Consider the following 57,671-nt stretch of genomic DNA (forward strand, 5'->3'; position numbering starts at 1 on the left):
CCGAACCGGTCAGGTTCTCGATCCCGCTGAAGGTATCGGTGCCGCCGTCGCCGTCGTTGCTGGCCGAACCAATGTTCAGCTGCGCGGTCACCCCGGACGCCGCCGACGAATAGTCCGCCGTGTCGATCCCGGCTCCGCCGTTCAGCGTGTCATTGCCCGCCCCGCCGACCAGACGGTCGTTGCCGATACCGCCCTGGATCTGGTTGTTCGAGGCATTGCCTATGCCGGTGAAGTTGCCGGTACCGGCATAGATCAGGTTCTCGACATTGGCCCGGAGCGTGAAGCTGTCGATCCGCGCCTCGACCGTGTCGATGCCCTCGTTCGCATTCTCGACGATGGTGTCGCCGACCTCGAGCACATAGTAGTCGTCGCCTGTGCCGCCGTAGAGCTCATTGGCCACCCCGGCCCCGCCGTACAGGATGTCGTCACCGCCGAAGCCCAGCAGTACGTCACGCTGGGTCCCGCCGCGCAGCACGTTGCCGCCCGCGTTGCCCTGACCCTCGAAGCCGCCGGTGCCGACATAGGTCATGTTCTCGACATTGGCCGACAGGCGATAGCGGTCGAGGTTGGTCTGGACCAGTTCGGTGCCTTCGCCCGCCTGTTCCACAATGGTGTCGCCGACGGCCTCGACGACATAGGTGTCGTCACCCAGACCGCCGTACATCTCGTTGGCCGCACCCGTACCGCCGTGGATCACATCGTTCCCGGCCAGGCCGATCAGCACGTCGTAACCGGCCCCGCCGCGCAGGACATTGGACCCGCCATCGCCCAGCAGCACGTCGTTGAACGCCGAGCCGGTCAGGTTCTCGATCCCGCTGAAAGTGTCGGAGCCGCCGTCACCATCGTTGCTGGCCGAACCAATGTTCAGCTGCGCCGTCACGCCAGCCGCCGCCGACGAATAGTCCGCCGTGTCGATCCCCGCTCCGCCGTTCAGCGTATCGTTGCCCGCCCCGCCGACCAGACGGTCGTTGCCGTCGTTGCCGTTGAGCGTGTCTGTGCCAGCACCGCCGAAAATGAGGTCATCACCGCCATTGCCATTCAGGGTGTCGTTACCGCCCTGGCCAAAGAGCTCATCCGCAAAGGCCGTGCCGTTGGTAGTGTCGTTGCCCGGGGTACCGCCAAAAAACTGGCCACCGCCAGCACCAACGATCAAGGTACCATCGGCGAACTGCAGACGCTCGATGCTGGTCAAAGTGTCTGTGCCGTCCGGACCGACAACCGTGATGACACCGTTGGAAGTGGTCACAGTCGATCCTGCGATCGTTCCCGAGAACACCGCTGCATCGATGCCTGTGCCACCGTCGATAATGTCGTTACCGCTGCCGCCCGTGATAATGTCATCGCCTGCGCCGCCGTTGATGACATCTGGTTCGGACGTCCCCTGAAGCGTATCGTTCCCGGATGTGCCGTTGATCGGGCCGCCGGTGACGGGCGCGCCGTTGATGTCGAACAGGCCATTGGCGAACTGAAAGCGCTCGACATTGGTCAGGCGATCGGACCCGTCGGCACCGGTGATTGTCGTCACACCATTGGTCGTGCCGATCGTGTAGTCAGCCCTGTTGCCAGTGAACACCGCCGTGTCGGTTCCGGCCCCGCCATCGATTATGTCGTCGCCGCCTGCACCGATCAGTATGTCGTTGTCGTCACCGCCATTCAGCGTATCGGCACCCGTTCCACCCTCGAGCCGATCTGCGCCGGCATCTCCATTCAGTGTCGAGCCGACCGAAACAATCGGCGAAACCGGGGCATTTGGAACCGAAATATGCAGCGTATAGGTCCCGCCGGCCGCCGGCGGCTGGGAGGTAAAGGTGCCGCCCGAACTGGCCGCAAATTCGGCCACCTGAATGTAGAAGGTGCCCGAGGTGGAAAAGACATGCGTGATCGAGGAGTCCGTAGCAAACCCCCCATCGGTCGCGGAGTCGTCATTCAGAGCCAGCTCGAAGCCAAACTGATCGAACAGCCGCAGGGTGCTGTCGAACGAAGCATTGTCGATGTCGAAAACGACGCGGTCGCCCGCAGCGACCGTCACCGCGTAATACTCCACGCCGCCATGCGTTGTTGCGACCACTGTGGCGTGCGGAACCGTGGTGGAATCTGCAATGTTCGTATCGGGCAGCAAATCAAATCTGCCGGTCAGAGACACGGCCGTTTCGATCGTTGCATTGGCCGTGGTGGACGATTTGATGAGGTCGGATGCGGCGCTGGTCTGACCTGGTGCACCGGCAAACAGATGATCGTCGCCTCCACCACCGCTTATGGTATCGGAACCCCCACCGCCCCGGATGACGTTCGCGTTGGAGTCACCGGTCAGATTGTCCACAAACGTGGTGCCAGTCAGGTTTTCGACACCTGACAGAGTATCGTTGCCGCCTCCGCCCGATGCCGTTCCATCGGCCAGGTTCACGACAATCCCGGCACCCGCAGCCGAATAATCAGCCGTGTCGATACCGGTCCCTCCGTTCAGGGCGTCGTTACCAATGCCACCGATGAGAAGGTCATTGCCCAAGCCGCCATTCAGAATGTCGTTTCCGGAGCCGCCTTCAAGCGTGTCGTCTCCATCCAGGCCATTGAGGGTATCGTCCCCACCCAGGCCGGCAATCGTATCGGCCAAAGCGGTGCCGTTGACCGTCTCGTCGGTGATGTCGCCCGCTACGATCAGCCCGCCGGTAGGGGCCGCGGCGATCGTCTGATCGGAGAATACCAGAAACTCGACGTTCCTGATCGTGACGGTACCGCCCGGCCCTGTGACCGTCCCCACCTGGCCGTTCCATGTGATGGTGTACGACGACCTGGCACCCGAGAACACAACCGTGTCCGATCCCAGACCGCCGTCGATGGTGTCGTTGCCGCCACCTCCCGTGATCCGGTTGTCCGCAGAGTTGCCGCGGATGGTATCGTTGCCAGCGCCGCCGATCGCATTTTCGATCACCGCGCCCAGAGCGATAGACACGTTGCCGACCATGCCCCCGACGCTCGAGAACGAGGCCTGACGAAGATCAATGGTGCTGTTGGAGGTGTAACCGGAGAAGTCGAAGGTATCGACACCACCGGCATCCCAGACGGCGAAGATGAGGGTCGATGCAGAACTGGTTGCGCTGAACCAGACCTGACCTGCATTCGAATTGAAGCCGTAGGTCGTGTCGCCCGTACGGGTCGTCATGTTTGCGCCGTACAGACGCTGAACCGCAGAGATGTCATCGAGTTGCGGGATCGAGGCATAGCGGGTGGTTCCAACCCCATCGACACGATAATTCGCCCCGGTCTCGCGCTCGGAGAAATAACTCATCACGCTGTACTGGAGGGAGTCCTCGAAATAGGTCGCGTTCGCACCATAGGTGATCTGGGTGCCGGCCGAGGCGTTATAGGCTGCGGGATGGCTGAGACCTATGGCATGGCCGATCTCGTGCAACATCGTCAGCTGGCCGTAGCCCTGCTGGACCGGCGTGGCGTTGTAGGACAGGGAATTGTTAATCCAGACATCGCCCTGAACGGCACTGGAGGCCGTTGCGCCGGGCCGCCCGCCGGGAAGATAGGCAAAGGCTGCGGCACCGCTCTGTCCGGAACTGTAGTTGCCCAGCACAATGGTGGCATTGTTGGAATATTCGCTGCCTGCATCCGTCACCCGGTTGAAGGTGATGTTGGCCACATCGGCCCATGCCGCGAACGCCAGCTCCGCAGCCGCGATCTGGCCCGCGCTGAACTGGCTGAAGCCCTGGGTGTCTGTTGGCATGGTCGCGGCGCTGGCACGGTAGGAGTAGGTCACCACCGCCGCAGTACCCAGAGCGGTAGCCCAGCTCTGGCCGGTCCGCGTGATCTGAGCGCCGGCATCGTCCGTGAACAGGGACGGCTTGCCGTTGCTACCGAAACCGCCCCGGTCGTCGCCGTTCAGTATGACGCCCTGGCCACCATCGGTCCCATCTGTGGGCCCTCGATATACGCCGCAGCAGCCGCACACCTGGTAGCTGGCAATCGCCCCGAAGTAGGGATTTGTGGCCGGGCCGTCCCCTTCGACGAAGCGCGGCCGCCCTCCATCAGAACTCATTTCAGAGCTACCGTGATCCAGCGCGTCGAAGCGATTAGCGGCAAAGGTGTCGAACATGGGAAGTCCCCGATTGAAAACTCGTCACAGGTACACTAGCGCGGCCCTGAAAGACGACAAGCGTAACCGTGCTATGTTTGATGTCGCATATAGCCACCCTTGTGAAAGGGGCTTGGCCTGCGATAGGACCTCCCGCCGATGCTTCAGATGGGCATTGGCGACGCCGATCTGACCTTTTTTCCTTTATGACGGCCCTGTTTCGGCGCTGGAGACCCTTATGACCAAGACCGCCCTGATTACTGGCGTCACAGGCCAGGACGGCTCCTATCTGGCCGAATTTTTGCTGGAAAAAGGCTATCACGTTCACGGCATCAAGCGCCGTTCGTCGCTGTTCAATACCGATAGGGTCGATCACATCTATCAGGACCTCCACGAAGGCGACGTGCGGTTCCAGATGCATTTCGGCGATCTGACGGACACCTCCAACCTGGTGCGTATCATTCAGGAGGTTCAGCCGGACGAAATTTACAATCTCGGAGCCCAGAGCCACGTCGCTGTCAGTTTCGAGACACCGGAATACACGGCCGACGTCGATGCCCTGGGCACCCTGCGTCTTCTTGAGGCGATCCGCCTGCTGGGGCTGGAGAAAAAGACGAAGTTCTATCAGGCCTCGACGTCCGAACTGTACGGACTGGTGCAGGAGCCGATCCAGTCCGAAACCACACCCTTCTATCCACGCAGCCCATATGCTGTCTCCAAGATGTTCGCCTACTGGATGTGCGTGAACTACCGCGAGGCCTACGGAATTTTCGCCTGCAACGGCATTCTTTTCAACCACGAGAGCGAGCGGCGCGGCGAGACCTTCGTGACCCGCAAGATCACTCGCGGCCTGGGTGAAATCGCCCAGGGGCTGAGCGATTGCCTGTACCTGGGCAATATGGATGCCCTGCGCGACTGGGGTCACGCCAAAGACTATGTCCGGATGCAGTGGCTGATGCTGCAGCAGGACGAGCCGGAGGACTACGTCATCGCCACCGGCAAGCAATACAGCGTGCGTCAGTTCGTCGAGGTTTCGGCCGCACGTATCGGTGTGACCCTGCGCTGGGAAGGCACGGGCGTGGATGAGGTCGGAGTTGTCGAAGCCATCGATCCTGCCCATGCAAAGACCCGCTGTCCCGCGATCAAGGTGGGCGCGACCATCGTGCGCGTCGATCCTCGCTACTTCCGTCCAACCGAAGTCGAGACTTTGCTGGGCAACCCCGCCAAGGCCAAGGCCAAGCTCGGATGGGAGCCCGAGATCACCTTCGAGGCCATGGTCGACGAGATGATGGAGGCAGACCTCCTCGCGGCCCGCAAGGCCGTATTGGTCAAGAACGCGGACTGGAGCTGACGGCCTTGGACCCCTTCGTTCGCCTGGATCACACGGCCCACCGGCGCGAGGACGATCGCGGCTGGCTGGAGGTGCTGTACGAAAGCGACAGCATGGTTCTGAAACGGTCATTCTCCAGAAAAGGCGTCTTTCGAGGGCTGCATGTGCAGATGGCTCCCTCAGCACAAACCAAGGTGATCCGCGTGGTGTCGGGAGTTATCGTGGATGTGGTGGTGGACGTGAGCGATCCAGCGCTGGAATTGAAGACGACCACACTGACGCCTGCAGATGGCTGGGTGCGGATCGGGGCTCAGTATGCTCACGGCTTCTATGCGCTGGAGGACTCGCTGTTCGAATACGCCTGCGACGGTGGGTATGACGAGGCGTCGGAACAGGCCTGGTCTATCGCCGATCGACTGCCCGAGATGCTTGGAGTCGAGACGGTGATCCTGTCCGACAAGGACCGTGCGGCCCCGCCGCTGGCTCAGGCGAAAATCTAACAATGGCCCGATTGTCCCTGATCACTGCCTGCTGGAACAGCGCCCGGACCATCGGCGATACGGTGCGTTCGGTGAATGAACAGACGTTGCCGGATTTCGAATATCTGATCATCGACGGCGCATCGAACGATGACACCATGGCCATTGTAGCGCGCGAAGGAAAACGCGTGACCGCTGCGGTGTCGGAGCCCGACAAGGGCATCTTTGACGCTTATAATAAGGGCATCGCCCGTTCGACCGGCGACGTCATCGGCTTCCTGAACTCTGACGACTTCTACGCTTCGCCAACCGTGCTGGCTGATGTCATGGCGGCCTTCGAGGACGAGACGGTTGACGTGGTCTTTGGCGACCTGACCTATGTCGATCCCGTGGACACCGGCAAAATCGAGCGCGTATGGCGCTCTCGCCCGCCGACAAAGGCCAATATCGCACGCGGTCACCACCCGGCCCATCCGACGCTGTTCCTGCGCCGTCGCGTCTATGACCTAGCGGGCGTATTCGACCTGGGTTACCGCCAGGCGGGCGACGTCGAGTTCATGATGCGCGTGTTCCACACTCTGGACCTGAAGTGGGTCTATCTGCCCGAAATCATGGTGCGGATGCGATCCGGCGGCGCAACTGGCGGCAACTTCGCCAGCCTGATGCGCCAGAATCGGGCGGTTCGTAAGGCCCAGGCCGACCTGGGCATCCGCTACCCCGTCATAGGCTTTGCCATACATAAGATCGTGGACCGGCTGCAGCAGCGACTGCGCGGCCGGATGGCGACACCATGATCAATGGCAAACGGGTTCTGGCCATAGTTCCGGCACGCAAGGGCTCCAAGGGGCTGCCACTGAAGAACATTCGTCCGTTCGCCGGCAAGCCACTACTGGCCTGGCCGATCGCAGCGGCAAGGTCGTCTTCGTACGTGGATCGGGTCATTATCTCGACGGACGATCAGTCTTTTGCGGACATTGCGGTTGCGCACGGTGCCGAAGCCCCGTTCCTGCGCCCTGCCGAACTGGCCAGCGACACGGCCCCCAGCCTGGGCTTCATACTGCATGCGCTCGACACCCTGGCGGCGAACGGCGAGACCTATGATTACGTTGTCCTGCTGGAGCCAACATCCCCTCTGACGGAAGGTTCGGACGTTGACTCGGCGTTGAACCAGATGATCGAGGTCGGGGCCGACGCCATCGTTGGCGTCTCGAAACTGGAGGCGACCCATCCGGCCTTTGCCGTGCGACGAGGCGTCGACGGGTCCATCACCCCCTATGCCAGCGCCTCGTTCGCCGACATGCCGCGTCGGCAGGACATCGAGCCGCTGTTCGTGCTGGATGGCACCCTCTACATTTCCTCGGTCGAGGGCCTTCGCCGCGAGCAGACCTTTTGCCACGGGCGCACGCTGGGCTATGAAAGCGCACGTCACAAGGCGCAGGAGATCGACGATCTGGTCGATTTCATCTGCGTCGAAGCCGTCGCCACCCACCGCGACATGCTAGAACAACAGGACCGGACCTCCCCGTCCGATGTGGAATGACCATGCGTAAGTGCACCCGCTGCCTCACCCCCGAGACCGTCGACACCATTACCTATGACGAACAGGGCGTCTGCTCCGTCTGTCGCCAGGTCGAGTTCAAGCAGGACAAAATCGACTGGGCCGACCGTCAGCGTCAGCTGGACGAGATCGTGGAAACCCACAAGGGCAAGGGCCTGTACGACTGCATCGTGCCCTACTCAGGCGGCAAGGACTCGGTCTTCCAACTCTATTACATCATCAAGGTGCTGAAGCTTAAGCCTCTGGTGGTGCGCTACAACCACTGGGGCTACCGGCCCAAGATCGACGAGTTGAATACCTCGGTCTTCAAGCAGCTGGGCTGTGACGTGGCCGAGTTCACGCCGAACTTCCACGTCGTGCGCGAACTGATGCTGGAGAGCTTCAAGCGGCGCGGCGACTTCTGCTGGCATTGCCACACCGGCATCTATTCCGGCGTCATGCACATGGCCGTCCGCTTCGAGGTGCCGCTGCTATTCTGGGGCGAAAGCACCGCCGAATACCACAGCTGGTACACCTTCGAGGAGATGGAGGAGGTCGACGAGAAGCGGTTCAACCGCCTGATGAACCAGGGCATCACCGCCGACGACATGTACGAGTTCCTGCAGGGCCGGGTCGAGCGCCGCGACCTGTGGATGTTCGACTATCCCAAGCGCAAGGACCTGATCAAACTGAAGGTCCAGTCGATCTGCCTGGGCAACTATATCGAGTGGGACACCAAGGCGAACGTCGCCCTGATCGAGAAGGAACTGGGCTGGAAAGGCCAGGAGGTCGAGGGCGTGCCGCCCGAGTACGACTACGAAAAGGTCGAATGCACCTTCCAGGGGATGCGCGACTATTCCAAGTTCGTGAAACGCGGCTATGGGCGGGCCAATCACCTGCTGTCGATCGATATCCGCAACGGCCGCAAGACCCGCGAGGAAGCCTTGGAAATCGAGGCCCAGTATGACGGCAAGCGCCCGGCCTCGATGGACTGGTTCCTGGAGCAGATCCAGATGACCGAGGACGAGTTCTACGCCTATCTGGAACCCCACCAGGTCCATCCGTGGAAGTTCGACCGCAAGAACATGGAGACCGGGCCGATCATGCCCGACTTCGACAAGTGGGACCGTACCGACCTGAGCCACATCCCGGTCGGGCCGCCGAAGGCCAAGGTCGAGTAGGGACGAAAGCGATGACCATCGCCATCATCGACTACGGCATGGGCAACGTCCGCTCGCTGATGAACGCCTTCGAGTATATCGGCGAGGATGCAGTGGTCACGGCCGACTTCGACGAACTGGAGGCGGCGGACCGACTGGTCCTGCCCGGCGTAGGCGCATTCGGCGATGCGATGAAAGCCATTGCCGCGAAGGAGGGTCTGCGGCCCGTGCTGGACCGACTGGCGCTGGAGGTTAAGAAGCCCGTGCTGGGCGTCTGCCTGGGCATGCAGTTGTTCGCCCGCGTCAGCCATGAGCATGGCACACACCAGGGCCTCGGCTGGCTGGATGCCGAAATCCTGCCACTCGACGTGGCTCCGCCGGCCAAGGTGCCGCACGTCGGCTGGAACGCCGTGTCGTTCGCGCCAGACGAATGGCTGTTCAAGGGCCTGCCGTCGGGCGAGAGCGACTATTATTTCGTGCATTCATTCCACATGGTCTGCCACGATCCGCAAGACCTCATCGCCACAACCGATCACGGTGGAACGGTGACGGCGGCGGTACGACGCGGCAATCTGGTAGCGACCCAGTTCCACCCGGAGAAGAGCCAGGACAACGGCCTGCAGCTTCTGCAGAACTGGCTGGCGCACGAATTCTGATGCTCAAGAAGCGGATCATCCCGAAATTCCTTATCCGGAACGGCCGTCTGGTGAAGATGCGCCGCTTCCACGACGATCAGCGCGAAGCCGGCAACCCTGTCTCGACCGCCAAGGTCTATGACAGCTATGGCGTGGACGAACTGATCTTCGTCGACATCGACGCCTCGGCCGAAAATCGCACCGTGGCCGGCTCCATCATCGAGCGGGTGGCCGAGGAGGTCTTCGTGCCCCTGACGGCCGGCGGTGGGGTGCGCACCCTGGCCCAGATCGAGGCCCTGCTGAAAAGCGGTGCAGACAAGGTCAGCATCAACTCTGCCGCCATCGATGACCCGGGCTTCATCACCCAGGCCGCCAGCCGTTTCGGGGACCAGTGCATCGTCGTCTCGATCGATTACAAGGCCGACGAATTCGGTCGCAAACGCGTCTTCGGGCACGGCGGCAACGTCCAGACCGCTCACGATCCGGTCGAATTCGCTCTGCGTATGCAGGACCTGCATGCGGGCGAAATCCTGATGTCGTCCATCGACCGAGACGGCATGATGAACGGCTACGATCTGGAAATGATCGACGCACTTGCCGGCAGGCTGGACATCCCGCTGATCGCCTCTTCGGGCGCTGGCAGCCTTGACGACTGCAAGGCTGCACTGGAGGCCGGAGCATCGGCCATCACCATCTCGTCGATGTTCATCTTCACCGACCACAGCCCGATCAAGGTCCGCACCTATCTGGCGACCAACGGCGTCAACGTTCGCAACCAGAAGGGCAGCCGCTCATGACGCGACCGGTGCGGTCCAGTCTGGATGCGGCGGGGCTGGCTACCTATGCGGCTGCACAGCTCAATGCCATGTTCCCGGACCCGGATTGCGTAGCCGCAGACGAGTTGCGATCTGCGGTCGATATAGCCCTGGCCCGTCTGGACCACTGCTTCAGTCACATCGACAACCGCTACTTCTTCGACGGCCAGAACACGGTCTTCAGTCATCTCCACGGCGACCAATATGCGATGTGGCTGTATCTGCTGGCCAACGAGCTCCATCGACAGGGCGCACCAGCTTCGTTGTGTTCAAAGCTGTTCCTGTTGAACAAGGCCCTTCACGGCCTGGACGCCTACTACGAGGTCGAACTGCCCAGCGTCTTCCTGCTGGTGCATCCGCTGGGGACCGTGTTGGGGCGTGGCCACTACAGCGATTTCTTCGTGGCGTACCAGCGATGCGGTATCGGTTCGAACAATGACGTCTTCCCGACCCTGGGTCGCCATCTGACGTTGCGACCCGGAGCGGCCGTGCTCGGAGCCTGTACCATCGGCGACCATTGCCAGATCGCAGCCGAATCCCTGGTTCTGGACCGTGACCTGCCCGCCAACACCCTCTACATCGGCAACCCCAAGACTGCCGTAACGAAACACCAGGACAAGCCCTATCCGCTCTGGCGGGTCTGAGAACCTCCGATGACGACCGACCCTGATCCCGTTTCCAACACTCAGGCCGATTTTGCGGCCCTGCGTGCCCGGCTGCACAGGGCCATTCCGGGTGGGGCCCACACCTATTCGCGCGGTGACGACCAGTTTCCGTCCAGCGCGCCGCCTGTGCTGACCCGCGGCAAGGGGGCCTATGTCTGGGATACCCACGGGACGAAGTATCTGGACTACGGCATGGCCTTGCGGGCCGTCACCATCGGCTATGCCGACGACCGGGTGAATGCCGCCGCGATCCGCCAGATTGAAAACGGCGTGAATCTGACGCGCGCCACCGAGATCGAGCTCGAGGCGGCCGAGCTGATCTGCGACCTGATCCCCTGTGCGGAGATGGTCAAGTTCGGCAAGAACGGCTCCAACGTAACGACAGCCGCCGTGAAGATTGCACGGGCCTATACCGGCCGCCGCTACGTCTGCGTACCGCGCCAGCATCCCTTCTTCTCGTTTGACGACTGGTTCATCGGGGTCACGGCGATCAAGCGCGGCACCTTGGCGGATCAGGCTGCGACGACCCTGGTATTCGACTACAACGACCTTGGCTCGCTGAAGGCCCTGTTCGACCAGTACCCCGGCCAGATCGCGGCGGTCATGCTGGAGCCCGCGACGCACATCACCCCCTGCCCCGGCTGCCCGACGCAGGCGCAGTGGCCGAAAACGCCGTGTTCGGCCTGCCCTCAGAACCAGGGCAACTTCCTGCATCAGGTCAAGGCGCTGGCCCATGCGGAGGGCGCGCTGTTCATCCTGGACGAGATGATCACCGGCTTTCGCTGGCACCTGAAGGGCGCGCAGCACTTCTTCGGGATCGAGGCGGACCTGGCTACCTATGGCAAGGCGATGGCCAATGGCTTTTCGCTGGCCGCCGTGGTCGGCAAGCGAGAATACATGCAGGTCGGCTCCATCGTCGAGCCAGGGATGGAGCGGACCTTCCTGCTGTCCTCCACCCACGGCGCAGAAATGCCGGCGCTGGGAGCCTTCGTCGAGGCGACGCGCATCAATGCCGCCGAAGATGTGCCGGGTCATCTGTGGGACCATGGCGCGCGGCTGAAGTCTGGACTGGCCGAGGTTGCGGCCAGGCATTGCGTGCAGGATCACATCTTCATGGAGGGCCCGGCCGTCGCCCTGAACTATGTCACCCGCGATGCCTCGGGCCAGCCCTCCCTGCCCATGCGGACCCTGTTCGCCCAGGAGATGCTGAAGCGAGGCGTCATGATGCCCTGGCTGGCCATCTCGCAGTCACACGGCGAAGCCGAACTGGCTCAGACGATGGAGGCTTTCGAAGGAGCGCTGGCCGTCTATGCCCGAGCGCTTGAGGACGGGGTCGAGAGCCATCTGAACGGGGCGGCGATCAAGCCCGTCTTCCGGACACACAATTGATGGCCGACGCACCGACATTCGCCCCTGTTCGCCTCGACGGACAGGTCGCCCTGGTGACAGGCGGCGCCGGGATACTGGGCCAACTGTTTTGCCGCGCCTTGGTTGAAGCCGGCGCCAACGTCGCCGTCGTCGATCTGATTGAAGACGCCGCCGTGGCGGTCGCTTCGGAGATCGGAGACCGGGCCGCGGGTTTCCGCTGCGACGTCTCCGATCCCGCCTCGGTCGCCGCAGCCGTAGAGGCTGTGATGGCCCGGTTCGGGCGGATCGACGTTCTGGTCAACAATGCGGCGACCAAGACCGCCGACGTTCGCGCCTTCTTCGAGCCGTTCGAAACCTACAGCCTGGACACCTGGCGCGAGGTCATGGGGGTCAACATCGACGGCATGTTCCTGATGGCCCAGGCCGTGGGCAAGGAAATGCTGAAGGCCGGACGCGGCGGGCGCATTGTCCAGACCGCCTCCATCTACGGGCTGGTCGGCCCTGACAGCCGCATCTACGAAGGCTCGGACTATCTGGGCGGTCCAATCAACACACCCGCTGTCTATGCGGCGTCCAAGGCTGCTGTCGTCGGGCTGACGAAATGGCTGGCAACCCATTGGGCGGACAAGGGCATTCGCGTGAACTGTCTCGTTCCGGGCGGGGTTTCCAGCGGGCAGAACTCCGTGTTCGGAGACAAATACTCCGCACGCGTGCCGATGGGCCGGATGGCGCGGGGCGAGGAGATGTGCCCGCCGCTGTTGTTCCTGGCCAGCGAGGCCTCTTCCTATGTGACCGGTCAGGTTCTGGCCGTCGACGGCGGCTGGACCGCCTGGTGACCGCCGCCGTCCCGGAGGCGAACCGCGACTTCTATCTGGTCTTCGTCAAACTGATCGATGTGGCCGCGCGGGCCGGCATCGTCCTGACCGCCGCCTATGGATTGCGCGTCGATCAGGCCGGTCAGTTCGGCCTGATCGCGACGCTGGTGGGTCTGTTCGCCTTTGCCTTCAATTTCGAACGTCAGATCGACATCCAGCGACGTGCGGCTGGCGAAACCGACGGAGTGATGGATCGCCACGTTACACAGGCACTGAAATTCTTCGCCTTCAACTGGGTCGTCATGATCCCGCTGTTCGTGTTGGCCGTCCTGTTCTGGACGCATGCGCCATGGACCATTCTTCTGATGGCGGTCGTGGTGGTGGTCGGCGAACACCTGTCCAATCAGGTTTACCAGTATGCCCTGATCAACCCTCGCTATGCGCCGATGCTGGTGGTGGTGGCTGTCAAGAATGCGCTTCTGGCTGCGATGATCCTGGGTGCAGCGGTCTTCATGCAGCCGATGTTCAACCTCGGCTATGTCATGATGGTCTGGACGATCGGAGCCGTGCTGTGCACGGCGGTTCTGGCCATCATGTTCGTGCGTTTCAGAAAGCCAGCGCCCAAGACGACTGGGTTCGATTTGGGCAAGGACATATTTGGCCAGCACAGGGCCTCGATGACGCATTTTCTGATCGGGCTGATCGCCATTCTGGTGCTCCAGTTCGACCGCCTCGCAGTCGGGGGGCTTCTCACCCTCGATCAGACCGGGCTTTATTTTCGCCATGCCCTGCTGGTCTCACTGGCCTACCAGATGTTCAACATCGCCTCATTCAACCGGATCACCCCAAAGGTTTTCGCCGCGGCAAAGACCGAGCCCACGCAGTCGCTGGCCAGGCGGGTGCTCAAGGAATATCGCCTCACCTTGATAGCGACGCCGCTGCTGCTTGCGGCATTGTGGCTGGCCGATCGACTGACGCAAGGCGAATGGTCGGCGCGTTTTCAGGTCGATCTGGCGCTCGTATCAGTCATGCTTTTGGGCTTTGTGCTGCGCGGGGCGGCTGATTTTGCGGCCCTGATCATGAATGCCAAACATCTGGAACGCTGGGTGCTTCACCGACAGGCGGTTGCATTTGCGACGGGCGGTGCTCTGCTGATCGGGCTGACCCATCTCTACGGTTTGTGGGGCGCGGCCTGGGCAATGGTCGTCACCAGCGGACTATACGCGCTCTTGAACTGGAGCGTCCTCCCAACGCTGAACGGTCACGTGGGCAAGGGCGAACACACATGAAGATACTGGTCACCGGTTCCAGCGGCTTTGTGGGCCACGCCTTGATGCAACATCTGTTTCAGCAAGGGCACGAGGTGCGTGGCCTGTCTCGACAAGCACGTCCTGACACGCTGCTTGGAGACCTGCTGGACCCCGAATCCCTCCTTTATGCTCTCGACCAGTTCCAGCCTGAAGTCGTCTTCAACATGGCGGCAGAGACCGACCTCAAGGGTCAAGCCGTCAACGGATATCGCGCCAATACCGAAGGTGTGACCAACCTGATGAATGCCGTGGCCACGTCACCTCAAGTGCGGCGGATAATCTGGGCATCGTCCCAACTGGTGCATCAACCAGGAAGCCAGCCGGAGTCTGATACGGACTACGACCCTGTCGGGGGTTACGGGCATTCCAAGGCCGAGGGAGAACGTCGCGTGCGGAGCGCCGACGGCGCTGGACGCGAATGGGTGATCGTGCGCTCCACCACCATCTGGGGACCGGGAATGAGTCCTTACTATACCGGCATGTTCGGACTGATCCGCAGGGGCCTGTATTTCCACATCGGCCGTCGGCCACTTCGCAAATCCTACTCCTACATCGAGAACCTGACGGCTCAGCTCAGCAGTCTTGCGACAGCCCCGACCGAGGCTGTCCATGGCCGCACCTTCTATCTGGCCGACAGCGACCCGATCGAACTTCGAGCCTGGGCCGACGGCTTCGCAGACGCCTTCGGTCGTCGCATCGCGACGCTTCCTCTGCCTCTTGCCAGAGCCCTGGCATTCGCCGGAGACATGGCCAGCCGTCTCGGGCTGCCTGCGCCCCTCACAACGCCGCGACTGAAGAACATGCTGACCGAGTATCTTTACGACACCTCTCCCATCGAGGCCGTTCATGGCCCGACGACCATCCCCAATGCCGAAGGCGTGCGCCGGACGGCGGCCTGGTTCCTGGCCAAGGAGTAATCGTGAAGCACGTCCTGATCTATGCGATCTTTCGCACCGAGCCCTGGTGGACCCATGTCGGGCGCAACATGGGCATGGATCGGATCACGGTCCTGACCGACACCCGTGGGCGCGGTGACCGTTGGGTCACGGACGATTTTTATGATGCCTATCGGCGGTTCAAGGCCTCTGGTGCCAAGGCGTCCGGGCTAATGACAGAGGCAGAGATCGCCGATGCGATCGCGCGCTGCCGTGTATTGCGCTGGCTACCCACGGATCAGGCTAGAGCCATGGTCCTGGCGATGGCCGAGGCCATGGACAAGGCTCTGGAAGACATACAGCCCGACGCGATCGTCAGTCTGCCGATCGACAGCTACGTCACTGACATGCTGGAGCGAATGGCCAAGGCGCGAGGCATTCCGTACTTCGAACTGACCGCCAGCGCCCTGCCAGGCATGAGCATGTTGCTGTACCGGGGCCAGTTGGTGACGACGAAACATACACCCGAGGCGTCCGCAGTGGCAGCGCGCGTGGCAGAGATCGCAGACCCAGAATTCGCGCCTCAGTATGTGCAGAACGCCAAGATCTTCACCAAGGCCAAGTTCTTCCGCACGCAGGCGTACTTCCGGCTGAGAGGCGCCTTCTTCAGTCTCTATGCCAAAGCCATTCGTGACCCATTCAACCTGCGTTGCCTGGATGCGCAGATGTGGCTGGGTCACAAGGCGAGACCGTCGGACGCGCGGGTCGTGGACATGGTCGAACACGATTGGCAGACGAAGCTGGACACCTTCCCCAAGAACCGCCGCGTCCTTTTCGGACTGCAAGTCTTTCCCGAGGCGGCTATCGACTATTGGCTCGACGACCTGAACCTCGTCGATCAGGAACATGTGCTGACCGATCTGGCGCAACGCCTGTCCGAGGCGGGCTTCCAGATTGTCGTCAAGGATCATCCTCTGCAGTTCGGTTTCCGGCTGGCGGCGTTCCTGGAGCGGCTTCAGACCATCCCCAATGTCGTCCTGGTTCCGTATGAGGTCACTGGTAACGCCATGCTGGCCCAATGCGGCGTAAGCGTCACCGCAACGGGCACATTGGGGCTTCAGGCGTCTTTGCTGGGCAACGCCTCGGTCACCGGCTTGGCCTATTATGTGGTGGACGAAGACTTCCTGGTCCTGCGAACGATCGAGGATCTTGCTGAGATGCCGGACCGCCTCCTGAGGGCGTCCGCCCCCCGTTCACTTGATGACCGACAAAGCCGGATCATCACCCACGTTCTGAAGGGGAGTTTCGACGGCCCGTTCATGTCTCTGTTCGGTTTCAAGTCAGACAAGCCGTCTGACGCGGCCAGCCAGATGGGTCGTGAGTTGGGTCGACAGATGCGGCTGTTGGGCCCTGAAGGCGAGGATTGGCACAGGTCAGGTTTGCATGCGTCAGGCACGGGTGCTCCGGGCTCTCCGCTGGGCCGAAAATGGCCAGTTTAGGTCTCGCTGCGAGGTTCAAGCCACGCTTGACCGGCGGCGCGGCCATTGGCTAGAGCCTGCGCCACTTGTCATGGAGCCCCATCGTCACCGGTTGGGTTTCAGTCTAGAGTTTTTACGTCGGGTCTCGGCCCTCGAGAGGATCGGATTGCATGGACGGCGAGGGCTACAGATTGGTGGAGCCTGACGCAGCCATCGTGGCTCTTCCGGAGCAGGCCTGGCGTCCTGACCTGGTCGATTATGCGGCACATGATGCCTATCGTGATCTGGCCGTCAGACCGAGCCTGGCGAACAGGATCGGTGGTCTGTCCATCTTCCTGTCCAGCATGGCCGTGTTGCTGATCAAGCGACTGGTCCGCTACGAGATGATACCCAACGACGTTCGATCCGACGCTACGTTTGGCGGTCGCGCAAGCATGGTCGGACACGCCTTGAAGAACATGGTCGCGCGCCCCCCTGCGCGGTCCGCTCGCATAATGCGGGCTGATCCCGGTACGGGCCATCTGGGCCGCGACGGGATTCATGTTGTGACCATGCGTCCCAAGGACTTTGCCACGCTGGACGAAGTTGCTAGCCCGCAGTTCGAGGTCCTGCGCAAACGCCGGGAACAGCGGGCCGGAAAGAAGCGGGCGTTCGAGGAATCGCGTGGCCGAACGACACGGCGCGAGCAGATGGCCCTTTTCGATGTCATCGAGCGCGTACTGACAGACGCCGGTATCATGGATGTCGCCTCGGCCTACATGCAGCGTCCAGGCAAGGTCATCGACGTCAATCCCCAGATCAACGACGCCAGCGACACCTTCTGGAAGGATATCTTTCCTGACACACCACCGTCGGAACTTCCGGGGTCGGCCTATTGCCATCGCGACGCCTCCGGCGGCGACCTCAAGGCCATCATCTACATGACTGATGTGGGGCCAACGAACGGCCCGTTCAGCTATGTCGTCGGGTCACATCGGATGCAGATCAGCACTGTTGACGATCTGATCTGCGAGGCAAACGATTCCAACGGCCTGGCCGGAACAGACGCGGTGTCGCGCGCGCGGTTCGCCGCCCTGCCTGCCAAGTTCAGGCAAAAGGGTAGCTTCGGCAACGATCTGCTGCCCACTGCGCCCCTGGCCCAAGACATCGCCTGCGGCCTGTGGGCCATTACCGCTCCAGAGGGGTCAATTGTGCTGTTCGACACCAAGGGCATCCACCGGGGCGGTATGGTGGAAAGCGGTGAGCGCCGCGTCATTACCTGCGTCATAGGATGACGAACCCAGCCGCTCCAACGGGACGTCGGAATACTCCATGAAATTTCACCCCGCCGTCCTGATGCTGATCGTCTGGTCGGTCTGCGTGGTCATGTTCTACGTGCTGCCGTTCCAGCTCGAGAACAGGGTCATGTCACTCTACGGCCTGCTGATCCTGTTGCTGTTCATCGCGGCCTACTGCTTGGGGGCGACCGCAGCATCCCGCCGCATGGTCCAGCGTCCGATGCCCATCGATGTCGCCATCGACTTCCGCATGACGGACCGCATTCTGGTCACCGCCTCGGCCATCGCCCTGGTTGCCTGCATCATGGATGTGCAGGGGCGCGACCTGTTCAACCTCATCGATTCCTATCAGGTCCGGTCAGACCGGGCGGGCGGTTTGCTGAGTGCGGCGGAGTCGGCAAGTACCGTGTGGTTCCAGATCGCCTTCATCACATCTCCGGCGGCCTACATCTATCTCGTCCGTGAGATTACGTTTCGGCCGAGACCTATACTCTGGCGCACCGCCGTGTTTGGTTTCGGGCCGATCCTGATGGTGTCGCTCTCCGCCGGGGGACGTAATCCACTTTTCTACGCCATGCTGGTGACTGGCTTTTCATACCTGCTGCGCAAGCACGTTTTCGCCAACGGCGTGCCCGGAGCCAAGGTCTCGGCACCAAGACGGAAGCGTAGGCCGATCTTCAAGCTTAACACCGCGTCACGCGTTCTGATCGGCGTTCTGGTCGCCTGTATGACCGTCTATTTCGCGCGGGTTTTCATCGTCCGGGCCGATGTCGTCGGGGGCGTTGACGCCATGTTCGGGATCGCCGGTTCGTCGTGGGGAGTAAACTTCAACGGCCCGCTCGCCGACGTCTTCTTCACCGTCTTGGGTCCGGATCTGACCTATCTGGTCTTCGTCTTCGTCTGGTATGTGGTCCAGGGCTTCGTGATGTCGAACACCATCTTCACCAGCTACGAAGGCCCGATGATGTGGACCGCCTATGGCATCGACATCTCATCGGCCATTGTGCGTCGGACAAACAGCGACTTCCTGGCTACAGGATTTGGCCATCTGCTGAGTCTGAATACCTACGGCTTCCTGCCCTCTGCCTTCGGGTCGCTGTTCGTCGATTTCAAGTTCCTGGGACTTCTGCCCTGTTTCCTCTGGGGCTGGCTATCCGGCGTGGTCTACAAGAAGGTCAAGCAGGCTACCGATCCTCGGTGGTTGCTGGCGGCACCGATCGTTGTAATCGGCATCCTCCTGAGTGTCATTAATACGCCCATCGGTTTCTCGAACGGGCTGGTGACGCACCTTTGGCTGATCGTGGCCTTCATGTCGGCCCGCGTTATGCGCTGGCGTCCTGCTGTCACGCCGACGGGGCCTGTTCGTGGCTGACCGATCCGATCGACACCTGCTGATCACCGGGGGCAACGGGTTCCTCGGGCGCGCTCTGGCTGCCGATCTAAACAATAGGGGGTGGCTGGTACGGGTCACCATGCGCCAGGTGGTGCCGACGCAGAACGGCATCGAAAGCGTCGTCGTGGGCGACATGGCCCAGGCGATCGACTGGTCTGAATCCTTGAGGAATGTGGATTGTGTGATCCATACGGCAGGCCGCGCCCACCAGACGTCCGCTGCCGATACTCAGGATCATGCGGTTTTCCGCCGGACCAACGTGGATGCCACCCTGGCTCTGGCTGAGCAGGCTGCCGCTGCCGGCGTGCGACGCTTCATCTTCATATCTTCGGCCCACGTGAATGGCGGGGCCACTCATGGTCGTGGGTTTCGGTACGACGACGCACCGCAGCCAACCGGCCCCTATGCCCAATCCAAGCTGGACGCCGAGCGCGGCCTGGCTGAAATCGCGAAGCGAACGTCTCTGGAGATCGTTGTTCTGAGACCGCCATTGATCACAGGGCTGGGCGTCAAGGGCAACCTCGCGACCCTGTATCGTGCCGTGCGTAGGGGGTGGCCACTGCCATTCGGCAGCATCAATCGCAACCGGCGCGACCTGGTATCTTGCGGCACTCTGGCAGACCTCGTCCACGTCTGCATTGATCACGACCAAGCTTCTGGCCAGACGTTCATGGTCAGCGACGGGCGTCCCCTGTCCACACGTGCTCTGGTTCAGTCCATGGCCGACGAGATCGGGGTACACCCCAATCTGTGGCCCATGCCGGAAGCCTTGCTGCGACTGGCGCTGAAGACCGCCGGGCGTGGGCGCATGGCCAGCCAGTTGACCGAGGACCTGGAGATCGACATCTCGCACACATGCCAGCGTCTGAACTGGACCCCACCGACAACTGCAGCGGACATCGAACGATGACGGTCTTCATCATCGCCGAAGCGGGCGTAAATCATAATGGCGACGCCGACCGAGCGCTGGCCATGGTCGACGCGGCCAAAAGCGCCGGGGCGGATGCGGTCAAGTTCCAGACCTTCTCTGCCGACAAGCTCGCTGCGCCGGGAGCCGAAAAGGCCGACTACCAGAAGCGCGAGACCGGTGAGGGTGGCCAGCACGCCATGCTCAAGGCGCTGGAGATGTCCGAAGACCTGCACCAGCGCCTGATCGCCCGTTGCGCCGAGGTTGGCGTTGAGTTCATGTCCACGCCTTTCGACGAGGAGGCTGCGGACTTTCTCGTGTCTCACGGCATGCGCCGGATCAAGGTGCCGTCGGGCGAGATCGTCAACCACCCCTTCCTGAAGCACCTGGCACGGCTGGATCGCCCCTTGATCGTGTCGACCGGCATGGCGACCCTTGATGAAATCGTCGATGCAGTCGCGGTGATTTCGCAGGGGCGGGCAGAAGCGGGACTGACAACGCCACTCGCGCAAATGCTGACCATTCTGCACTGCACGTCCAATTATCCGGCGGCACCGTCCGACGTGAACCTCAGAGCCATGCGCACGATCGCCGAGGCGACGGGCCTGCCAGTTGGCTATTCAGATCACACGCTCGGGCTGGCGGTGTCCACGGCGGCGGTTGCCCTTGGGGCCACGGTCATCGAGAAACATTTCACCCTGGACGTCACCCTCCCCGGACCCGATCACCGGGCGTCGCTGACCGTCGAGCAACTGGCCGATCTGGTTCGGCAGATCCGCGACGTCGAGGTGGCGCTTGGCTCATCGGTCAAGGCACCGACTGAGGCCGAACTGCCTGTCCGCGCCGTCGCCAGGCGTTCCGTAACGGCCCGCAGCACGCTGCCTGCCGGTCATGTGGTGACGCTGGATGACCTCATCCTGCTGCGTCCTGCCTCGGGCATAGCGCCCCGCTATCGGGACGACGTCATCGGGCGGACGTTGCGGCACAGTGTGGATGCGGGTCAGCCCCTGATCTGGGACGACCTGTCCGGCGAGGCCCCGGACTGAGCATGCGCAAGGTCTGCTATATCTCCGGCACCCGAGCCGATTTTGGTCTTATGCAGTCGACCCTGGCCGTGATCCGCGGCCACGCGGACCTGTCGCTATCCATGATCGTGACGGGCATGCATCTGTCGCCCGGTCATGGCCACACGGTCGAGGAAATCGAGGCGGCTGGTCTGGACATCCAGGCTCGTGTGCCGGTGCCCCTGATCCCGGCGACGGGCGCGACGATGGCCCGCAATATCGGGACGATGGTGACGGCCTTCACCGATGCGCTGGAGGCCATCCGTCCTGACATCGTTCTACTCCTCGGCGACCGGGGTGAGATGCTGGCCGGGGCCATCGCAGGGCTGCATCTGAATATTCCAGTAGCTCACATCCACGGCGGCGAACTGTCCGGCACGGTCGACGAGCCGGTGCGACATGCCATATCCAGGCTCAGCCATCTGCATTTTACGGCAACCGAAGGCTCGCGCGATCGGCTGATGCGTATGGGCGAAGCCCCAAGCAATGTTCATGTGACAGGTGCACCCGGTCTGGATGGTCTGACGGATTTGACCCTTCCGAACCGCACCGCCATCGCACAGAGCCATGGCCTCGACCCGTCGCGACCATTTGCCCTGATGGTCTATCACCCCGTCTTGCAAGAGGCCGACGCGGCGGCAGATCACACTCGTCACATCCTCGAAGCTCTGGCTCGGGCCGCTGTGCAGGTTCTGGCGCTGATGCCCAATGCTGACGCCGGTGCCGAGGGTGTTCGGCAGGTGTTGAAGATGCAGGAACGACCGGGCGTCGTCGTGAAGACCCATCTGGCCAGGCCGGATTTCATCGCTGCCATGGCTGCCGCCGACCTGATGATTGGAAACTCCAGCGCCGGCATCATCGAAGCCGCCAGCTTCGGCACACCGGTGGTCAATGTCGGCCCGCGTCAGAACATGCGTGAGCGCAATGCCAATGTGGCCGACGTCGACAGTTCGCCAGTCCGTTTGGCCGAGGCCATCGCTGCGGCACTCGATCAGGGTCGCTTTCCCGCGCAAAACATCTATGGCGACGGGCAGGCGGCGAAACGCATCGCCGACCTGCTGGCATCCGCGCCTCTGGGGCCGACGCTGATGATGAAGGTCAACGGATACTGAAGATGATCCATCTGATCGGGACAGGTGGCCACGGCAAGGTGGTTCTGGACGCGCTGCTGGCGTCGGGCGCAGACCTGTCCGACATCGTGGCGCGAGATGGCGCGACCGAGCGCGAAGGCCTGTCATGGCTGGGCCTGAGGATCGCCGTCCCGGAAGTCGTTGCCGCCATGTCCGGCCAGGCCTTTCACGTGGCCGTCGGCTCGGGGACAGCGCGTGAACGCCTGACCAGAGTTGCGACCCAGAGTGGGGCGCGAGCGGCCACCGTCGTCCATCCCGCAGTCACCATTTCACGGTTTGCAGAGGTCGGTGCCGGCGCGTTTCTGGCGGCCACCTGTGTCGTCGGGCCTGACGTGCGTCTCGGTCTTGGCGTGATCGTCAATCACGGCGCGATCGTCGATCATGATTGCGAAGTCGCGGATTTCGCTCATCTTGCACCCAACTGCGCGCTGGGCGGCGGCGTTCGCATCGGAGCCCGCGCCCTGATCGGTGCAGGTGCCGTCGTACTGCCCGGTCTGACCGTCGAAGCCGATGCCATCATCGGTGCCGGTGCCGTGGTCACGCGCGACGTCCTGGCCGGACAGACCTGGACGGGCGTTCCGGCCTCTCTGAAAGACCCTGCATGACCGAACTTAGTGACTTCAGCGCCGCGCGGTCCGCGACCATCCGCGACGCTATGGCGACGATTAACGCCTCGGGCATGCAGATGCTGCTGCTGGTCGATGACGAGGGTAGGTTCCTTCGCACCGTCACGGACGGCGATCTGCGACGCCTGCTGCTGAATGGCGCTGAGATGGGCGATACGCTGGAGATGTTGCCGCCGCTGTCCTCCGTCACCGCACCGGACGACACCAGCCGCAAGGCGGCGCTGGCCCTGATGGATCGGCACGAGATCAATCATCTGCCGCTTATCGATGGCGAGGGCCGGATTGTCCGTGTCCTGAACCGGCGCGATATCGGCACGCCTATCCTCCTTTCCACGCCGCACATGGGCGAGGCGGAACTGCATTTCGTGGAAGAGGCCTTTCGCACCAACTGGATTGCGCCCCTGGGCCCCAATGTCGATGCCTTCGAGCGCGAGGTCGCTGATCTGGTCGGCGTCGGCCACGCCGCCGCCCTTTCATCAGGCACTGCCGCCATACACCTGGCGGTGCGCATGCTGGGCGTGAAGCCGGGAGACAAGGTCTTCTGCTCGACCCTGACCTTTTCGGCCTCGGCCAATCCGATCGTATATGAAGGTGGCGAACCGGTCTTTATCGACAGCGAGCCGGGTAGCTGGAACATGTCGCCGGTCGCCCTGGAGCGCGCCTTCGACGCGGCAAAGGCCGAAGGCTGGGCACCTCGCGCGGTGATCGTGGTAAACCTTTACGGCCAGAGCGCCGACATGGATGCTCTGGTCGAAATCTGCGACCGGCATGGTGTGCCGATCATCGAGGATGCCGCCGAAAGCCTGGGCGCACGGTACAAGGGCAATCCCTCGGGCATTTTTGGCAGGATGGGCATCTACTCCTTCAACGGCAACAAGATCATCACCACCTCGGGCGGCGGAATGCTGGTGTCCGACGACGAGGAACTGATCACCCAGGCACGCTTCCTGGCCACTCAGGCCCGCGACCCGGCCCCGCACTATCAACACAGCCAGATCGGCTTCAACTACCGTATGTCGAACATCCTGGCGGGTGTCGGTCGCGGACAGCTTCAGGTTCTGGGTGAACGTGTCGAAGCACGTCGCGGCGTCTTCGAGGCCTACCGCGACGGCCTGGGCGACATTGCCGGCCTGGAGTGGATGCCCGAGCCCGACTGGAGCTATTCGACCCGATGGCTGTCGACCCTGACCATCGACCCGGCCATCTCAGGCGTTTCCGTCAGCCAGATCATTGCTCGCCTGGCCGAGGAGATGATCGAAGCCCGGCCAGTGTGGAAGCCCATGCACCAGCAGCCGGTCTTTGCCGGATGCCGTCACTTCGCACACGGCAACGATGCCGTATCCGACCGAATATTCGAGACCGGCCTGTGCATGCCCTCGGGTTCAAACATGACACCTGCCGAGATTGAGCGGATCATCGGCGTCATGCGCGATGTGCTGAAAGTCCGCTGACGCCATGAAGCGCCTGTTCGACGTCCTCATGGCTGGCTCAGCGCTGATCGCTCTTGCGCCGGTCATGGCTGGTGTGGCCGTGGCGGTCCGCCTGACATCGCAGGGCCCCGCGATCTACTGGTCCGACCGGGTCGGGCGCGACAATCGCCTGTTTCGCATGCCCAAGTTTCGCTCGATGCGGATCGATACGCCGCCTGTGGCGACCCATCTGCTGGCCGACACACGGTCCTGGCTGACGCCCATCGGCGGATTTCTGCGCAAGAGTAGCCTGGATGAGTTGCCCCAGTTGTGGAGCATACTGGTCGGGGACATGTCGATCGTCGGGCCAAGGCCTGCCTTGTTCAATCAGGACGATTTGATCGCACTACGGACCGAGCACGGGGTGCACCGTCTGCGTCCCGGCTTGACAGGCTGGGCCCAGGTCAACGGCAGGGATGAAATTCCGATTCCGGACAAGGTTGTCCTCGATCTCGCTTACCTGCATCAGCAGACGCTATTGCTGGACCTGCGCATTCTATGGATGACGATCGACAAGGTCATCCACGCCAAGGATATCTCGCACTGACGCGATCGGGATCTGCCAGAGCGTCAGACCTGACCAATGACCTCCGGCTGCGTCGTCGTCACAGCATCCGGCTCAACGGCCCGCACCTGCGCAAGCACATCGAAAACCATCGCCCGTGAGGCCGCACTATCGCCGGTCTTGGCTACTGTTTCGAGCGCACTGACGGTAGCTTGCGTCATTCTGGCACCGGCGATGCGGTCTGTGACCCGCATCAGACTGGGCCCGGCTGGCTCCGAGACCTCGCTTGAATCGACCAGTTCCTCGAACAGTTTTTCGCCCGGCCTCAGGCCTGTGATCTGGATCGCGATATCCTTGTCCGGAACCTTGCCGTACAGCCCAATCAACTGTCGGGCCAGGTCGATGATCTTCACAGGCTCGCCCATGTCCAGGACGAAGACGCCCAAGGGCCCGTCCGGCTGCCCTGCCGAATGCGCCGTGGCATGCAGTACCAATTGCACCGCCTCGGGAATGGTCATGAAATAGCGTTCGATCTCGGGATCGGTCAGCGTGACTGGTCCACCACGCTCGATCTGTGCCCGGAAAGTCGGCACCACCGAACCGGCCGAGCCCAGCACATTACCGAACCGCACGACGCTGAACCGCGTGCTGCCCACCGCCGTCTGCTGCGCCCGGATCACGCCTTCTGCCAGACGTTTGGTGGCTCCCATGACGTTGGGCGGATCGACCGCCTTGTCTGTCGAGATGAAGACCATGTGCTTTACGTCGGCGGCATTGGCTGCCTCGGCGACATTCCAGGTGCCGACGACATTGGTCAGCACGCTTTCGCACGGATGCCGCTCCATCAAGGGCACATGCTTCAGGGCGGCGGCGTGGAAGACGATGTCGGGACGCTCCGCCTCGAAGCAACTGGCCAGCAGCGACCGATTGCGGACGTCGTGCAGATATTCGGCCCGCGACAGCTCCGGCCAGCGATGGCCGATCTCCTGATCGATACTGAACAGACTGAACTCGGCATTGTCCAGCAAGGCCAGATGCGCACAGCCCAGGCTGGCGACCTGACGACAGACCTCTGATCCGATCGATCCGCCTGCGCCCGTAACAAGAACTCGCTTGCCTTCAACCAGCGTACGCAGGGGGCCGTCATCCAGTTGAACCGGAGGCCTGGCCAACAATTCCTCGAGCGCAAATTCGCGCAGGGCCGTTTCGTCGCCCTGGCTGCCTTCCTCGACCAGACTACTGATCCGCAGCAACTTGACACCGCGTAGACGCAGCTGTCCCAGACGCTCGGCACCGAAGTCCGATGGTTGCAGCTGGTCATCGACAAACACCATCGCCGGCGTCAGGCCGTGACCCAGCATGTCATCCAGCATTATGGCGGCGACGTCGACCGACTCCAGCACCTTGACCCCACGCAGTTCGCGGGCCGCCGCACCCGGGGTGTGCGTGACGATTCCAATGGGCTGGTACGTCTGTTCGCCGCGCGAAAGCTCGCGCAGGAAGGTGTCGGCCCGGCCCATATCTCCCAGTATAATCAGAGGCGTTCGACGCGACGCCCCCCCCAGGAAGGGGGCGATGGCAACCAGGGCTTCCTTGTCATGGATCATGCGCCTGAGCAGCACGAGAGCCAGCGTCATTCCGATATCGAGAACAGGTACGAACAGCAGCGTAGACCGCGGCAATGCCTCGCCACGGTCAAGCAGAAACGTGAGGGCCAGGAACACCAGCGTAGACAGTACCGAAGTGCGTATAATCGGTCCCACATCGACAATGGACACGTAGCGCCATAGCGCCTTGTCAGTGCGAAACAGGATATCCAGGGCAAAACCCAGAACCGCAAAACCCGCTGCGTAGAAAGCGGCATCCTGAAAGGCGGCCGCGATCGACGGAATGCCAAGAGCATGCCCAGAGGCGATCATATAGCCTCCGACCACGGCGGCGAAGCGGATGCCAGCGCGCGCACCGATCTTGAGGCCCCGAAGAAGCAGATTTGGCAGCTTACTCAAAATCGATCATCCCGGCCGCCGGCTCGACCCCGGCAACACCCTTGTTATGCCTTCAGGCGCCAACGGCGTGATGACGGCAACCAATTCCCATTCGTCGCAACGACCCGATCTGGTCTGCGTTCCGCGCCTTCTAATCGCTTCCCGAAAGACTGTCACTTGCCTGCCTCGGTTCGACGCATCGCGCGGAGTGCGCTTTTTTTACTGAACAAATCCGACCTGAAACAAAATTAGTCTAGACACGGGCAACGCGAACCGGCGTGGGGAAATGATGACCTTCTATCCAGTAATCATGTGTGGCGGTGCCGGATCACGTCTTTGGCCCGCCTCACGGCCCAGGCGGCCGAAGCAGTTTCTGGCGCTGGCTGGCAATCGATCACTGTTTCAAGAAACGGTCCTGCGTGTGGCTCCCATGATCGCCGGCCACCAGGACGAACGCCGATTGATCGTTGTGGCCGGGACCGGATATGCCGATGCGATCGCGGCCCAGTTGGCGGAGCTGGAGGTTTCGGCGACCCTGCTTCTCGAACCCGAGCCCCGCGATTCAGGGCCCGCGATGGCAGCGGCGGCGGCTCTGGTGGCACGGCGTGATCCTGAAGGCGTCATGGCGATCATTGCCTCAGACCATCACATTCCCGATGCTCAGGCCTTTCGCGACGCTTTGACGATCGCAGCCGTCGAAGCCAGGCAAGGGCGGATCGTTACGTTGGGAATCGCGCCCACCGAGGCTTCATCGGCCTATGGATACATTTGTCCGGCGGGATCAGGTCTGGTGGCTGTCCAACGGTTTGTCGAAAAACCGGATGCCGAGACAGCCGCCCGCTATGTGGCCGAGGGGTATTTGTGGAACAGCGGCAATTTCATCGTCAGTGCACAAACGCTACTGGCAGAAATCGACATCTACGCTCCCGAAATGGCCGCCGCCGCGCGGGCCTCGCTGCCGCCCGAACCAGATGACGACACTGTCAGACTGACCGAGGCCTTTCGCGCCGCGCCGCGCCTGTCGATCGACTATGCCGTCATGGAAAAAAGCAACCTCACCAGCGTGCTGCCCGTCGCTTTCGACTGGTCCGACCTGGGGGCGTGGGACTCGGTTCTGGCGACGGGCACCGGTGCCTCGGGCCTGCACATAGGCATCGACAGCGAGACATGTCTCGTCCGCGCGCCCGAGGGCATGGTCGTCGCAACCATAGGACTGAAAAATCTTGCTGTGATCGTGGAGCCGGACGCTGTTCTGGTCGCCGATCTGGGCCGGTCGCAGGAGATCAAGTCTCTGGTAGAGCGGATCAAGGCCGAAGCCCCGCATCATGCCGATGCACCAGACCTGCGTGAAGGACAGCCTTATGTCCGTTTCGCGGACTGGATGCGCACGGCCGCCCTGCCGCTGTGGTCGACCTTGGGCGTGGACGACCAGGGCGGCTTCGTCGAGGCGCTGGATCTGGACGGTCGGGCCGCGCAGATGAAGCGACGCGCCAGGGTCCAGACTCGCCAGATTTTCGTCTTCTGCCGCGCAGGACAGCTGGGATGGACCGGCCCCTGGCGAGCGCGGGTGGAGGCGGGGCTCGATCGTCTGTTCGACGCCTACGTCCGACCAGATGGCGCGATCCGCAACATGCTGGAACTGGACGGTTCCGTGCTGGACGACAGTGCCCCGCTGTATGAACAGGCGTTCGGACTGCTGGCCCTCGCTGCGGCACACGAGGCCGGGGTCATGGTCGAGCGATGCGAGACCCATGCCGGTATCATGCTGGAGACCTTGCTGGCGACCCAACCCTCACCGGGATCCGGCTGGCCCGAAGTCGGCAGCCATCCGTATCAGTCCAACGCCAACATGCACCTCTTCGAGGCCGCTCAGGCCTGGGAAGCCCGCGGCATCGATCCCCGCTGGTCGCAAATCACGGACCATATCGCCAACCTGGCCCTGACCACGCTCATCGACCCTCGAACGGGTGCTTTGCATGAGTTCTTCGACACCGACTGGAAGCCCGCCGCCGGCGAAGACGGCCGATTGATCGAGCCCGGCCATCAGTTCGAATGGTCCTGGCTGCTGTCCCAGTACGGGCGCACGCGCGACGACGCGCGCGCTGTGGCTGCTGCGCGCATTCTGTATGATCATGGAATGCGTGGGGTCGACCCGCGTCGGCTGGTCGCGGTGGACGCGCTGAATAAGGACCTGACCATGGCCACGGGGCGTGCCCGGCTCTGGCCTCAGTCGGAGTGGTTGCGGGCGGCCCTGAACATGGCGGCGCACAGCCAAGGCGAAGAACGGGAACTGCGCCTTGACGATGCGGCCAAGGCCATGCGGGCACTGCGGCGCTATCTGTCGCCAAACGGCACCTGGCGAGACAAGCTGGACGAGCACGGGACATTCCTGCCTGAAGCGGCCCCGGCAAGTTCTCTCTATCACATCATGGGAGCACTGGATCAGGTCTGCGTGGCGGGGCGTTCGGGCTTGCTGGAGGACGCACGCGCGGACCTGACCTGAACCGTAATGCCTTGAGTACGTTTGTGCACGGCCATGCCGATGCCACGCTTGCAAGATTAGAACGCGCTCCGGGCATCATGCTAATCCGGCGGCGACCTTAGGAATTCGATCGTGATCGATCTGCACTGTCATATCCTGCCTGGCATCGACGATGGAGCACCCGATCTGGAGACGTCGCTGGCGATGGCCCGCATCGCCGTCGCGGACGGGATCACCGTCACGGCCTGCACCCCGCACATGATGCCCGGCTACTACGACAACACCTCGGCAGGCATACGGGCCGCGGTCGACAGTCTGCGGATCGAGCTGGAGAAGGCGACCATCCCCCTGCGGCTGGTAACCGGGGCCGATGTCCATCTGATCACGGGTCTGGCCGGAGCCCTGCGTCGCGACGAGCGGCTGACGCTGGCCGATACACGCTATTTCCTGTTCGAACCGCCCCACAATACAGCTCCCCCACGCATGGCCGAGACCGTCTTCGACTGCATGGCCGCCGGCTTCCATCCCATCATCACCCATCCCGAACGGCTGCGCTGGATCGAGGAACACTATGACCTGATGGGTCAGATGGTGGATGCCGGGGCATGGATGCAGCTGACAGCAGGCTCAGTCACCGGCCGTTTTGGCAAACGCACCCAGTACTGGGCAGAGCGCATGCTGGACGAGGGACTGGTTCATATTCTTGCTACCGACGCGCACAATCTGCGTAGCCGGGCACCGGTGCTTTCGGAAGCCGCCGAGGCTGTAGCCGGGCGACTGGGCCAGGAGGCGGCGAATGACATGGTGTTGACCCGCCCCCTCGCCGTGCTGGAAAACGCCTCTCCCGCTTCTGTCCCGCCTGCTGTAGGACACCGTCGTCCGACTGCACGGTCGGGATTTTTCAAACGGCTGTTCAAAGCCGCCTGAGGTTCAAGGTCATGTCGCCCATGATGCGTGTGTTCCCGCTGGTTCTGTCACTGACAGCCGTGATCCTGTCCGCTTGCGCCGGCGGCCCGAAGATGGACGCCAGCCAGATGACCGCGGCACAGCCTGTCGATTCCCAGATCTTCTCACCTCTGGGGCAGGCGCAGGAGTATCGCATTGGGGCCGGCGACAAGCTGAACGTCCGGGTGTTCCAGGTTGAGGACCTGTCGTTCGAAGAGCTGGTGGTCGACACTTCAGGCGAAATTCAGATGCCCCTGATCGGCGTGGTGCGCGCCTCGGGTCGCACGCCCAACGAACTCTCGACCGATATTTCCGGACGTCTGGCCGCCCAATATCTGCGCAATCCGCAGGTCACCGTCACGGTGACCGAAGCCGCCAGCCAGAAGATCACAATCGACGGGGCCGTTACCAAGCCGGGCGTCTATGAGATGCGGGGCACGACATCACTGCTCCAGGCCGTGGCAATGGCCGAAGGGCCCACTCGCGTCGCCGATCTGAGCAAAGTCGCGGTGTTCCGTACAGTGAATGGCCAACGTTCGGTGGCCTTGTTCGATCTGGGCGCGATCCGTCAAGGACGCGCCGATGACCCTGCGGTGCGTGGCGACGACATCGTGGTGGTGGATACATCGCGCATGAGCGCCTTCATGCGTGACGTGATCGCGGCGCTGCCGGGTCTGTCCGTCTTCCGCCCTTACTAGGATATGATGCGGCCCCTCCGCCGCATCGAAGCCTTGCTGGCGCTCTGTCTGACCACAAGCGCAGCGGTGGGGTGTGGGCATACTGCGATCAGCCCCACCGTCGAACAGGCGCAGAAGCTCCCGGCCGACGCCGCCGCGTCGCGGCTCACGGCGCTCATAGCCAAGGACCAGCGGGTCGCGGAAATCGCGTGGCGTCTGGCCTTGAGCAACGCCGACCTATGCCCAGTCACTAGATTGCGCGCCGGATGGGTTCTCCAATCGGCCGGCCAGTACAGCACCGAATTGCGCCCTGTCGCCGAGAGGCAGTACGGCCTGCAAGGCGACCTGCCCGGCATCCTGTCGGCACCATTGAACAGTCCGGCCCGTGCCGCAGGTCTTCGACCCGGGGACCTCATCCTGGCCATAGAGGGTGAGCCGCTGAACTCCGGCGCGGGCGGTGGACGCGAGTCCTACGACGGTTTGCAGGCAAATATCGATCGTTTGAACTCTGCGGCCGTTATGGGACCGATGTCACTGACGGTCAGACGCAACGGCACGGAGCGCGCGGTTGCGGTAATGCCCGTGCAGGCTTGTGCCTACGTGACCCAGGTGGAGGTGCGCGACGATCTGAGAGCCTTGTCGGACGGCCGAACCATCTTTCTGTCAGCGCGTATCGTGGATGTTGCACAGGACGATCATCAGCTGGCCTTCCTTCTGGCCCACGAACTGGCGCATGCCGTGCTGGAACACGCCACAGTGCCGGACGTCCAGGGTGAGCGTGGCGCATTGAACACCAGCCTCAGCCTGCGCCGCGGCCTGTCCTCGCGCGCCGAAAGCGACGCAGACACCCTAGGCCTATACCTGCTGACGCGCGCTGGCTTCGACCCGCGTCTAGCGATGCAGTTCCTGAACGCCTACGCGGCGACGGCTCCCGGTGCCCGATATCCGCAGATCAATCTTCGCGGCGTCTACCCATCAATACCGGACCGTCATCGCGCGCTGGAGCCTGTGGTCTCCGAAATCATCGACAAACAGGCATCGGGCATGCCGCTGATACCCTGACGGGTCAGTGTTCAGGGGGATACCTCGACGCAAGTGCGATAAACAGCAGCCCGAGCAATGTTCCCGCAACGTCCGCGACGACATCAAGAACGTCGACATCGCGCCCTATCACGGGAAGCCCCTGTACCAGTTCGATGGCAACCCCCGCGACCACCATGATCAGCAACAGCGAGGTTGAAGACAGCCGCGGCCAACCCAGCCCGGTCAGAACCGTCAACACCATGAAGGCAAGTGCGTGATTGCCCTTGTCCCACGGCAAGCCGCCCGCGACCTCGGTAGCAGGTCGGAAAGCAAGCCAGGCCACGATCAGGGCAAGCCCCGCAGCACACACACGCAACGCCATTCGAAAGTCAGGCGAGCGGACGAGGTGGGTGTTGTTCACTGGCAACCAACATGAATCTGAAGCCTGCAGATTCGGCCTCGGAAGCGACACGTCTTGTCATCAAACTGGCCATCACGCACAAGGCCAACGCACGGTGCGAACGCCTGATTGGCGAATTTCGTGTGCGTGGCGAGTGCGCTTGGGCTATCAGCCCGAGAGTTTCAATGCGTGGTCAATGGCCACGCCAGTGCAAGCGGATACCATATGTCGGCCGACAAACCGTTCGTAGACGAGCGCATTACCCCGAGCCAGCGCGCACCTGCAGGCTTCGCTCCCGTCGGCATCCTGCAGGCGGACCAAGGCGGCTGGGCTGCCGACGAAGATGGGCCTCCCGTATTCGATCTGGCCGCATACTGGCGTCTCGCTCTGAAACACCGCGTTCTGGTGATCGCCTGTTTTCTTTCGGCCCTGGCCATTGGCGCCGCCCTCACCCTGTTGATGACGCCCATCTATACCGCTCAGGCTACGCTCCAGATCGACCGGGAATCTGCTCGGGTCTTTAATTCCGAAGACGTGACCCCGCGTGAGAACCTGAGCCAAGGGGAAGACTTCTATCAGACCCAATACGGCCTGCTTCGCAGTCGCTCGCTCACCGAGCGCGTCGTTGACAGCTTGGGTCTGGCCAGTTCCGATCAGGCGCTGGCCAGCCTGGAAGTCACCTTGCCCGATGGCGAGGGAAGCGCTGCAGACCGGGCCCGTGCCCGTCGTGAACTGGCCATCAAGACGATACAGGACAATTTGAGCGTAGCCCCCATTCGCGGCTCTCGCCTGGTGGCCGTAGGCTACGACAGTCCCAACCCTGAAGTCGCCGCCCGTGTGGCAAATGCATTTGCGGAGAACTTCATCCAGGCCAATCTGGACAGGAAGTACGAAAGTTCCTCCTACGCGCGCGAGTTTCTGGAAGAACGCATCGCGCAGACCAAGGAGCGTCTGGAGGATGCCGAACGGCAGTTGGTCGATTACGCCACTGCCCAGCAGATCATCAACGTAGGCGACAATGAAGACGGATCCGGGGTTGGAACGACTCAATCCCTGACCTCTAACGATCTGGTGGCGATCAACTCGTCCCTGGCAGAAGCCAAGGCGACCCGGACAGCGGCCGAACAGCGCTGGCGTGCCGCCCAGGCCAGTTCTGTGTTGAACCTGCCCGAAGTTCTGGCCAATGGCTCGGCTCAACGGCTGATCGAACAGCGCGCGACCCTGACCGCCGAGTACCAGCAGAAGCTGAGCCAGTATCAGCCGGACTACCCGGAAATGGTCAGTCTGAGAGCTCAGATTACTGAAGCGGACGGCCAGCTACAGGCCCTGGCCAACAACATCCGCTCTTCGATCAGAAACCAGTACACTGTTGCGCTGAACAATGAGCGAGCCCTTCAAGCCCAGGTCAACGGACTCAAGAACGATGTCCTGGACCTGCGCGACCGGTCCATTCAGTACAATATCCTGCAGCGCGAACTCGATACCACCCGCACCCTCTATGAGGGTCTCTTGCAGCGCTACAAGGAAGTCGGGATCACCGGCGACATCACGGCGAACAACATATCCATCATCGACCGCGCCGTACCGCCCACCAAACCGTCCAAGCCCGACATGCTGATCAATCTGGCATTGGCCGCCCTGTTCGGGCTTGGTCTCGGTGCCGTGCTGGTCATCGCTCTCGAAGCGCTTGATGAAACGGTTGCCACACCTGACGATGTCGAGCGCAAGCTGGGCGTGCCTGTCCTGGGAGTCGTGCCTCTGCTTGCCAAGGGCGAAACCACGGCGGCGGCGCTGGCTGATATTCGATCAGGCTTCTCCGAAGCCTATTACTCGCTCAGGACTGCGCTGCAGTTCTCGACGCCCGATGGTGCGCCCGCCAGTATCCTGGTCTCCAGCGCCCGTCCTGCGGAAGGCAAATCGACCACGGCCTATGCCACAGCGCTTAACCTCGCTCGCGTCGGCAAACGGGTCCTTCTGGTAGACGGCGATTTGCGTAATCCCTCGATGCACCGGGTCGTCGGGGTCGACAACGAAAAGGGCATGAGCAACCTGCTGTCCGGTTCGGCCGATCTGGCCTCGGTGGTTCAGCGGACCCGCCAGGATACCCTGTTCTTTATCCCTTGTGGCCCACTGCCGCCCAACCCTGCCGAACTGTGGGGCGGCGACCGTGTGCGTCAGTTCCTGGCTGAATGCGGCAACAGTTTCGACCACGTCGTGATCGATGGTCCGCCGGTTCTGGGTTTCGCAGATGCGCCTCTGCTGGCAGCAAACGTGGGCGGGACACTCTTCGTGCTGGAATCCCGAGGCACGCGTCGCGGCCAGGCGCGCGGAGCTCTCAAGCGGCTTCGGGTTGGCCGCGCCCGCTTGCTCGGGGCGGTTCTCACAAAGTTCAACACCAAGGCCACAGTCTATGGCGGCTATGACTACGCCTATGACTACAACTACGGTGGGGACTCGCCCGAGGCGGAGGGGAACAAGTCCAAAGGCAAACGTCCTTGAGGGATCGGGTCGCCTCGCCGCCGGCATCTCCTCGCGCCAAGTCGCGTGGTGGCCCGGCTGGATGGGCCCCCTACCTGCTAACAGCAGGTGCAGTGTGGCTGGCATGGCAGGTTGTCTTGCAGCCTGTCATTCAGCGCGCGCCTGCCGAGTTGGCGATCCAGGTCGCGCCGGGATCTCCTACTGTCCTTCGTCGAGCAGCCGAGACGAGACAGATCAGGGCAGCCGTCGAGGGCCAGTCCGCCGAGTCTGTGATCCGCGCGAATGAGGACGCCGGCGTTTTGGGACGTGAAGCCCTGGCGCGCGCGCCGTTCGATGCCCGCGCTCTTCGCGTCGTGGGCCTCAGCGAAGCCAGAGCCGGTCGCGAAGCGCAGGCCGACGAACTTCTGACCTTGGCCGGAAACTGGTCGTTGCGGGACGATCCGGCCCACGCTTGGCTGGTCGATTATCGGCTTCGGCGCGGCGACTATGTGTCGTCTTTTGCCCATGCCGACACCCTCGCCCGTCGACGTGAGGCCATGCGCCCGAATATCTTCCGCCTGTTCACAACGGCGGCTACGGTCGATACCGAGCGCGCATTGCCCGTCATTGCCAAGCTGGTATCGGAACAGCCGTCGTGGCGGCAGGACTATCTGGACAGCCTGTATTCGACCACGGACGGTTTGCGCGTCGCCATCAACCTGGCCGTGGTTCTAGAAGCCGGACAGGCTCCTTTGAACAATGCGGAACTACGGCAGCTATACCTGTATCTGATTGATCGCGGTCTACTCGATGGCGCGCGCACCGTTCGAGAAAGCCTGAATCGCCCGGCGATGCAGATTACTGTCGCCAATGGCAGTTTCGATGACCCGTCATCTCCAGAACCATTCCAGTGGCGCATAGCTCAGGGGGCCGGCATCGTCGCTGAAATTCTGGAAGATGATATTCGCTCAGCAGATCCAGCGTTGCGCGTTTCGTTCGACGGCTACACGGAAGAAACCATCGCCGAGCAACTGATGTTCCTGTCCGCTGGGCAATACCGGATGACATTTGAAGCAAGGACAGAAAATGGCGATCCCAACAGGCACCTGAACTGGACCGTCATATGCGCGCCAGGTGACAGGCGGATCATGAGGGCCCCCAGTGCTCCAGCAGGCGCACAAGTGTGGACGGCCGGGGCGGCAGAGTTTGTGGTACCTGACAACTGCCCCGGTCAGTGGCTACAACTTCGCTCGGTGCCTGATCAGAAGCGGGCAAACACGGTCGCATGGTACGACCGGCTCGTGGTCACAAGGATTGGTCCGTAAGCAGATTTGTTCGCGCTCAGCGAGCAACGGTTTCGCCTGAGAGCCGAAAATCGTATTGATTTGGCAACCTCCCACGGCTATACGAGTTCAGCATGCAACGCGGTCTTAGCCGCATAACGACTGTAAAAAGGGGATTCACCATGCGTAAGACTATCGCCGCCGTCACCGCCGGCCTGCTGCTCGTGGCGGGTCAAGCCGCTGCCGCCAACAACACCGCCGCTGCCCGCGTTGGTGACCGCGTGGGCGCCCGCGCCGATGCCGGTTCGGAATTCGCTGGCATTCCTCTGCCGGTCGTTCTGATTGGTGCCGCCGTGATCGTCGCGACCATCGTGGTCGCCACCGACGACGATTCGGAAAGCGATTAATCCATTCTTGCACGCGGGCGACTGCTGAATAGCTGACGTACGCGTGGCAAGCAGGGTTTCGAAAAGTCAGTGGGATGCTGTTGCGATCGCAACAGTGGTCCTGCTGGCTTTTTCTTTTGTTTTCGGCGGTGCAAGTCGCGAGCACGCACTTCGGCTGGCGCTGGTGGAACTGGCGGCGCTGCCTCTTTTGGTTCTGGCCGCTTCTCGATTGATCCGGAGTGGTCAATGGCAGACTCATCGCTTCGTTCTGGGTCTGCTCGGGGCTATTGCCCTGATCCCTCTGGTCCAGTTGGTCCCGTTGCCTGCGGCCATATGGACAGGATTGGCTGGACGGTCCGAAATGGTGCTAGCCTTGGAACTGGCTGGCCTTGAGCCGGGTTGGCTACCGCTGTCACTTAGTCCCGACCTAACATGGCAGGCCTTTCTGGCACTGCTGCCACCGATGGCGGCGTTTCTGGGGATTTTGTCCCTCCCGCAGACAACAATCTCACGATTTATCGGCTTCTACCTTATAGCCACAGTCCTCAGTGTCCTGCTGGGGGCAGCCCAGCTGGCCAGCGGCGGCCAACAACTCTATGTCTGGGCGACGACGGCGGCAGGTTCTGTCAACGGACTGTTCGCAAACCGGAACCATCTCGCGACACTTCTGGTCGCTCTATTGCCGTTCGCCGCTGTGATGGGGGCGGCTACCCTGAGGCGTCGGCACGACGATCGACGCCTGCCACTGTGGTTAGGTGCCGTGTTTATCGGCATCGTCGTCATCGGGCTTGCCGCCATCCGTTCCCGAGCCGGCGTCATACTCCTTGGACCTTCCATCATCCTAAGTTTGCTTGCGGCCTGGGTTGCAGCAGGACGGGGTCGACCCGGGCCAGCCCTGATGGGCTTGGCCGCTATACTCGTCGTGGGATTAGTGAGCGTCTCGGCCGTGGCCCTTCCCCCGATCCTTGAACGTTTCGACAGCCAGTCGGCACCAGAGGGGCGATTTGAAAACTGGCCGATTGTGGCTCAGGCTTCAGACGATTACCTGCCCCTCGGCTCAGGCATCGGCAGCTTCGACGCCGTATTCCGGTCGGTAGAGCCCCTCGAAACCCTTGATCCCACCTTCTTCAACCATGCCCACAACGATTACCTAGAAACCTGGCTGGAGGCAGGATGGCCGGCCGCTGCCCTGCTCGTCGGCTTCCTCATCTGGTACGGACGGCGCAGTTGGGCGGCCTGGCGGGCTGGAACCTCACGCGAGCGCGACCTGCAACGGGCAGCCAGCGTTGGGATTTTGATGATGTTGCTCCATTCGGCGGTTGATTACCCGCTGAGAACAGCGACCTTGGCAGTCCTGTTCGCGGTCTGCGCCGCCTTGCTGGAAAAGGCGGGGCAACCCTCGGAACGTCAATCGATATCCTGATCTCCCAAGATGGGTTGTGGCAGCCGCGATCCATCGGCGGTATCGCTAATCCATGAGCATCGCAGGCCCCGTCCTCGTCACCGGCTCCGCCGGCTTCATCGGATTTCACACCACCCGCCGCTTGCTGGCACGCGGTGAGACCGTGATCGGGATCGACAACCTGAACGCCTACTACGATCCCGCGCTGAAACAGGCGCGACTGGAGGTGCTGCAGGCCCTTCCAGGCTATCACCACTCTACCCTCGACCTGGCCGATCGTGCTGGCATGCGGGACCTGTTCTGCGAACACGTCCCACGCCGCATCGTGCACCTGGGGGCCCAGGCGGGCGTCCGCTACAGTCTGGAGAATCCTGAAAGCTACGTGGACTCCAACGTCGTCGGCTTCCTCACGATCCTGGAGGGAGCTCGGTCCGTTCAGGCGGAGAACCTCGTATTTGCTTCAACGAGTTCGGCGTTTGGAGCCAATGGCTCCCTGCCCTTCTCCGTGCGGCAGGGGGTGGCTCATCCCCTCACCGTCTATGCCGCGACGAAGATCGCCAATGAGGCGATGGCGCACAGCTACGCCCACCTGTTCGGCTTTCCCTCCACAGCCCTGCGGTTCTTCACCGTCTACGGGCCATGGGGCCGACCGGACATGGCGCTGTTCAAGTTCACCAGGGCGATCCTCGAGGGCCAGCCGATTGACGTCTATGGCCACGGCGAGATGGAGCGGGATTTCACCTATATCGATGACATCGTCACGGGCGTCATCGGTGCGCTGGACAAACCGGCGGTGGCTGATCCGCACTGGGACGCCAACGCACCTAACCCGTCGACGTCGGGCGTTGCGCCCTGGCGGGTGCTGAACCTGGGGGCCGGACGGCGCGAGACGCTGATGCGGTATATCGAAGTGCTGGAAGAGGCTCTGGGCAGGAAGGCTGTTCTGAACCTGATGCCCATACAGGACGGGGATGTCAGTCGGACCGAGGCCGATGTGACCGAGACGACGGCAGCCCTGGGCTATGCCCCCTCCACACCGATCGAGGTCGGAGTCCGCCGGTTCGTGGAGTGGTACCGGGATTTCTACGGCGTCTGATTAAGAAGGGGCGGTGCCGTCGCCGACACCGCCCTTCCCTCTACTTTCGCAGACCGATCACTGGGTGACCGGCACGCCCTCCGGCGTCACGACCTGGACGTCGGCAAAGCCAAGCGCGCGGATCTTCGGCTCGATCGTGGCGCGGTCGCCGACCACAACCCACAGGTCAGGGCCATCGCCCACAATGCCCTGGGCCGCCTGGGCCGCCTGGGCGGCCGTCATCGATCCGACCCGCTGGCCGTAGGTTTCGTAGTAGTTTTCCGGCACGCCCCAGACGACCATGCTCTGGAGCTCTCCGGCGATGGCGGCATTGGTTTCCCAGTTACCCGCCATGCCCTGGACCATGTTGGAGCGGGCGGCTGTGATTTCCTCTTCGGTCAGGGGACGAGAGCCCACCACCTCGGTCAGCTCACGGCGCAGTTCAGCCAGGCTTTCGGCCGTCTTGTCCGACTGGACGCCCGCGCTGACCGAATAGATCCGCTCTCCACGAGCGTAGGGTACGCCGCCGCCTGCTCCGTAAGACCAGCCCTTGTCCTCACGCAGGTTCATGTTGATCCGGCTGGTGAAGGAGCCGCCCAGGGCGGTGTTCATGGTCTCGATCGCTGGCTCGCTGGCCGGATCGAAGGCGGGCACGATGCGGCCGCCGAGGATCGTCGACTGCGGCCCGGCACGGTCCACGATCAGGATGCGCGGCTGGCCCGGCTCTGGCGCATCCGCCGGACCCGGCTTGGCGGGCATGGGCGTCGACGGGGCGCGCCAGTCGGCAAAGGCCCGCTCCAGCTTGGGTGTCAGTTCGGCCAGGGTGGTGTCGCCAACCACCACCAGGGTGGCGTTGTCGGGACGGACCCAGGTGCTGTGCCAGGCCTCGGCGTCTGCAGGCGTCAGGGTGGCGACCGTAGCCTCCGTCCCCGAAGACGGCCGGCCATACGGGCTGCCCGGGCCCTGCAGCTGCTGGGACAGGATGCGCGAGGCGATGGCACCGGGGTTGCGGTTCGCCTGCTGGATGCCGGCGATCTGCATGGTGCGGCCCCGCGTGAAGTCTTCCTCGCGGAAGGCCGGGTTCAGGATGACGTCGGCATACAGGTCCAGCGAGGGGTCCAGCCGTGACGACAGGGCCGTCATCGACACGCTGGTCGAGTTGGAGCCCGAACCGGCCCCCAGGGTCGCGCCCAGCAGTTGCAGACGGTCGCTGATCTCGATGGCCGTCAGGTCGTCGGTGCCGTTGGTCATGACCTGCGGCGTCAGCTGGGCCAGACCGGCCTGGGCGTCCGTATCGACCACCGCCCCGGCGTCGAGGACCAGGTTCATGCTGACCGTGGGCACGCTGTCACGCTGCACGAACATGACCTTCAGCCCATTGGACAGCTGGGCACGTTCGACGGTCGGGAAGACGGCGGCGGGCGCGGGCGGTGCGGCCGGCACGCCGGCCGAGCGATCCACCCCGGTCTGGGCCGTGGTGAAGTCCGGGAAGGGCTGGACTTCCAGGGCATAGCTGCCGTCGGTCAGCCAGCGTTGCCCGGCCTGGGTCAGATCGGCGGGGCGGGCCGCGACCACACGCTGATAGCTTTCGCGCCAGGCACCGGGATCACCCAGGAAGACCTGGGATGCGGCCAGGCGATCGGACTTGCCGCCGAAACCGCCGATCCGCTCCAGACCCCGGATATAGCCGGCAGCCGTCTGGGTACGGACACGTTCCAGTTCCTCGTTCGTGGGGCCATCGCGCAGCAGGCGGGCCAATTCCTCATCGATGATGGCTTCGATCCGCTCCAGATCGCCACCCGCCTTGGCCGTGGCGACGACGATGAACTGCCCGGCGATCTGGCGGCTGCCCTGGCTGGCCGCAACCTGCGTCGCCAGTTGTTCGTCGATGACCAGACGCTTGTACAGGCGCGATGAACGGCCCGAGGACAGGACGTCGCCCAGCATGCCCAGATAGTCGCTGTCGGCGTCGCCGGTCGGGGTGGTGTTCCAGACCTTGTAGAGGCGTGGCTGGCCGACACGGTCGAACATGACCTCGCGCTGCTCGCCCACCATCGGCACGATCATCCGGCGTGGCTGGGTGACCGGAGGCCCGGAAGGGATGTCGCCGAAATAGCGCTCGACCTTTTCCCTGGCCTCTTCCGGGCTGATGTCGCCGGACAGGACGATGACGGCGTTGGCCGCGCCATAGTAGTCACGGAACCACTGTTGCACGGTCGGCAGGTCGGCGGCGTTCAAGTCGTCCATAGAGCCAATGACTGTGTGGCCGTAGGGATGCTCGTTCGGCCAGGTGGCGGCGGTGATGGCGTTGAAGACGCGGCCATAAGGCTGGTTCTCGCCCTGGCGCTTCTCGTTCTGGACCACGCCGCGCTGCTCATCCAGACGCGCCTGGTCGATGGCGCCCAGCAGATGGCCCATCCGGTCGCTCTCCAGCCACAGCAGGCTGTCCAGCGCCGTGGTCGGCACGTTCTGGAAGTAGTTGGTGCGGTCGGTGTTGGTGGTGCCATTCTGGTCAGTGGCACCCAGCAGCTCGGTGCCCTTGAAGAAGTCGGTGTTGAAATTCTCCGAGCCGTTGAACATCAGGTGTTCGAACAGGTGGGCAAAGCCGGAGCGCCCCTCTGGCTCCAGGGCCGAGCCGACGTGATACCAGATGTTCACCGCCACGATCGGGGCCTTGCGGTCCTCGTGAACGATCAGGGTCAGGCCGTTGTCCAGCACATAGCGGGTGTAGGGGATGTCGACGTCCGGCAGTGGGGCCAACTGACCCCGCGACTGCGGCGCAGCGACGGCGGTCGTGACGGGCAGGGTCTGGGCCGACGCGGCCCCGGCCAGAATGACGCCAGCGGCGACACCGCCCAGCAAGGTGAGACGATGGGTCTTGCGCATGAAATGATCCCCTGTTGCCCGATCTGAAAGAACGCGGTGTCAAAGTGGTAACCGGCGACGCTTTCGACGCAAGACTGTAATTGTTGCAGTTTCGTAATCTGAAGCCGCCAGATCACGCATCAGCGAACATGTCAGGTCGGAATGTGCACGATTCCGGTCAGAAGGCATGACCCACGCAGACGCGAGGGATTTATTGCGCCGCACACGAAATGATTTGCCTGTTGCGCCGCAATGACCTCCTATTCGGATCCGCGGCCATGAACGGGGTTCGGGCCGACCTCCTGTCGCCTCCTGTCCGGACCTAGCCTATGCTGAAAACCCTTCTCCGCGTCGCCTGTCTGAGCTTCATCGGTACAGCAGCATCTCCTGCATTTGCGGCCCCCCTGCTGGATCATCAGGTCCCGCTGGTGCTCAACGAAGCGTCGTCAGCCTGGATCCTGACGTCCACGGCTCTGGTCCTGTTGATGACCCTGCCGGGGCTGGCGCTGTTCTACGGCGGCATGGTGCGGCGCAAGAACATTATCTCGACCATTGCCCAGTCCACCGCCGCACTGGCCATCGTCACCGTGCTGTGGTTCGCCCTGGGCTACAGCCTGTCGTTCGGCACGGGGCCAGAGGCCATCAACGGCTACATCGGCGGCTTGCAGGCCGTGCTGCTGAACGGGGTCGGTACGGGCACGGCCCACAACCTGACCCCGGGATTGCCCGAATTCCTCTGGATCGCCTACCAACTGACGTTCGCCATCATCACACCGGCCCTGATCGCCGGGGCCTTTGCCGAACGGATGAAGTTCTCGGCGACCATCCTGTTCTTCGTTTTGTGGCATCTGATCGTCTATGTACCGATCTGTCATCAGGTCTGGGGCGGAGGCTGGATGGGGTCACTGGGCGTTCTGGATTTCGCCGGCGGGGCCGTGGTCCACGTCAATGCGGGCATTGCGGGTCTGGTCTGCGCCCTGGTTCTGGGTCCGCGCCATGGCTTCGGCCGGGACAATATGGCCCCACACAACCTGGCCCTTACCGCCATCGGAACCGGCCTGCTGCTGGTCGGCTGGCTGGGGTTCAACGGCGGCTCTGCCTGGGCGGCGGACGGCATTGCGGCGGTGGCGGCCTTCAACACCCTGCTGGCGGCGGCGGCGGCGGCCATCGGCTGGACCGCCATCGAATGGTTCGATCACAAACGCCCCACCCTGCTGGGCATGCTGTCGGGGATCGTGGCGGGACTGGTCGGCATTACGCCAGCGGCAGGCTTCGTCGATCCCAAGGGAGCCTTCCTGATCGGCATCCTGTCCGGTCCGGCCTGCTATGCGGGCGCAGTCTGGCTGAAACGCGCATTGAAGTACGACGACAGCCTGGATGCCTTCGGGGTGCATGGCATGGGCGGCATCGTCGGGGCCCTGCTCACTGGGGTCTTCGCCTCGGCGGCAATCAATCCGGCGGGCGAAGGGGCCAACATCCTGAATCAGGCCATCGGTCTTCTGGCCGTGATCGCCTGGAGCGGGATCGGCACCTGGATCATCCTGATGATCTGCAAGTTCACGACCGGCCTGCGCGTCAGCCGCGAGGACGAGATCGAGGGGCTGGACTACACCCAGCACGGCGAGAGCATCCACCAGTAACAAAAGAGGCCGCCGGGCGATCTGCCCGGCGGCCTCCATTCATCAGCGTCAGGACGACTATTCGGTCGGGTCAGGCGCCCGGCGGCGTGCTGGTGGCGGCCGGCGGTGCAGTCGGTGCGGTTTCCGTTGTCGGTTGGCCGGCAACACCTTCAATAGGAGCCCCGACGGTGGCATTCGCACCCGCAGCGGGGGCTTCACCCTCGGCCGGTGCGGCCCCATCGGCAGGAGCCGCAGCGCCCGGCTGGCGGGTCGGATCGGGGGCCGGGATAGCCAGGCTGGAGCCCTGCGAACGCAGATAGGCGATCAGATTGACGCGGGTCGGGGTGTCGCGCAGGCCGGCGAAGGACATCTTGGTGCCGGGCACATAGCGGGCCGGGGCGGTCAGGAACTGGTCCATCTCGTCATAGCCCCAGGTCGGAGCCTCGGCCTTGTGCGCCGTCATGGCGTCGGAATAGGCAAAGCCGGCACTGTGCAGGACCGGCCCGCCCAGAACGCCGTACAGGTTCGGGCCGATGCCATTGGCCCCACCTTGGTTGATCGTGTGGCAGGCCTGGCAGCGCGCGAAGGCAGCTTCACCGGCGGCCAGGTCGGCAGTCGGCAGGACTGTGCCCCAATCTGGAGCCAGTTCAGGCGCTTCGGCTCCTGCGGCGGCTTCTTCCGGCGCATCGACGAAATAGCCCATCTTCTCGGGCGCTTCCTGGTGATAGATCGCGCCCGCGATCTGCGGCACGGCGATGATGACCAGGGCGGTCGCCAGACCAGCGCCAAAGATCTTGTTAAACGTCAGATCGCCGCTCATGCGTAGGGTCGCATCCTGTTCAGTAGACTTAAGACAACGGCCGGACAGCGCACGCGATCCGGCATATTCTTGCGTGGCCGTCTCTTACACGCTAGCGCCGCCTTCGCAACGGGCCGCGAGCTGGTTTCGAAGCGACCTGATAGCGCAGACGCGAGGCCATGCCGATGAATCCGCTGATACTGATACCCGCTCGCATGTCTGCGACCCGCCTGCCCGACAAGCCGCTGGCCGACATCGGCGGCAAGCCCATGATTTTGCGGGCCTGGGAGCAGGCCATGCTGTCCGGCCTGCCCGTCGCTGTGGCCGCCGGGGATCAGGCGATCGTGGACGTCATCGAGGCAGCGGGTGGCACCGCGGTGCTGACCGATCCGGACCTGCCCAGCGGGTCGGACCGGATTCGGGCGGCATTGAATGTGCTCGATCCCGATGGAGCGCATGATGCGGTGATCAACCTGCAGGGCGACATGCCCTTCGCCGATCCCGGCCTGGCCACCGCCTGCGCCGCCCTGCTGCACGGCGAGCCGTCGTGCGACATCGCCACACTGATCGCGCCGGAGGCCGACACCTCGGACCGCAGCAATCCCGATGTGGTGAAGGCGGTCGTCGCCCTGGCACCGGGCCGCCATCATGGCCGCGCCCTGTATTTCACCCGCTCGACCCTGTACGGCGACGCGCCGGTCTGGCGGCACATCGGCCTGTATGGCTATCGCCGCGAGGCCCTGGAACGCTTCTGTGCCGCTCCGCCTTCGCCGCTGGAAACCCGCGAAAAGCTGGAGCAACTGCGGGCCCTGGAGATGGGATTGCAGATCTGGGCCACCGTGATCGAGGAGGCCCCGCTGTCCGTCGACAACCCGTCAGACCTGGAAGCGGCCCGGGAGATCGCCGCCAACCGCACCTAGATCTCGAACCCGTCCACCCAGGCCTGAAGCAGTGTGCGGGCGATGGCGATGGGCGGCGGGGCCTTGATCGCGGGATGTCGCCCGGCCAGCACATCGGCAGCCTCGCTCCGCGTCAGCCAGGCCACGGCTTCCAGCTCCGTCTGATCCGGGCGCGCATCGTCCGAATCGACCTCGGCGATCAGGCCGATCATGAGCTGTGAGGGAAACGGCCAGGGCTGGCTGGAGTGATAGCGCACCGCCGTCACCGTCAGCCCCGCCTCCTCCTCGATTTCGCGGGCACAGGCTTCCTCTATGGTTTCTCCCGGCTCCAGGAACCCGGCCAGGGCCGACATCCGCCCCTCGGGCCAGGCCGCCTGCCGACCCAGCAGGCAGATCGGCTCGGCACCGCCGCGATAGACGGGCAGCATGATGGTCACCGGATCGACGCGCGGAAAATGTTCGGTGCCGCAGGCCGGACAGATGCGTTTCCAGCCACCGCACGCCGTCTCGCTCTCGGTCCCGCAGGCGGCGCAGAAGCCGTGACGGCGACGCCAGTCAAACAGCGACTTGGCCGCACCCGCCATAGCCGCATCCGGGCCGCTGAGCAGCCCCGCCGCCTCGCGCATCTCGTGAAACGCCCCCAGCCCCTGCAACGGCCCGCTGGTCGGATCGACCGATCCCTCGACCTCGACGGCAAAGACCGGTGCCCCCTTCCATAGCCCCAGGAACAGTTCCCGGTCCGGCACCACTGCCCGGGCGTGCGCCAGCGCCAGCCAGGCCAGACGCGGCTCGTCCCCCGCCTCCAGCAGCGGCCGCCCCTCCCACATAACCAGCGCCAGGGCGTCGTCGCGCCCGCCCTGCTCGGCCAGCCAGTCGGGATCGCTGCGCCGATCGCCCGCCCGGTCGAGCGGATTGCCAGCGAATGTGTTGAGGGCGGTCAGGGACATGACCCTTCTCATAGCTTCACTCACCCGTCATTGTCGCGTGGGGGACTTCGATGTCAGACAATTCGGCTCAGTTCAGGCCTGCGGGCGACGATGTGTTCGGCCGTATCGCCGGACGTTACGACCGATTGTGCGACCTGTTCAGCCTCGGCATCCACCGTCTTTGGAAGTCGCGGATGGCGGATCGCATCGCACGTGAGCCGGGCCGCCACCTGCTGGACCTCGCCTCCGGCACAGGCGACATTCCGCTGAGGCTCCTGCGCCAGCTCGGACCATCCGCCTCGACCTGGCGCATCCGGGTTTCCGACATCTCGTCCGAAATGCTTCGGATCGCCCGTGGGCGACTGGCTCCGTTCGGGTCCAGCATCGAGATCGAAGACCAGAATGCGGAGCGGATCAATTCTCCCGACGGCTCCATCGACATCGTCTCCATGTCGTTCGGGCTCAAGATCGTCGATCGTTCCAGGGTGCTGCCCGAAGTGTTTCGTGTGTTGCGCCCCGGCGGCGTCTTCCTGTGTCTGGAGGCGTCCCGGATCGTCGTCCCCGGACTGCACCCGCTTTATCTCACCTACATGGACATCTGCACGCCACTCATCGGTCGCTTGGCCACGGGCGGAGACGCAAGCGCCTATGAGTATTTGCTGAGGGGTGTTCACGACTTCCCGGATCAGCGGGCGCTGAAGAAGGAACTGGAGCAGCACGGTTTCGAAGACATCACCTTCGAGAGCCTGTCGTTGGGCATCGTGGCCCTGCACCGCGCGATCAAGCCTTTCACATCTTGATCTCCGGCACTCGAACCGCGATATAGGCCTTGGAGATCGCGGGCGAAGGTTTCGCCAATCTGGTCAGGGCCGGAAGGCAGCAGCCACAACGAATTCCCCTTCGGGTCGCGGTCTCCACCTTCTCCTCATTTTGGTTGCGCTAACGCTCGGCTAGCGGAGGCTCGCTGCATGAGCGCGTTTGGTTGCGCCAACGCGCGACGCGGCCGCTCGCTGCTTGAGCTCGCCATTGCAAACTCTTCACGGAACGCTCTGACGGCTCAGCCGCTTGTGAAGCTTCACCTCAAGGGAGCGATCAGATGAGCATTCTCGGCAAGATCATGGGCAGTATTTTCAAGCGCAAGCCGGACACTCCGACCGCTGCCGCGCCCACGCCCGCCGCACCGACGGCATCCCCTGCCGCTCCCGTCACCAACGCCGCCGCCACGGCCCCTCAGCCGCAGTCGGTCGATGTCGACGGCATCCTGGACTTCATGAACGAGCAGCGGGACCAGAAGCTGAACTGGCGCACCTCCATCGTCGATCTGATGAAGCTGACCGGCATGGACAGCTCGCTGGCCGAGCGCAAGGAGCTGGCGGGCGAGCTGGGCTACACCGGCGACACCTCCGACACGGCCACGATGAACGTCTGGCTGCACAAGCAGGTCATCCAGAAAATCAAGGACAATGGTGGCCAGATCCGCGACATGACGGACTGATTTCACACGCGATGCGGTGAGGGGGTGCGCAGGTGCCCCCGACCGCGATAAGACTGTCGCCATGAGCGACGTCGACCCGAATCTGGATGGCCCTCCCTGGGAGGAGGACGCCCCCGAAAGGGATGAGAACACCGACGACATGTTCGGCTCTCCGGAGCCGTCCGGCATGCGCGAGGCCGAGGCGGCGGCCATTCCCGTGACGGCGGAACCGGCCGCTCAGCCCATGTCTGACGGCGGGCCGTCGGCCCACGTGGATGACGGCGAGGCCTATACGGTTCTGGCCCGAAAATACCGGCCGCGCACGTTCGAAGACCTGATCGGTCAGGAGGCCATGGTCCGGACCCTGACCAATGCCTTCGCCACGGGACGGATCGCCCACGCCTTCATGCTGACCGGGGTCCGCGGCGTCGGCAAGACGACCACCGCCCGCCTGCTGGCCCGCGCCCTGAACAACCAGTCCGACACCATCGACCGCCCCTCCCTGGCCCTGACCGCACACGGCCGGCACGACGCCGCCATCATGGCGGGCCAGCACATGGACGTCATGGAGATGGACGCCGCCTCGCATACGGGCGTCAACGACATCCGCGACATCCTGGAGAGCGTCCGCTACGCGCCGGTCGAGGCCCGGTACAAGGTCTACGTCCTCGACGAAGTCCACATGCTGTCCAACCAGGCGTTCAACGCCCTGCTGAAGACGCTGGAAGAGCCGCCGCCCCACGCCAAGTTCATCTTCGCCACCACTGAGATCCGCAAGGTGCCGGTGACGATCCTGAGCCGCTGCCAGCGCTTCGACCTGCGCCGCGTCGAGCCGGAAATCCTGGTCGGCCATCTGGAACGGATCGCCGAGCGCGAAGGCATGCGGATCGAGCAGGACGCCTTGGCCCTGATCGCGCGCGCCGCCGAGGGCTCCGTGCGGGATGGCCTGTCCTTGCTGGATCAGGCCCTGGTCCAGGGCGAGCGCGGCGAGACGGTCCAGACGACCACCGTGCGTGACATGCTGGGCCTGGCCGACCGGACCCAGACCATCGCCCTGTTCGAGGCCATCATGGCCGGCCGCACGCCCGAGGCGCTGGAGCTGTTCCGCACCCTCTATGGCTATGGCGCGGACCCGGTGCAGGTGACCAACGACCTGCTGGAACACTGCCACGCGGCCTCGGTCGCCAAGATGCTGGGGCCACAGGCGACGCGCCTGCCCAATGATCAGGCCCAGGCCCTGACAGCACTGGGGGCCGTGCTGTCGGCGGGCACGCTCGCCCGCGTCTGGCAGATGCTGCTGAAGGCGCTGGACGAGGTGCGCCGCGCACCCAGCCCGGCCGACGCCGTCGAAATGGCCATTGTGCGCCTGGCCTATGCCGCCGACCTGCCCGGTCCGGAAGAGGCCCTCAAGGCGCTGCGGGAGGGAGAGCCGATGCCGGGTGGGCCATCGGCCCGAGGCGGCGGTGGCGGCGGGGGCGGTGGAGCCTCGGCCCAGTTGGCGGCGCGGCCGGTCGCGGCCCCTGCCCTTCCCGACCCGCAGACCTTCGAACAGGTCGTCGCCCTGATCGGCGAGAAGCGCGAGGTCGGCCTGCAGATGGACGTCCAGCGCTATGTGAAGCCCGTCGCCTTCAAGCCCGGAGCCATCACCTATGAGAGCGCGCCCGGGGCTCCCGTCGACCTGGCCCGCAAGCTCTCATCACGCCTGAGGGACTGGACCGGCCGGACTTGGCTGATCGCCGCCAACGGCCAGGGCGGCGGCGAGACCATGATCGAGATCGACCGCCGCAGGCGCAGTCAGGAACGCGCCGAGATCGAGGCCGACCCGTTTGTGACGGCGGTCATGGCAGCGTTTCCGGGTGCCGTAATCGGAGAGGTAAAGACCATCGCGGCCCCCGTGGCACTTCCAGTCATTCCCGACGAGGCGATAGACGAGGATTGATTGGCAGGGGGGCTGTTTCCGCAGGCGATCCCATCCTATCTATCCCCACATGAAAGACCTCAACGCCCTGATGCAACAAGCCCAGGCGATGCAGCAAAAGCTGCAGGACGCCCAGGCGAAAATGGCCGAAACCACTGCCGAGGGTACCTCGGGTGGCGGCCTCGTCTCCCTCGCCCTGAAAGGCCCCGGCGAGATCACGCGCGTGGTCATCGATGACAGCCTGCTGGTGCCCGGCGAAGGCGAGATCCTGGCCGACCTGATCGTGGCCGCCCATGCCGATGCCAAGCGCAAACTGGACGAGGTCAACAGCGCCCTGATGCGCGAGGCCGCCGGGCCCATGGCCGGGATGAACATCCCCGGCATGCCCAAGCTGTTCTGACTTGGCAGCGTCAGCCGGACCCGAGATCGAGCGGCTGATTTCGCTGCTGGCAAAACTGCCCGGCATGGGTCCGCGCTCGGCCCGGCGGGCGGCCCTGGCCCTGCTGAAGAAGCGTGAGCAACTGCTGGTGCCTCTGGCGGCCAGCCTGGCCGAAACGGCCGACAAGGTGACATCTTGCAGCGTCTGCGGTGCCCCTGACACGCGCAATCCCTGCTCGATTTGCTCCGACCCCGCGCGGGACAATGCCCTGATCTGCGTGGTCGAGGAGGCCGGGGCGCTGTGGGCCATGGAACGGTCCGGAGCGTTTCGCGGCAAATATCATGTGCTGGGCGGGCTGTTGTCCGCGCTGGATGGCGTCGGGCCGGATGCCTTGCGCGTCGCCGAACTTGTCGGGCGCGTGCGTGGCGGTGAGGCCAGGGAAGTCGTGCTGGCCCTGCCCGCCACGGTCGATGGCCAGACCACGGCCCACTATATCGCCGAGCGGCTCAATGGATCGGGCGTGGAGATCAGTTCCCTGGCACGCGGCGTGCCGGTCGGGGGCGAACTGGACTGGCTGGACGACGGCACCATCATCCAGGCGCTGAGGCAACGACGCCCAGCCTGACACCAAAGCATCAAGCTTGGCCGCTGGCGTTTAGGTCCCGGCTGTGTTGGAATGTCGCTGCTCGTTCAAAAGGACCGTTTCAGATGACCTATGATCCCGGCCACGCACCCGTCGCGTCGGACAGTCACAAGACGCTGACCATCATCATCTATGTGCTGTCGCTGGCGGGCTTCGTCACCGGCGGCCTGACCTCGATCGTCGCCCTGATCATCGGCCTGATCAAGAAGGACGAGGTTCGCGGCACCATTTACGAAAGCCATTTCGAGTTCACCAACTGGACCAACATCTGGATGCTGGTCGCGGGTCTGGCCATCACCATCGTGGGTACCCTGCTGATGATCGTTCTGATCGGCTTCATCATCCTGCCGATCGGCCTGCTTCTGCTGGCGATCTGGTACGGAGTTCGCCTGATCCTCGGCCTCATCAAGCTGATGGACAATCGCCCGATCGACAATCCGCGTGGGTTCCTGTTCTAGGCCACACGGCCGCCTGAGTTTTTGCGCCGCCGTGGAGATCGCTCCACGGCGGCGTTTTCATGTTGGGTGGACAGCGCTTTTCCGGACGGACGAACCAGTCTAGGAACGGAGCATGAACATGTCCGTCCTGATCCTGGCTATCGTCTGCGTCGCCCTCGGCGCGGCCTTCCTGTGGGCCTTTACCGGCTGGCAGAAAACGCGGGCACAACTGACCAGCGCGGAGGATCGCATCGCCCTGGTCGAGGACAGCCGCATCACCATGGCCGACCTGCTGAAGGCCCAAGCCGCGCAATCGGCCCAAGTCGTGGCCGATCACATGGTCAGCCGGGCCACCGAGACCTTTCGCCAGCAGGACCTGCTGGCCCGCGAGCGGATGGAGGCGCAGCTCAAGCCCGTAAGCGAAACCCTGGCCAGGTTCCAGGAACACGTGACCGCCCTGGAAAAGGTCCGGGCCGAAGAGACCGGCGGGCTAAAGGAACAGCTGGCCCTGCTGATGACGGCCTCGACCGCCACGCGCGACGAGGCGCGCCGCCTGACCGAAGCCCTGAAGGGCAATACCGGTCGTCGCGGCCGCTGGGGCGAGCAGACCTGTCGCAATGTGCTGGAGGCCGCCGGCATGGCCGGGCGGTTCGACTTTCAGGAACAGACATCCGAGGCCAATGACGAGGGTCGCCAGTCGCGGCCCGACTTCATCGTGCGCCTGCCCGGCGGCGGCATGTTCGTAATTGACGCCAAGGTGTCGCTGGCGTTCGGCGATGCCACCGACGGCGACGAGGAAGCCCAGGCCCGCGCCGCCAGCTTGCGGACAGCCGCCAGCATGAAGACGCACGTCCGCCAGCTGTCGTCCAAGGCCTATCAGGACCAGTTCAAACCCAGCCCCGACTTCGTCGTCATGTTCGTGCCCGGCGATGCCTTCCTGGCCGCGGCCCTGGACCATGAGCCGGAACTGATGACGCAGGCCATGGCGTCGCGCGTCGTCATCGTGACGCCCACGACCCTGTTCGCCCTGTGCAAGGCGGTGGCCTACGGCTGGCGCGCCGAGGAACAGTCGCGCAATGCCGACGAGGTAGCGAAGCTGGGCAAGGAACTCTACAAGCGGCTGTCGGTCATGGGCGGACACGCCGCTGCCGTCGGCCGGGCACTGGACACCGCCGTGGGCAAGTACAACCAGTTCGTCGGCTCGCTGGAGAGCCAGGTCATGGTCTCGGCCCGCCGGTTCGAGGACCTGCAAGTTGATCACGAGGGCAAGGCCTTGCCCGAGCTGACAGCGGTCGATCAGTCGCCGCGCAGCCTGAGCCGCCCCGAGCTGATCGCGCCGGAAGAGACCCGCAAGCTGGTCTGACCCTACATGACAAGGCCGCTTGACAGCTTCGCCCGATGATGTAAAACGTCTTTGTCTAAACGACAGGGACAGTTGTCATGATTTCTCCAAAACCCAGGCGTCCTTTTGGTGTGGGGGCCTATATCGCCATCATGGGCCTGACGCTTCTGGTCGCCATGGCGTCGGGCATCGCCGTAGCCTTGCTGGAGACACTGGTCGGTGTCTCCGGTTTCTGGGTCAATGCAGTCATTCTTCTGGTGGCCATGGCCGTTGCGACGGCCCTGTGCATCTGGTGGTGGCGGGGCATTGATGAGGCAGCGCGCGAAGCTCACAAATGGGCCTGGTGGTGGGGCGGCACGGGGGGCATGGCCGTAGGCGCGATCGTGGTGCTCAGCCTCCAGCTGGGTGAAGACGTACCGATCACGGCCACCAACCTGTCGGCTGGCGACCTGATCGCCGGCGGCATGATGGCGATCCTGCTGTTTCAACTGGTCGGCTACAGCATCGCCTGGGCCGCCTGGTGGCTGCGGCATCGGTAGGGAACAGCCATGAACAATCGCCTCAAGGTCCTTCGCGCCGAACGCAACTGGTCTCAGGCCGAACTGGCCGACCGGCTGGGTGTCTCGCGCCAGACCGTCAATGCGCTGGAAACCGGTCGCTACGACCCGTCCCTGCCCCTCGCCTTCAAGATCGCCCGGGTCTTTGACCAGGCCATCGAAGCCATCTTCCTGGAGGACTGACCATGAACGCCCTCGTCGAACCCAAACCCTCCCTCGCCCGCAAGATCGCAGCCATAATCCTGCTGGCCGGTTCGGGCGGAGCCGTCGGCTATGCCGCCGCCAACTTCAGCCTGACCCGCGACCTGCCGTGGCCCGACGCACTGGCCCTGCTGATGGCCGTGACCATGATCGCCACCGGCATCATCGGCGCGATCACCATAGCCTTCCGGCCCGCCAGCGTGCCCAAGGGCTGCGGCTTGCTCCAGATCGTCGTCATGGGCCTCGCCGGGGTGCTGTTCATCCTGCCGATCTTCGGGGCCCGCTGGGTCGATGCGGACATGGTCTTCGTCGCCGTCGTGGCCTTGGCCATCATTCAGACGGTGGCCAATGTGCTGCTGTGGCGTCGGGCCGACGAAATGCTGCGCCGGGTGATGATGGAGACCGCCACCATCGCCTTCTGGAGCGGGCAGATGGCGCTGTTTCTCTATGCTGCCGCAGAACGGCTGGGTCTTGTCGGCACCGTCAGCGCCTGGGGCCTGATGGGCATTCTGATGGGCCTGTACTTCATTGCCTCCATGATCGCGGCCCTGCGTCGCGGCCTGACCTGAACGCTTTCATCCCTCATCTCGTCCTCTCTCAAAGGATTCCGATCATGACCTTCGTTTCTCGCCTCAAGTCCACCACGACTGCAGTGAGCCGTCTGGCCCTGGGGGTCGCCATGGGCCTCGGCCTCGTCGTCGCCATCGCCGGAGTGCCCGCCAAGGCTCTGGCGCAGGCGGTACCGGCACCAACAGCTGAAGCGCCCTCAGCGGCTCCTGCATTGCGCGCCGTCCCACAGGCCCAGGGCCAGGGACCCGCAATGTGGGTGATCCGCGACGCCGACTCGACCATCTATCTGTTCGGCACGGTGCATGTGCTGCGCCCCACCACGGCATGGGGCACGGCGCGGGTGGATGCCGCCTTCGACAGCGCCGACGAATTCTGGATGGAAATCTCCAATCCAGACGACCAGGCCGCCCTGATGCCGATCATCCAGCAGCACGGCCTGGACCCCGCCAATCCCTTGTCCAGCCGATTGACCGCCGAGGAGTTCGCCAAGTTCGACGAAGCGGCCAAGACCCTGGGCGCATCGGGCGCGCAGCTGGACGTCTTCCGCCCCTGGCTGGCGGCGCTGCAGTTGTCGGTAGCGCCGCTGGTAAAGGCCGGCTACGACCCGCAATCGGGTGTCGAGATCGTGCTCAAGGCGCGCGCCGAGGCCGCCGGCAAGCCCATCAAGGGCTTCGAAACCCTGGACCAGCAGATCCGCATCCTGGCCGACATGCCCGAGGACATCCAGCTGGCCTTCCTGCGCTCGACGCTTGAAGACTACGACGAGGCCGCCACCATGCTGGACGGAATGGTCAGCTCTTGGTCGACCGGCGATGTCGACGCCCTGGACCGCGTCATGGTCGAGGAAATGAAGACCGAAATGCCCCAGGTCTACGAGGCCCTGCTGACGCGCCGGAATCAGGCTTGGGCCGGCCAGATCCAGGACCTTCTGGCTGGATCGGGCACCGTCTTCATCGCTGTTGGAGCCGCCCATCTGGTCGGTGACGACAGCGTCCAGTCCATGCTCGAAGACCGCGGTATTGAGGTGGACGAGGCCTCGTAAGAAGGCTGGAGCGGGCACGGAACACAACCCCCGCACGCAAATCAGGGGACCGGTGCGGTGCACAGGAGAAGCAGCATCCTGACGCCCAACCAACAGGAAATCGGCTCTGAACACTTCAATGCGTGGGAGCCGATTTCCCAGCCGTCCAAGGCAAGTTCAGCGTGAGTTTCGCGCCGGCAAGGCAAAGTGCCTTGCCCTGCGAGCACGCTCGACCTCAGGACGTCGTCAGCCGGGACGCCAGCCGGATGGCTTGCGCCAGCCCGCGAACATTCATCTTGCTGTAGATCGAACGCAGATGTGTGCGGACCGTGTTGGTAGAGATCGACAGGCTGGCAGCGACCTGTTTCGGGGCCTCGTCTTCCAAGATGAGCTTCATCACATTGGCCTCGGCGAATGTGAAGCCGAATGCCTCGCTGAGCTGGTCGATAACCTTGGACGCGCTGTCGCTTTGCGCGAGGGCGACAAAAGCCATGTTGCGGTTCGACGCAGGCAGGACCCAGATCATTCGCCATTCCGCGTCATCCGCGCGAAGTAGCCGCTGCACCCTGTCCTTGCCGCCCTTGCAGACTGCCGCCAGCGCGTTGCAAAGCAGCCGCTGGCTCGCCGCACAATGAAAACGTAGCCGACCTCCGCACTCAGACAGATATGACCCGGCAGCGAGAACTCGGCGCGCTTCCCAGTTGGCGACCTGAACCCGACCTAACGCATCCACCAGAAAACAGGCTCGAGGGCTGATCTCGAACCATTCGGCCGTCTGCTCGGTCGGACGACCAATGGCTGGGGGTAGCGGCAGTTCCGACTGTATCGGTTCCCCGAGCGGTTTGAGATCGCTGACGATCAAAGGATGAATGCGTGGTGTATCTGGCGAACGTGTAACCTGCATGGTCGTCTCGCTCTATGAGGGAGGCACCGGATGGATCAAAACGGTACTGCCCGTCGGATCGAAATAACTGAACTCTACAGGACGGCTTGGCACGTGGTTAAGACAGCGACCAAAACGACCGTTTATCTAACATTGTTATCCTTGAAGGTAATCTAGTCCTTCCCTGACGGAAACCAAAACGGAAAACAGCGCCCGAATCTTTGAGCGGGTCAGTTCGGATCAATGTCGATCATCAGCAAATCCTCGTAGCGACCTGACTTTCGCGCCAGCGTTGAATCGAGTTCGAAGTCCAGAGACAGAGATTGGCCCTGCAAAGTCCGGGGCGGGTCCACGCTGCGCACCGCCTGATGACGGAGATCAAGTGGTTCGCCTTGCAGAATGACACGATACTCGATGCCAGGTTCGTCCCCGGTCGCGCCGAGCCGTCGCATCGTCCCCGAATGCTCGGACACAAACGTCAGACGGGATTGGGTGTTGGCTCGAATCTGCAGAAAGGCGCGCTTGACCGCTCCAGTTCGAGCTTCGCCGAAGTCGATCACTTCGACACTCGACGTCGAGCCGAACGCACCCGCAGCGCCGGCGATGCTGAGTTGGGCGCGAGGTGGAGAGGACAACACAACATCAATCGGGCCAATAAGGACCATCGGGTCGCTGCCGACAGGACTGATCTCGGCGCGAAAAGCGGCATGGTGCTCGCCAGCTTCCGCGACTGTGTCCGCCGTTGCCAGGAGGGCTAGCGCCAATGTTACCGGGGCACCCGCAGGCACAGACAGGGTGAACCGGTTTGGATCGAGACGAGTCGCGCCAGCAGCCCCGCCTTCGCGAAGGCGAATATCCAGGGTTACCCCGCCAAGGTCGAGAGCACGCAGGGGCTGTCCGTCAATGTCCATAAGACGCAGTTCCAGATCACATCGCCCGTCGCCGGCGTTGACCAGATCCAGATCAAGATGGCCGGGAAGACGGCTGAAGGCGAACGGGTCATAGTCGATCCGCACCGGAACTGGGTCGCGCACCAGTCGCAGATCGCAGGGCTCGGCGCGGGCCGCGTGCGCTGCAGCCACGATGGTCATGGTCACTGCGGCGAGCAGCCAGCCGCGACTAGGGCAGGCGGATCTGGATGAGGCCGACATCGGTGATACCCTCGCTCTCTTCGGAAATAGTGAACTCGCCAATAGAAATGTCCCCCACCACAAGGCGATATCGGCCTGGCGCGAGACCATCGCCGACGAAGCGACCGGCGCGATTGGTGAAAAATGGCTTCGGCGGTGCCGTCGACTGGCTCGGATCGAGCGATACAATTGTGCCGCTCATAAGGGCGGCGGGAGCGCCTTCAGGCGTGACCAGTACGCCTATGGCCGTGCGGGACGCGTCGCTTCCGATCGTCACCGCGTATCCTGACCCGTACCCCGGGAAGGCAGAAATGACACCGCTGCCCAGATCGTAGCCGCTGGGCAGCGGATCGACGGCCACCTCCAGGCGTTGCGGGCTGTAGGCCCGGTCGATCGGAGCGACGGCCGGGCCGAGCCAGCCCGCTTGCGCAATGGCGCGGCCATTGCTGTCCGTCAGCGCGAGGCGGCTTTTGCGCAGGCTCTCATGACGGCGCGCCATGATGAAACCTTCGCGGCCTGGACGTCCTATTCCAAAGGATCCATCGGCGTAGACCAGGCCGGTGGAGACCCGCCATAGTGATTCCTCTGTCGTTGCCCCCCCGGATGTCCGTGACGCCAGCCGACTGCTGATCAGCTCGGCGTCGAAGCGGTTGTTGATGTAGCGAAGGTCGCCGCCGACAGTCTCGCGTCCGGAATCACGGCTGATACGAACGCCGCCGGACAGGTCGTTAAGATCGCCATTCGAGGAGCGTCGCAGCACGACTTCACGGAAGTCGTCGCCACTGTCATAGCGAGCCTGCGCGTTCCAGCGGCGGCCCAGGCCCATGGTCAGTGACAGTCCGACACGCGTCTCGTCCTCACGTCCGTCGACGCTGCGATGCCCGACCGAAAGGGTGACTCCAACCCTGCCAAAGCTGCGACCGAGAGAGAAATCCACCGACCGCTCGTCGGGAAGGTTGTCCCGTCCACGCACATAG

The 57,671-nt window shown here is 63.4% G+C and carries 52 protein-coding genes and 1 other RNA gene (1 of these 53 running past the window's edge); 44 read left to right on the forward strand and 9 right to left on the reverse strand.

Annotated elements, in window-relative coordinates; genetic code table 11:
• Positions 1-4,099: M10 family metallopeptidase C-terminal domain-containing protein (locus WC585_RS15435; protein ID WP_373258769.1), on the reverse strand; the 4,099-nt coding region annotated here is incomplete at its 3' end.
• A 217-nt stretch (positions 4,100-4,316) separates the two neighbouring features.
• Between WC585_RS15435 and gmd the strand changes: the two genes are divergently transcribed.
• From gmd to WC585_RS15540, 21 genes are all read left to right on the forward strand, one after another.
• Positions 4,317-5,429 carry a GDP-mannose 4,6-dehydratase gene (gmd, locus tag WC585_RS15440; RefSeq protein ID WP_373258771.1) on the forward strand — a complete coding sequence of 371 codons (1,113 nt, stop codon included), beginning with the start codon at positions 4,317-4,319 and terminating at the stop codon, positions 5,427-5,429.
• Between the two features lie 5 nt (positions 5,430-5,434).
• A complete protein-coding gene (locus tag WC585_RS15445) occupies positions 5,435-5,908 on the forward strand; it encodes a dTDP-4-dehydrorhamnose 3,5-epimerase family protein (RefSeq protein WP_373258773.1) in 474 nt (157 codons plus the stop codon).
• Positions 5,909-5,910: 2 nt separating this feature from the next.
• Entirely contained in the window at positions 5,911-6,681 is a 771-nt protein-coding gene (locus WC585_RS15450) for a glycosyltransferase family 2 protein (RefSeq protein WP_373258775.1), read from the forward strand.
• Positions 6,678-7,427: a cytidylyltransferase domain-containing protein gene (locus tag WC585_RS15455; protein ID WP_373258777.1), complete on the forward strand. Its 750-nt coding sequence runs from the start codon at positions 6,678-6,680 to the stop codon at positions 7,425-7,427. The genes WC585_RS15450 and WC585_RS15455 overlap by 4 nt, the downstream gene beginning before the upstream one ends.
• Before the next feature lie 2 nt (positions 7,428-7,429).
• A complete protein-coding gene (locus WC585_RS15460) occupies positions 7,430-8,605 on the forward strand; it encodes an N-acetyl sugar amidotransferase (protein WP_373258779.1) in 1,176 nt (391 codons plus the stop codon).
• Positions 8,606-8,616: 11 nt separating this feature from the next.
• Positions 8,617-9,240: an imidazole glycerol phosphate synthase subunit HisH gene (gene hisH, locus WC585_RS15465; RefSeq protein ID WP_373258780.1), complete on the forward strand. Its 624-nt coding sequence runs from the start codon at positions 8,617-8,619 to the stop codon at positions 9,238-9,240.
• On the forward strand, positions 9,240-10,016 hold the full coding sequence (gene hisF / locus WC585_RS15470; RefSeq protein ID WP_373258781.1) for an imidazole glycerol phosphate synthase subunit HisF: 777 nt from the start codon (positions 9,240-9,242) through the stop codon (positions 10,014-10,016). Before hisH ends, hisF begins: the two co-directional genes overlap by 1 nt.
• On the forward strand, positions 10,013-10,678 hold the full coding sequence (locus tag WC585_RS15475) for a hypothetical protein (protein WP_373258783.1): 666 nt from the start codon (positions 10,013-10,015) through the stop codon (positions 10,676-10,678). The genes hisF and WC585_RS15475 overlap by 4 nt, the downstream gene beginning before the upstream one ends.
• A gap of 9 nt (positions 10,679-10,687) precedes the next feature.
• Entirely contained in the window at positions 10,688-12,088 is a 1,401-nt protein-coding gene (locus WC585_RS15480) for a glutamate-1-semialdehyde 2,1-aminomutase (RefSeq protein ID WP_373258785.1), read from the forward strand.
• Complete coding sequence (locus WC585_RS15485) at positions 12,088-12,903, forward strand: SDR family oxidoreductase (protein ID WP_373258787.1); 816 nt, start codon at positions 12,088-12,090, stop codon at positions 12,901-12,903. Before WC585_RS15480 ends, WC585_RS15485 begins: the two co-directional genes overlap by 1 nt.
• On the forward strand, positions 12,900-14,171 hold the full coding sequence (locus tag WC585_RS15490) for a lipopolysaccharide biosynthesis protein (protein WP_373258788.1): 1,272 nt from the start codon (positions 12,900-12,902) through the stop codon (positions 14,169-14,171). The genes WC585_RS15485 and WC585_RS15490 overlap by 4 nt, the downstream gene beginning before the upstream one ends.
• Complete coding sequence (locus WC585_RS15495; RefSeq protein WP_373258790.1) at positions 14,168-15,109, forward strand: NAD-dependent epimerase/dehydratase family protein; 942 nt, start codon at positions 14,168-14,170, stop codon at positions 15,107-15,109. The genes WC585_RS15490 and WC585_RS15495 overlap by 4 nt, the downstream gene beginning before the upstream one ends.
• A 2-nt stretch (positions 15,110-15,111) precedes the next feature.
• Positions 15,112-16,566 (forward strand): hypothetical protein, encoded by a 1,455-nt coding sequence (locus WC585_RS15500; protein ID WP_373258791.1) that lies wholly within the window; start codon positions 15,112-15,114, stop codon positions 16,564-16,566.
• 149 nt (positions 16,567-16,715) lie between these two features.
• Positions 16,716-17,819: a phytanoyl-CoA dioxygenase family protein gene (locus WC585_RS15505; protein WP_373258793.1), complete on the forward strand. Its 1,104-nt coding sequence runs from the start codon at positions 16,716-16,718 to the stop codon at positions 17,817-17,819.
• Between the two features lie 37 nt (positions 17,820-17,856).
• Positions 17,857-19,194 carry an oligosaccharide repeat unit polymerase gene (locus WC585_RS15510; RefSeq protein ID WP_373258794.1) on the forward strand — a complete coding sequence of 446 codons (1,338 nt, stop codon included), beginning with the start codon at positions 17,857-17,859 and terminating at the stop codon, positions 19,192-19,194.
• Positions 19,187-20,125: an NAD-dependent epimerase/dehydratase family protein gene (locus tag WC585_RS15515; protein WP_373258796.1), complete on the forward strand. Its 939-nt coding sequence runs from the start codon at positions 19,187-19,189 to the stop codon at positions 20,123-20,125. Before WC585_RS15510 ends, WC585_RS15515 begins: the two co-directional genes overlap by 8 nt.
• Positions 20,122-21,168 (forward strand): N-acetylneuraminate synthase, encoded by a 1,047-nt coding sequence (gene neuB / locus WC585_RS15520; protein WP_373258797.1) that lies wholly within the window; start codon positions 20,122-20,124, stop codon positions 21,166-21,168. Before WC585_RS15515 ends, neuB begins: the two co-directional genes overlap by 4 nt.
• A 2-nt stretch (positions 21,169-21,170) precedes the next feature.
• On the forward strand, positions 21,171-22,298 hold the full coding sequence (gene neuC, locus WC585_RS15525; protein ID WP_373258798.1) for a UDP-N-acetylglucosamine 2-epimerase: 1,128 nt from the start codon (positions 21,171-21,173) through the stop codon (positions 22,296-22,298).
• A gap of 2 nt (positions 22,299-22,300) precedes the next feature.
• Complete coding sequence (locus tag WC585_RS15530) at positions 22,301-22,921, forward strand: acetyltransferase (RefSeq protein ID WP_373258800.1); 621 nt, start codon at positions 22,301-22,303, stop codon at positions 22,919-22,921.
• Positions 22,918-24,393, forward strand: a complete 1,476-nt coding sequence (locus tag WC585_RS15535; protein ID WP_373258802.1) for an aminotransferase class I/II-fold pyridoxal phosphate-dependent enzyme — start codon at positions 22,918-22,920, stop codon at positions 24,391-24,393. Before WC585_RS15530 ends, WC585_RS15535 begins: the two co-directional genes overlap by 4 nt.
• 4 nt (positions 24,394-24,397) lie before the next feature.
• Positions 24,398-24,958, forward strand: a complete 561-nt coding sequence (locus WC585_RS15540) for a sugar transferase (RefSeq protein WP_373258804.1) — start codon at positions 24,398-24,400, stop codon at positions 24,956-24,958.
• A 23-nt stretch (positions 24,959-24,981) separates the two neighbouring features.
• On the opposite strand, the gene WC585_RS15545 is transcribed toward WC585_RS15540, so the two are convergent.
• Entirely contained in the window at positions 24,982-26,922 is a 1,941-nt protein-coding gene (locus WC585_RS15545; protein ID WP_373258805.1) for a UDP-N-acetylglucosamine 4,6-dehydratase family protein, read from the reverse strand.
• A gap of 289 nt (positions 26,923-27,211) precedes the next feature.
• On the opposite strand from WC585_RS15545, the gene WC585_RS15550 reads away from it, so the two are divergent.
• The 4 genes from WC585_RS15550 to WC585_RS15565 all read left to right on the forward strand — a co-directional run bounded on the left by WC585_RS15550 (position 27,212) and on the right by WC585_RS15565 (position 32,067).
• Positions 27,212-29,404 (forward strand): AGE family epimerase/isomerase, encoded by a 2,193-nt coding sequence (locus tag WC585_RS15550; RefSeq protein WP_373258871.1) that lies wholly within the window; start codon positions 27,212-27,214, stop codon positions 29,402-29,404.
• Positions 29,405-29,515: 111 nt separating this feature from the next.
• Positions 29,516-30,310, forward strand: coding sequence for a tyrosine-protein phosphatase (locus WC585_RS15555; RefSeq protein ID WP_373258807.1), 795 nt, complete (start codon positions 29,516-29,518; stop codon positions 30,308-30,310).
• Between the two features lie 20 nt (positions 30,311-30,330).
• Positions 30,331-31,026, forward strand: a complete 696-nt coding sequence (locus WC585_RS15560) for a polysaccharide biosynthesis/export family protein (RefSeq protein WP_373258808.1) — start codon at positions 30,331-30,333, stop codon at positions 31,024-31,026.
• A 3-nt stretch (positions 31,027-31,029) separates the two neighbouring features.
• Positions 31,030-32,067 carry a M48 family metalloprotease gene (locus WC585_RS15565; protein ID WP_373258809.1) on the forward strand — a complete coding sequence of 346 codons (1,038 nt, stop codon included), beginning with the start codon at positions 31,030-31,032 and terminating at the stop codon, positions 32,065-32,067.
• 4 nt (positions 32,068-32,071) lie between these two features.
• Here WC585_RS15565 and WC585_RS15570 read toward each other — a convergent pair whose 3' ends face one another.
• Positions 32,072-32,449 carry a hypothetical protein gene (locus WC585_RS15570; RefSeq protein WP_373258811.1) on the reverse strand — a complete coding sequence of 126 codons (378 nt, stop codon included), beginning with the start codon at positions 32,447-32,449 and terminating at the stop codon, positions 32,072-32,074.
• A 204-nt stretch (positions 32,450-32,653) separates the two neighbouring features.
• Here WC585_RS15570 and WC585_RS15575 point away from each other — a divergent pair, with 204 nt between their 5' ends.
• The 5 genes from WC585_RS15575 to WC585_RS15595 all read left to right on the forward strand — a co-directional run bounded on the left by WC585_RS15575 (position 32,654) and on the right by WC585_RS15595 (position 39,052).
• A complete protein-coding gene (locus tag WC585_RS15575; RefSeq protein ID WP_373258813.1) occupies positions 32,654-34,927 on the forward strand; it encodes a GumC family protein in 2,274 nt (757 codons plus the stop codon).
• Positions 34,928-35,043: 116 nt separating this feature from the next.
• Positions 35,044-36,210, forward strand: a complete 1,167-nt coding sequence (locus WC585_RS15580) for a hypothetical protein (RefSeq protein ID WP_373258814.1) — start codon at positions 35,044-35,046, stop codon at positions 36,208-36,210.
• Between the two features lie 140 nt (positions 36,211-36,350).
• A complete protein-coding gene (locus tag WC585_RS15585; protein WP_373258815.1) occupies positions 36,351-36,575 on the forward strand; it encodes a hypothetical protein in 225 nt (74 codons plus the stop codon).
• Positions 36,576-36,669: 94 nt separating this feature from the next.
• A complete protein-coding gene (locus WC585_RS15590) occupies positions 36,670-37,977 on the forward strand; it encodes an O-antigen ligase family protein (protein ID WP_373258817.1) in 1,308 nt (435 codons plus the stop codon).
• Between the two features lie 52 nt (positions 37,978-38,029).
• Positions 38,030-39,052: an NAD-dependent epimerase/dehydratase family protein gene (locus WC585_RS15595; RefSeq protein WP_373258819.1), complete on the forward strand. Its 1,023-nt coding sequence runs from the start codon at positions 38,030-38,032 to the stop codon at positions 39,050-39,052.
• Positions 39,053-39,109: 57 nt separating this feature from the next.
• Here WC585_RS15595 and WC585_RS15600 read toward each other — a convergent pair whose 3' ends face one another.
• Entirely contained in the window at positions 39,110-41,917 is a 2,808-nt protein-coding gene (locus tag WC585_RS15600) for a M16 family metallopeptidase (RefSeq protein ID WP_373258821.1), read from the reverse strand.
• 308 nt (positions 41,918-42,225) lie between these two features.
• On the opposite strand from WC585_RS15600, the gene WC585_RS15605 reads away from it, so the two are divergent.
• A complete protein-coding gene (locus WC585_RS15605) occupies positions 42,226-43,536 on the forward strand; it encodes an ammonium transporter (protein WP_373258822.1) in 1,311 nt (436 codons plus the stop codon).
• Positions 43,537-43,606: 70 nt separating this feature from the next.
• Here the strand turns inward: WC585_RS15605 and WC585_RS15610 are convergent, their stop codons facing one another.
• Positions 43,607-44,335 (reverse strand): cytochrome c family protein, encoded by a 729-nt coding sequence (locus tag WC585_RS15610; protein WP_373258824.1) that lies wholly within the window; start codon positions 44,333-44,335, stop codon positions 43,607-43,609.
• Positions 44,336-44,499: 164 nt separating this feature from the next.
• Between WC585_RS15610 and WC585_RS15615 the strand changes: the two genes are divergently transcribed.
• Positions 44,500-45,234: a 3-deoxy-manno-octulosonate cytidylyltransferase gene (locus WC585_RS15615; protein WP_373258825.1), complete on the forward strand. Its 735-nt coding sequence runs from the start codon at positions 44,500-44,502 to the stop codon at positions 45,232-45,234.
• Here WC585_RS15615 and nudC read toward each other — a convergent pair.
• On the reverse strand, positions 45,231-46,160 hold the full coding sequence (nudC, locus tag WC585_RS15620; RefSeq protein ID WP_373258827.1) for an NAD(+) diphosphatase: 930 nt from the start codon (positions 46,158-46,160) through the stop codon (positions 45,231-45,233). The genes WC585_RS15615 and nudC overlap by 4 nt on opposite strands.
• 50 nt (positions 46,161-46,210) lie before the next feature.
• Here nudC and WC585_RS15625 point away from each other — a divergent pair, with 50 nt between their 5' ends.
• The 12 genes from WC585_RS15625 (at position 46,211) to WC585_RS15680 (ending at position 54,702) form a co-directional block, all read left to right on the forward strand.
• Positions 46,211-46,939 carry a ubiquinone/menaquinone biosynthesis methyltransferase gene (locus WC585_RS15625; RefSeq protein WP_373258828.1) on the forward strand — a complete coding sequence of 243 codons (729 nt, stop codon included), beginning with the start codon at positions 46,211-46,213 and terminating at the stop codon, positions 46,937-46,939.
• A gap of 27 nt (positions 46,940-46,966) precedes the next feature.
• An RNA gene (ffs, locus tag WC585_RS15630) (signal recognition particle sRNA small type) lies at positions 46,967-47,062 on the forward strand.
• 173 nt (positions 47,063-47,235) lie between these two features.
• Positions 47,236-47,634 carry a DUF3597 domain-containing protein gene (locus WC585_RS15635; RefSeq protein WP_373258829.1) on the forward strand — a complete coding sequence of 133 codons (399 nt, stop codon included), beginning with the start codon at positions 47,236-47,238 and terminating at the stop codon, positions 47,632-47,634.
• Between the two features lie 61 nt (positions 47,635-47,695).
• A complete protein-coding gene (locus tag WC585_RS15640; protein WP_373258830.1) occupies positions 47,696-49,552 on the forward strand; it encodes a DNA polymerase III subunit gamma/tau in 1,857 nt (618 codons plus the stop codon).
• A 49-nt stretch (positions 49,553-49,601) separates the two neighbouring features.
• On the forward strand, positions 49,602-49,931 hold the full coding sequence (locus tag WC585_RS15645; protein WP_373258831.1) for a YbaB/EbfC family nucleoid-associated protein: 330 nt from the start codon (positions 49,602-49,604) through the stop codon (positions 49,929-49,931).
• A 1-nt stretch (position 49,932) separates the two neighbouring features.
• Positions 49,933-50,535, forward strand: coding sequence for a recombination mediator RecR (recR, locus tag WC585_RS15650; RefSeq protein WP_373258833.1), 603 nt, complete (start codon positions 49,933-49,935; stop codon positions 50,533-50,535).
• An 83-nt stretch (positions 50,536-50,618) separates the two neighbouring features.
• The gene (locus tag WC585_RS15655; protein WP_373258835.1) at positions 50,619-51,011 is read left to right on the forward strand and encodes a DUF4870 domain-containing protein; all 393 of its coding nucleotides are present in this window, start codon (positions 50,619-50,621) and stop codon (positions 51,009-51,011) included.
• Between the two features lie 112 nt (positions 51,012-51,123).
• Positions 51,124-52,353 carry a DNA recombination protein RmuC gene (locus WC585_RS15660; protein WP_373258836.1) on the forward strand — a complete coding sequence of 410 codons (1,230 nt, stop codon included), beginning with the start codon at positions 51,124-51,126 and terminating at the stop codon, positions 52,351-52,353.
• Between the two features lie 77 nt (positions 52,354-52,430).
• On the forward strand, positions 52,431-52,871 hold the full coding sequence (locus WC585_RS15665) for a hypothetical protein (protein WP_373258837.1): 441 nt from the start codon (positions 52,431-52,433) through the stop codon (positions 52,869-52,871).
• A 9-nt stretch (positions 52,872-52,880) separates the two neighbouring features.
• On the forward strand, positions 52,881-53,072 hold the full coding sequence (locus tag WC585_RS15670; protein ID WP_373258838.1) for a helix-turn-helix transcriptional regulator: 192 nt from the start codon (positions 52,881-52,883) through the stop codon (positions 53,070-53,072).
• 2 nt (positions 53,073-53,074) lie between these two features.
• Positions 53,075-53,659 carry a hypothetical protein gene (locus WC585_RS15675; protein ID WP_373258840.1) on the forward strand — a complete coding sequence of 195 codons (585 nt, stop codon included), beginning with the start codon at positions 53,075-53,077 and terminating at the stop codon, positions 53,657-53,659.
• 44 nt (positions 53,660-53,703) lie between these two features.
• The gene (locus WC585_RS15680; protein WP_373258841.1) at positions 53,704-54,702 is read left to right on the forward strand and encodes a TraB/GumN family protein; all 999 of its coding nucleotides are present in this window, start codon (positions 53,704-53,706) and stop codon (positions 54,700-54,702) included.
• A 214-nt stretch (positions 54,703-54,916) separates the two neighbouring features.
• On the opposite strand, the gene WC585_RS15685 is transcribed toward WC585_RS15680, so the two are convergent.
• The 3 genes from WC585_RS15685 to WC585_RS15695 form a co-directional block, all read right to left on the reverse strand.
• Positions 54,917-55,585, reverse strand: a complete 669-nt coding sequence (locus WC585_RS15685; protein WP_373258842.1) for a LuxR C-terminal-related transcriptional regulator — start codon at positions 55,583-55,585, stop codon at positions 54,917-54,919.
• 209 nt (positions 55,586-55,794) lie between these two features.
• A complete protein-coding gene (locus WC585_RS15690; RefSeq protein ID WP_373258844.1) occupies positions 55,795-56,655 on the reverse strand; it encodes a hypothetical protein in 861 nt (286 codons plus the stop codon).
• 28 nt (positions 56,656-56,683) lie between these two features.
• On the reverse strand, positions 56,684-57,671 hold the 3' portion of the coding sequence (locus WC585_RS15695; protein ID WP_373258845.1) for a fimbria/pilus outer membrane usher protein. Its footprint extends 1,589 nt past the window's final position; the window shows 988 of its 2,577 coding nt (coding positions 1,590-2,577); its start codon lies off the right edge, out of view — the gene reads right to left on this strand; its stop codon occupies positions 56,684-56,686.

This window comes from Brevundimonas sp., assembly GCF_041648055.1.
Classification (GTDB): Bacteria; Pseudomonadota; Alphaproteobacteria; order Caulobacterales; family Caulobacteraceae; genus Brevundimonas.

Excerpts from the sequence above, each read along its gene's own strand:
- gmd (WP_373258771.1), top strand. The coding sequence starts at position 4,317 with ATGACCAAGACCGCCCTGATTACTGGCGTCACAGGCCAGGACGGCTCC.
- WC585_RS15450 (WP_373258775.1), top strand. The coding sequence starts at position 5,911 with ATGGCCCGATTGTCCCTGATCACTGCCTGCTGGAACAGCGCCCGGACC.
- WC585_RS15455 (WP_373258777.1), top strand. The coding sequence starts at position 6,678 with ATGATCAATGGCAAACGGGTTCTGGCCATAGTTCCGGCACGCAAGGGC.
- WC585_RS15460 (WP_373258779.1), top strand. The coding sequence starts at position 7,430 with ATGCGTAAGTGCACCCGCTGCCTCACCCCCGAGACCGTCGACACCATT.
- hisH (WP_373258780.1), top strand. The coding sequence starts at position 8,617 with ATGACCATCGCCATCATCGACTACGGCATGGGCAACGTCCGCTCGCTG.
- hisF (WP_373258781.1), top strand. The coding sequence starts at position 9,240 with ATGCTCAAGAAGCGGATCATCCCGAAATTCCTTATCCGGAACGGCCGT.
- WC585_RS15475 (WP_373258783.1), top strand. The coding sequence starts at position 10,013 with ATGACGCGACCGGTGCGGTCCAGTCTGGATGCGGCGGGGCTGGCTACC.
- WC585_RS15480 (WP_373258785.1), top strand. The coding sequence starts at position 10,688 with ATGACGACCGACCCTGATCCCGTTTCCAACACTCAGGCCGATTTTGCG.
- WC585_RS15485 (WP_373258787.1), top strand. The coding sequence starts at position 12,088 with ATGGCCGACGCACCGACATTCGCCCCTGTTCGCCTCGACGGACAGGTC.
- WC585_RS15495 (WP_373258790.1), top strand. The coding sequence starts at position 14,168 with ATGAAGATACTGGTCACCGGTTCCAGCGGCTTTGTGGGCCACGCCTTG.
- WC585_RS15505 (WP_373258793.1), top strand. The coding sequence starts at position 16,716 with ATGGACGGCGAGGGCTACAGATTGGTGGAGCCTGACGCAGCCATCGTG.
- WC585_RS15510 (WP_373258794.1), top strand. The coding sequence starts at position 17,857 with ATGAAATTTCACCCCGCCGTCCTGATGCTGATCGTCTGGTCGGTCTGC.
- neuB (WP_373258797.1), top strand. The coding sequence starts at position 20,122 with ATGACGGTCTTCATCATCGCCGAAGCGGGCGTAAATCATAATGGCGAC.
- neuC (WP_373258798.1), top strand. The coding sequence starts at position 21,171 with ATGCGCAAGGTCTGCTATATCTCCGGCACCCGAGCCGATTTTGGTCTT.
- WC585_RS15530 (WP_373258800.1), top strand. The coding sequence starts at position 22,301 with ATGATCCATCTGATCGGGACAGGTGGCCACGGCAAGGTGGTTCTGGAC.
- WC585_RS15535 (WP_373258802.1), top strand. The coding sequence starts at position 22,918 with ATGACCGAACTTAGTGACTTCAGCGCCGCGCGGTCCGCGACCATCCGC.
- WC585_RS15540 (WP_373258804.1), top strand. The coding sequence starts at position 24,398 with ATGAAGCGCCTGTTCGACGTCCTCATGGCTGGCTCAGCGCTGATCGCT.
- WC585_RS15550 (WP_373258871.1), top strand. The coding sequence starts at position 27,212 with ATGTGTGGCGGTGCCGGATCACGTCTTTGGCCCGCCTCACGGCCCAGG.
- WC585_RS15560 (WP_373258808.1), top strand. The coding sequence starts at position 30,331 with ATGATGCGTGTGTTCCCGCTGGTTCTGTCACTGACAGCCGTGATCCTG.
- WC585_RS15565 (WP_373258809.1), top strand. The coding sequence starts at position 31,030 with ATGATGCGGCCCCTCCGCCGCATCGAAGCCTTGCTGGCGCTCTGTCTG.
- WC585_RS15575 (WP_373258813.1), top strand. The coding sequence starts at position 32,654 with ATGTCGGCCGACAAACCGTTCGTAGACGAGCGCATTACCCCGAGCCAG.
- WC585_RS15585 (WP_373258815.1), top strand. The coding sequence starts at position 36,351 with ATGCGTAAGACTATCGCCGCCGTCACCGCCGGCCTGCTGCTCGTGGCG.
- WC585_RS15595 (WP_373258819.1), top strand. The coding sequence starts at position 38,030 with ATGAGCATCGCAGGCCCCGTCCTCGTCACCGGCTCCGCCGGCTTCATC.
- WC585_RS15600 (WP_373258821.1), bottom strand. The coding sequence starts at position 41,917 with ATGCGCAAGACCCATCGTCTCACCTTGCTGGGCGGTGTCGCCGCTGGC.
- WC585_RS15605 (WP_373258822.1), top strand. The coding sequence starts at position 42,226 with ATGCTGAAAACCCTTCTCCGCGTCGCCTGTCTGAGCTTCATCGGTACA.
- WC585_RS15610 (WP_373258824.1), bottom strand. The coding sequence starts at position 44,335 with ATGAGCGGCGATCTGACGTTTAACAAGATCTTTGGCGCTGGTCTGGCG.
- WC585_RS15615 (WP_373258825.1), top strand. The coding sequence starts at position 44,500 with ATGAATCCGCTGATACTGATACCCGCTCGCATGTCTGCGACCCGCCTG.
- nudC (WP_373258827.1), bottom strand. The coding sequence starts at position 46,160 with ATGTCCCTGACCGCCCTCAACACATTCGCTGGCAATCCGCTCGACCGG.
- WC585_RS15625 (WP_373258828.1), top strand. The coding sequence starts at position 46,211 with ATGTCAGACAATTCGGCTCAGTTCAGGCCTGCGGGCGACGATGTGTTC.
- WC585_RS15635 (WP_373258829.1), top strand. The coding sequence starts at position 47,236 with ATGAGCATTCTCGGCAAGATCATGGGCAGTATTTTCAAGCGCAAGCCG.
- WC585_RS15640 (WP_373258830.1), top strand. The coding sequence starts at position 47,696 with ATGAGCGACGTCGACCCGAATCTGGATGGCCCTCCCTGGGAGGAGGAC.
- WC585_RS15645 (WP_373258831.1), top strand. The coding sequence starts at position 49,602 with ATGAAAGACCTCAACGCCCTGATGCAACAAGCCCAGGCGATGCAGCAA.
- WC585_RS15655 (WP_373258835.1), top strand. The coding sequence starts at position 50,619 with ATGACCTATGATCCCGGCCACGCACCCGTCGCGTCGGACAGTCACAAG.
- WC585_RS15660 (WP_373258836.1), top strand. The coding sequence starts at position 51,124 with ATGAACATGTCCGTCCTGATCCTGGCTATCGTCTGCGTCGCCCTCGGC.
- WC585_RS15665 (WP_373258837.1), top strand. The coding sequence starts at position 52,431 with ATGATTTCTCCAAAACCCAGGCGTCCTTTTGGTGTGGGGGCCTATATC.
- WC585_RS15670 (WP_373258838.1), top strand. The coding sequence starts at position 52,881 with ATGAACAATCGCCTCAAGGTCCTTCGCGCCGAACGCAACTGGTCTCAG.
- WC585_RS15675 (WP_373258840.1), top strand. The coding sequence starts at position 53,075 with ATGAACGCCCTCGTCGAACCCAAACCCTCCCTCGCCCGCAAGATCGCA.
- WC585_RS15680 (WP_373258841.1), top strand. The coding sequence starts at position 53,704 with ATGACCTTCGTTTCTCGCCTCAAGTCCACCACGACTGCAGTGAGCCGT.
- WC585_RS15685 (WP_373258842.1), bottom strand. The coding sequence starts at position 55,585 with ATGCAGGTTACACGTTCGCCAGATACACCACGCATTCATCCTTTGATC.
- WC585_RS15690 (WP_373258844.1), bottom strand. The coding sequence starts at position 56,655 with ATGACCATCGTGGCTGCAGCGCACGCGGCCCGCGCCGAGCCCTGCGAT.